Raw genomic sequence first — 57,671 nt, 5'->3', positions numbered from 1 at the left:
TCGGCGATGCGGTGGACCAGGTCGATGTCGAAGCCTTCGAGCTCCGCGGTCTTGCCGCTGTTGGGGTTGCGGTAGCCCCAGCGGTAGCTGTTCTGGTCGACGCCGACGATCAGTTTGCGCTTCTCGCCCTGGCGGTTCTTGATCAACCGGATGGTGTCGCCGTCGGCGGAGGAGGGGGAGAGGGTCTGCTTCTCGGGGTCCTCGCAGTCCTTCTCCGCCGCCGTCCGGGCGGACTCGGCGGTCGCGGTGGTGTTCTGCGCGGACGTCGTGTCCGTGGTGAGCGGCAGGCAGAGGGCCACCAGCGCCACCAGGGCGCACACGACTGCCATCGCGGTCACTCCGCCCCAGCCCCTGAGCGCGTCTCGCACGGTCGTTCCTCCCTTCGCCCCCGGCCCGTTCATCGGTACTCCGACAGCCTGCGGCCGATGCCCAGGACCGACCCCGCGGCGCCCAGCACCGCCAGGACGGCCGCGCCGGCCGGTATGCCCGTCAGCGCGTCGCGGCCGTCGCCGGCCGCGCGCTTGAACTCCGTCTCCTCGTGCGCCAGTGCCGTGCGCAGGTTCTCGTCGACGCTGTCGAAGCACTCGCCCGTCGCGTCCTTGCTGCCGATGACGCGGTCCAGCGCCTGCTGGTAGTTGCCGTGCTCGTCCTGCTCGCGGGCCGCGGCGTGGCGCTTCTTCCACTCCGTCATGTTGCCCACGGCGGCGGTGACAGGGCGCTCGCCCGAGGAGTCGTCGGCGAGCTTCTCCGCCGCCGCCAGCTGCGCCGCGAGGGCCTTGATGTCCCTGCCGAAGTCGTAGTCGTAGGCGTCGTAGGTCTCTTTGCCGACCTTCTTCGTCTCCGCGCCGCGGGCCACCAGCGTCAGGTTCTCGTTGCCCCGGGCCTTGAGGGAGGCGATGCGCGCGTCGTGCAGGACGTTCAGGGAGCGGACGCCGTGGTCGTAGGAGTCGTCAAGGCCCGCGCGGGCGACGGTGTGGCCGACGACCAGCCAGAGGAGGACGACCGTGGCCGTGGCCGTGGCGGCCACCAGGCCGTGATTCAGGACCCTGTTCGTCCGCCGGTAGTTGCGGTGCTGGGCCCACGCGAGGGCGGCCAGGGCGGCGACGCCGAGGGCGATGGCCGCCCAGGGGTAGGGCGTGGCGCTCGCGTAGTCCGCGCCGAGGCGCTGGTTCTCCTTCTTGTAGAGGTCCTCCGCCGCCGGGAGCATCTCCTTCTGCATCTTCTCGTTGGCGTAGCGCAGGTAGGCGCCGCCGACGGGGAAGCCCTGGCGGTTGTAGGTGCGGGCGCGCTCCACCAGGCCCTTGTACTCCGGGAGGAGTCTGTTGAGTTCGGCGATCGTCGCCGTGGACGGGGAGCCCGGTTCGGCGTTGGCGGCGGCGTTGACGAGCTTCTCGGCGGCCGTGCGGATGTCCCGCTCGTAGCGGTCGCGGGTGGCGGCCGACTCCTGGCCGCCGGCGAGGAAGCCGCTGGAGGCGGCGGTGTTGGCGTCCGCGAGGGAGCGGTAGATGTCGGCGGCGTCCGAACTGAGGGGCTGGCTGCGGGTGAGGACGTCGTCGGCGGCGGCCGCGCGGTCGGTCATCTGCCAGGCGGTGACGGCGCCGAAGGCGATGACGAGGAGGGCGAGGAGGGCGCCGATGATGCGCAGGCGGCCGGGTTCGGTGGTGGCGGCGGCACGGAGCTGGTCGAGGCCTTCGGCGAAGGCGGTGCGGCGGGGCGCCGCCGGGGGCGTCGAGCGCGCCGGAGTGTTCTCGGGGGGCCGGGCGGGGGGTGCCGTCTGTGCCGGGACCGCCGGCAGGACGGGCAGGCCCGGGCCCGGTGGTGGTGGGCTGCTCTTCGGCGTGTACGTCACTGTGACCTCCCCCATGGCCATCCGTCGCCGCAAGTATCGCTGCCGGGGCTGACATCCGCACCGGGCTTGCCTCGATCTTGATCGGATCGCAGCGTGGAGCGCGGCTCGCGCCCCCCTTGCACGACCCCTCGCCCCCCTTGCCCAGGAACACGTGCGGGGCGGTGGTTCGGTTCCCGGGGGTGGGGGTGCGCGTCTTCGCGTGGCGCCGGGTGGTGGGTCGGGGCCGCGCCGGGGGGGCCGTCCTCGGAACGTCGCGATGGGGTTGCGTGCCGACTGACTGTGCGTTGACGCGACAACCGCTGCGGGCGGACACCCCCCGACACGGCCCCTTCTCGCCGTACGCGAGTGCGGGCGCGCTCTGCCCCCGCCGCGGGCATGCGCGCCGCCCCAGCTGCGGGCATGCGTGCCGCCCCAGCTGCGGGCATGCGTGCCGCTAAGGGCGGCACGGGTGGGCGCAGCGGCACCCCGTTCCGCCGGGTTGCGGACCCACCCGGCCTCAGCAGCGACGCCGAGCATCCGGGAACGCCGGGTTGCGAACCCCCGGCTCCTACTTCAGCGCACCCGCCGTCAGCCCCTGCACCACCTGCCGCTGGAAGATGATGTACGCCGCCAGCACCGGCAGCATCGCCATGACGAGGCCCGCGAAGAGGCCCGACCAGTCACCCTTGTAGCCCTGGCTGACCGCCAGCTGCACCAGGCCCTGCGTGAGGACGCGCTTGTCGGGGTCGGTGTTGAGGACCGTGGGGAGCATGTACTGGTTCCACTGGCCCAGGAAGTTGAAGATGCCGACGCTGATCAGGCCCGGTTTGGCCATGGGCAGCATGATCTGGAAGAACGTGCGGCTGTGGGAGGCCCCGTCGACGAACGCCGCCTCGGCGATCGACGTCGGCAGCGTGCGGAAGAACGCCGTCAGGAAGAAGACCGTGAACGGCAGGGAGTAGGCGATGTAGACGAGGATCAGGCCGTGGATGGTGTTCAGCAGGCCCATGTTGTTCACGACGTAGAACAGCGGGACCAGCGCGAGCATGATCGGGAAGCTCATGCCGCCGATGAACAGGAAGTAGATGAACCGGTTGCCCGGGAAGTCGAAGCGGGCCAGGACGTAGGCCGCCATGGAGCCGAGGACCAGCGTGCCGATGAGCGAGCCGCCCACCACGAGCACCGTGTTGAGGAAGTAGTCGCTCATGTTGGCCTGGGTCCACGCCCGCGACCAGTTGTCGAAGTGCAGGGAGTCCGGGAGCGACCAGGGGGAGCTGAAGATGGAGCGGTCGTCCTTGAAGGACGTCATGACCGCCCACAGCAGCGGCATGACCACCATGAACGCCCAGATGACCAGGACACCGTGGGAGAAGACGTTGAGGACCGTGCCCTCCTTCTTCTCCTTGGGCGGCAGGGCCGGCGGCAGGTCCTCCTTGGCCAGGGGGGCGCCTGACTCGGCCGGGAGCGGAGCGGGGGTTTCGGTCGTCTTCATCAGTACTCCAGCCGCTCGCGACGGCCCAGCCGCATCACCACGGCGGCGAAGGCCAGCGTGACGACGAGCAGGGCGACACCGATGGTGGTGGCGTAGGCGGCCTGCCCGTCACGGAACGCCTTCTGGTACACGTACAGGACCATGACGGTGGTCGAGTAGTCGGGGCCGCCCGGCCCGGTCGTCATGATCTGCACGACCGCGAACGACTCGGCGCCCAGGGCGAGGATGCCCATGTAGACCCAGCCGGACTGCACCGTGTCCCAGAGGAGGGGCAGGGTGACCCGGAAGAACGTGGTGACGCGGTTCGCGCCGTCCAGGAGCGCGGCCTCGTACATCTCTGCCGGGATCGAGGCCATGCCGGCGGAGAAGAGGACGACGAAGAAGCCGACTGTGGACCAGACGAGGACCGCCATCACGGCCCAGAGAGCCAGATCGGGGTCGCCCAGCCACAGGGGCTGGACGTCGTCCAGGCCGATGCCGCGCAGCAGCGAATTGAGCGCGCCACTGTCCGGGTTGTATGCGAACGCGAACAGCAGCGCGACGATGGCGATCGAGAGGACCTGCGGGAAGAAGTAGACGATCTTGTAGAAGGAGGAGCCGCGGACACCGGTGATCACCGGGCCGTTCCTTCTCTTTCTGCCGCCCACGTTGATCATGAAGGCGAAGAACAGCGCGAGGCCGATCGTCACCACCGGCAGCAGGAGGGCGAACAGCAGGCTGTGCTGCAACGACTTCCAGAAGATGTCGTCGTCGAGCATCCGGCTGTAGTTGTCGAAACCGACCATCTTGAATTCGGGGCTCAGGCCGGTCCAGTCCGTGAACGAGTAATAGATGGACTGGATGAACGGCCAGACCACGAAGAGCGCGTACAGTCCCAGGGGCAACGCCAGGAACCCCACGATGAACCGGTACTTGCCGTGCTGCATCGCCACTCCGGTGCCGTGTGCGGAATTTGGTTTTCCGGTGCCGTTACTGGTGCTTGTAGTGCTTGATGGAGTCGTCCTTGGCGGTCTCGTCGGCGAAGGCCTGGATCTTCTTGATGGCCTCGGCCGGGGTCAGCCGGCCGGCCATCATCTCGCCCAGCCCGGAGACGCCGATCTTCTCCTTCTGCAACTGCACGTACCAGTCCTGCATACGGGGATTCACCACGTTCTCGCCGGCCTTGTCCAGCGCCGCGACACCGGATTTCAGACCGGGGGTGAGGGCGATGCCGTCGGTGCCGCCGTTGTACGCGGTCAGCGACTTCACCTTGCCGGTGAAGTTCTTGGAGGAGGCCTCGCTGAGCATGATGCGCAGTTGCTCCATGCCGCCGGCGGCGTTCTTCGCCTTGGCCGGGACGATGAAGGGCTCGCCGCCGGAGGCCCAGATGGTGCCGAAGGGCATCTTGTCGGAGGAGTCGAGGCCGGTGGGCGCGGAGACGGCCAGGTCGAAGTCCTCGGGGATGACGTTGGCCGACTCGTTCTCCACCCAGGAGCCGTTCGGGATGAACAGCGCCTTGCCCTCGGCCCACGCGGTCTGTGACTGGATGTGGTCCAGGCCCGGGGTGCCCTTGAGGACGTAACCCTTCTTGTAGAGCTCGTAGTACGCGTCGAAACAGGCCTTGACGGCCGGGTGCTTCCAGGCGTTCGGCTCCAGGTTGTCGATGGCGTCGAGGACCTCCCGGCCGCCGACCTTGCCGATCATCGGGTAGAGCGAGAAGGGGAGGTAGTACGGGTATTTGCCCGCGTACGTCCAGCCCGCCATGCCCTTCTTCTTGGCCTTCGCGCAGACCGCGAGCATCTGGTCCCAGGTCTCGGGGTACTGCTCGTCGAGCGAGTCCAGGGCCTTCTGCGAGTACCAGACGCCGTACACCGTGTAGGCGTAGTAGAGGATCCAGACCTTCTCGCCGTCGAACTGGCCCATCTCCACGATGCCGGGGCGCAGCGTGTCGCGGACCTTCTTGCCCGGGTCGTCGTAGGAGGGCGCGTCCAGCAGCGGGGTGAGGTCGGTGAGCTGGTTCTTGCCGACCAGGACGCCCATGTCCATCTGCTCGGCGCCGGAGTTGTCGATGAGGTCCGGCGGAGTGCCCTGGTTGAAGCGGGGCTGGAGGGTGGACTGGATCTTCTGGGTCGCGGAGAACTTCACCGAGGCGTTGGGGAAGTTCTTCTCGTAGATCTTCACGGCGTCCTCGGCGTACTCCTTGCCGAAACCACCGTCGAACAGGACGAATTCCATGCCCGCGGTGTCGTTGACCGCCAGCGGGTTCTTCGCGGTCTTCTTGCCTGCCTTGGCCTTGTCCCCGCTGTCGTCGCCGCCGCTGCTCGCGCAGGCGGACAGGAAGCTCATGGTGGGGACGGAGATCAGCCCGAGCGCGGCGGACCGTTTGATCAGATCACGGCGGCCGACACCCTCGGTGCCGTGGTTCTCGGCGGAAGTGGATCCCATGCTCAAGTCCTCGCCTTCTCCAGGACTCAGGCGGTGAACCGGATCCTCCCCGGCACCGCGATCGGGTCAAGCTGGGTCGTGCAGGAAAGTGCGGGTGGCGACGTGCGGGTGGTGATGTGCGGATCGGGTGAAGCGTGCGACAGGTATAGTCCACTTCCCGTCGGCGGATCAACATCGAACACAGGGTTGGCCGTGGGTCTTATCCGAGTTGAGACCTCGCGGAAGTATGAGTGACCTGTGGGTGCTCCGCCGGATATATCCCGGTCACCGCGCCCGAATGCCACAGGCAACACCCTTGACACTCCCCGCCACTTGGGCAACTACTGGTCCTTGCGCATTGATGGTGACAACGTTGTCCACTGCGCAGGGAGGGTACCCGTTGATGCAGCGGAAAGCTCGGCACAGATGGGGTTCGGCGGTCGTGTCGGCGACCGCCTTCGCTTTGGCCCTGAGTTCGCAGGGCGTTGCGGTCGCACTGCCACCGGCGCCGGAGAAACCCGATCGGGGGTTCGCCTCCTCGTTCGAGGCGGACGACCCTGTTCCGGACTGGTCGAACACCGTCGACACCGGCCCCGACGGCCGCAAGCGCGCCTCGGGCGTCGACGGCGGCTACAGCAGCGGCATACCGGGCAATGTGACCGACCGGGTCACCGATGTCCGGGCCAGTGCCGAGAACACGGGCGGCGGCGAGGTGAAGGAGAACCTCGTCGACGGCGAACCGAGCACCAAATGGCTCGTCTTCGAGCCCACCGGCTGGGTCGAGTTCGACCTTGACAAACCAGTCAAACTGGTGCGCTACGCACTGACGTCGGCCAACGACCACGACGAGCGCGACCCGAAGGACTGGACCCTGAAGGGCTCCGCCGACGGCAAGGACTGGCAGACCCTGGACACCCGCTCCGGCGCGTCCTTCTCCGAGCGGTTCCAGACGAAGACGTACGACCTCGCCGAACCCGGCGAGTACCGGCACTTCCGGCTGGACGTCACCGGCAACAACGGCGGCGCCATCCTCCAGCTCGCCGACCTCCAGCTGTCCACGGGCGGCGGCGACGGGCCGGTCCCGCAGGACATGCTCTCCCTGGTCGACCGCGGCCCGAGCGGCTCCCCCACCGCCAAGGCGGGCGCCGGGTTCACCGGGAAGCGTGCCCTGCGCTACGCCGGCCGGCACACCGCCGACGGGCGGGCGTACTCGTACAACAAGGTCTTCGACGTGAACGTGGCCGTCGGCCGGAACACGCGGCTGGCCTACCGGATCTTCCCGTCGATGGCGGACGGCGACCTCGACTACGACGCCACGAACGTCTCCGTCGACCTCGCCTTCACCGACGGCACCCACCTGAGCGACCTGCGTGCGACGGACCAGCACGGCTTCCCGCTGACCCCGCGGGGGCAGGGCGACTCGAAGATCCTCTACGTCAACCAGTGGAACAACGTCACCTCGCGGATCGGGTCGGTCGCGGCCGGGAAGACCGTGGACCGGATCCTGGTGGCGTACGACTCCCCCAAGGGCCCGGCGAAGTTCCGGGGCTGGCTGGACGACCTGACCATCGCGTCCGTCGCCCCCGAGCAGCCGAAGGCGCACCTGTCGGACTACGCGGTGACCACCCGCGGGACGAACTCCAGCGGCGGCTTCTCACGGGGCAACAACTTCCCGGCGACGGCGGTGCCGCACGGCTTCAACTTCTGGACGCCGGTGACCAACGCGGGTTCGCTGAGCTGGCTGTACGACTACGCGCGAGCCAACAACGCCGACAACCTGCCGACGATCCAGGCGTTCAGCGCCAGTCATGAGCCCAGTCCCTGGATGGGCGACCGGCAGACCTTCCAGGTGATGCCGTCCGTCGCCGCCGGCACTCCGGACCTCGGCCGGGAGGCCCGGGAGCTGGCCTTCCGGCACGAGAACGAGACGGCCCGGCCGTACTACTACGGGGTGCGCTTCGAGAACGGCCTGAAGGCCGAGATGGCACCGACCGATCACGCGGCGGCGCTGCGCTTCACCTACCCCGGCGACGACGCGAGCGTCCTCTTCGACAACGTCACCGACCAGGCGGGGCTGTCCCTCGACAAGGAGAACGGCATCGTCACCGGCTACTCGGACGTGAAGTCCGGGCTGTCGACGGGCGCCACCCGGCTGTTCGTCCACGGCGAGTTCGACAAGCCGGTGACCGAGGGCGACTCCAGCGGCGTCAAGGGCCACCTGCGCTTCAAGGCCGACGACCGGACCGTCACCCTGCGGCTGGCGACCTCGCTCATCAGCGTCGACCAGGCCAAGGACAATTTGCGCCAGGAGATCCCGGAGGGCAGGTCCTTCGAGGCGGTGAAGAGGAGCGCCCAGCGGCAGTGGGACCGGCTGCTCGGCAAGGTCGAGGTCGAGGGTGCGACGCCCGACCAGCTGACGACGCTGTATTCCAGCCTGTACCGGCTGTATCTGTACCCGAACTCCGGTTTCGAGAAGGTCGGCGGCAAGCACCAGTACGCCTCGCCCTTCTCCCCCATGCCGAACCCGGACACCCCGACGCACACCGGCGCGAAGATCGTCGACGGCAAGGTGTACGTCAACAACGGCTTCTGGGACACGTACCGGACGACCTGGCCCGCGTACTCGTTCCTGACCCCGTCCCGGGCGGGTGAGCTGGTCGACGGGTTCGTGCAGCAGTACAAGGACGGCGGCTGGACCTCCCGCTGGTCCTCCCCCGGCTACGCGGACCTCATGACGGGCACGTCCTCGGACGTGGCGTTCGCGGACGCGTACGTCAAGGGAGTCGACTTCGACGCGAAGGCGGCGTACGAGGCGGCGGTGAAGAACGCGACGGTCGTACCGCCGAACCCGGGCGTCGGCCGCAAGGGCATGGCCACCTCCCCGTTCCTCGGCTACACGAGCACCGAGACGCACGAGGGCCTGTCCTGGGCGCTGGAGGGCTACCTCAACGACTACGGCATCTCCCGCATGGGCCGCAAGCTCTACGAGGAGACCGGTGAGCGGCGCTACAAGGAGGAGTCGGAGTACTTCCTGGACCGCGCCCAGGACTACGTGAACCTCTTCGACACGAAGGCCGGCTTCTTCCAGGGCCGGAACGCGAAGGGCGACTGGCGGGTCGAGTCCTCGAAGTACGACCCGCGGGTCTGGGGCCACGACTACACCGAGACCAACGGCTGGGGGTACGCCTTCACCGCCCCGCAGGACAGCCGCGGCCTGGCGAACCTCTACGGCGGCCGGAAGGGCCTCGCCGACAAGCTCGACGCGTACCTCTCCACCCCGGAGACGGCCTCCCCCGAGTTCGTCGGCTCCTACGGCGGTGTCATCCACGAGATGACCGAGGCGCGGGACGTGCGGATGGGCATGTACGGGCACTCCAACCAGGTCGCGCATCACGCCCTGTACATGTACGACGCGGCCGGGCAGCCCTGGAAGACGCAGAAGAACGTCCGCGAGGTGCTGTCCCGGCTGTACACCGGCAGCGAGATCGGGCAGGGCTACCACGGCGACGAGGACAACGGCGAGCAGTCGGCCTGGTACCTGTTCTCCGCGCTCGGCTTCTACCCGCTGGTGATGGGCAGCGGCGAGTACGCCATCGGCTCGCCCCTGTTCACGAAGGCGACCGTGCACCTGGAGAACGGGCGCGAACTGGTGGTGAAGGCGCCGCGGAACAGCGCGAGGAACGTGTACGTGCAGGGGCTGAAGGTCAACGGCCGGACCTGGACGAAGACCTCGCTGCCGCACGCGCTGGTCGCCAAGGGCGGTGTCCTGGAGTTCGACATGGGCCCGCGGCCGTCGTCCTGGGGCACGGGCGGGCATGCCGCGCCCGTGTCGATCACCCGGGACGACGAAGTGCCGACGCCCCGCGCGGACGTGCTGGAGGGCGACGGTGCCCTGTTCGACGACACGTCGGCGACGGACGCGGCGGTGACGTCCGTGGACCTGCCGGTTCGCGAGGGCGCCGAGGCGGTCCAGTACACGCTGACGTCGTCGGCGGACCGGGCGAAGGCACCGGAGGGCTGGACGCTCCAGGGCTCCTCGGACGGTGAGACCTGGCGGACGCTGGACCGGCGCTCCGGGGAGTCCTTCGCCTGGGACCGGCAGACCCGCGCGTTCACCGTGCAGTCGCCGGGTACGTACGAGAAGTACCGCCTGGTCCTCGATGGTGAGGCCACCCTGGCGGAAGTCGAACTGCTCACCTGAGCAGCCGAGTTGGGGGTCCGATGCCGCTTGACGTGCCCGTCCTGCCCGAGGGGGTCGACCCGGCCTGGCTGCCGCCCGCCGCCTTCCGGGCGATCGGCGGCCGCCGGACCCTGGTCCGCGGATCGGGTCCGCTGGTGGAGACGGTGCACGGGGAGGTGGCTCAGGCCTGCCGGCGGTTCGGGGGCCGGGTCGTGCGCGACGCCCGACCGGGCGACGCGTACGACCTGGTCCTCGGCCTCGGTGCCGAGGGCCCGGACCCCCTCGGCGAGGAGGGTTTCACCTGCGTGCGGGAGAGCGGCACGACGACCGTCACCGCCTCCGGTGGACACGGACTGCTGTACGGGCTGTTCCACGTCGTACGCCTCGGGGAGGCGGCCTTCGCCGGCGAGCGGGCGAGGGAGACCCACCGTCCCGCACTCGACCTGCGCATGCTCGACCACTGGGACAACGTGGCCGTGCACCCGGTCATGGGACAGGTGGAGCGCGGGTACGCGGGTGGCTCGCTGTTCTGGCGGGACGGCAGGGCGCGGGGCGAACTCGGCCGGGTGCGGGCGTACGGCAGGCTGCTGGCGGCGTGCGGGATCAACGCGGTCTCCGTGAACAACGTCAATGTGCACGCGGCCGAGGCGCGCCTGCTGACCGACCGCATCGGTGAAGTGGCCGACATCGCCGGGGCGTTGCGGCCCTACGGCATCCGCACCCACCTGTCGGTCTCCTTCGCCGCGCCGATCGCACTGGGCGGGCTGCCCACCGCCGATCCGCTGGACGGGGCGGTGCGCGACTGGTGGGCCGGGGCGACGCGGCGGGTGTACGAGGCGATACCCGACTTCGGCGGGTACCTGGTGAAGGCGGACTCGGAGGGGCAGCCGGGGCCGTTCGCGTACGGCCGCAGTCACGCCGAGGGCGCGAACCTGCTGGCGGCGGCACTGGAGCCGTTCGGCGGCACGGTGCACTGGCGGGCGTTCGTCTACGACCACCGCCAGGACTGGCGGGACCGCACGACCGACCGGGCCCGGGCCGCGTACGACCATTTCGTGCCGCTGGACGGGGAGTTCGCCGGCAACGCCGTGCTCCAGGTGAAACACGGGCCGATGGACTTCCAGGCGCGGGAGCCGGTCTCGCCGCTGATCGGCGCGATGCCACGGACCCGGCTGGCGGTGGAAGTGCAGGCCACGCAGGAGTACACCGGGCAGCAGCGGCATGTGTGCTGGCTGGGGCCGATGTGGAGTGAGGTGCTGCGGTTCCGGCACGAACACGACCAGCAGATCGGCGCGTTGGCGCGGGGCGGGCTCGTCGCCGTGTCGAACGCCGGTGACGACCCGTTCTGGACCGGGCATCCGCTGGCGCAGGCCAACCTGTACACCTTCGGGCGGCTGGCCTGGCAGCCGGACGCCGAGCCGCGCGCGGTGCTCGACGAGTGGATCGGCCTCAGCTTCCCGGACGCGCCGCCGCAGGTGACCGACGGGCTGCACGCCGTGCTCGACGGCTCCTGGCGGACGTACGAGAAGTACACCGCTCCCCTGGGCGTGGGCTTCATGGTGCAGCCGGGGCACCACTACGGGCCGAGTGTGGACGGGTACGAGTACAGCCCGTGGGGGACCTACCACTTCGCCGACCGGGACGGGATCGGCGTCGACCGCAGTGTGAAGAGCGGTACGGGCTTCGCCGGGCAGTACGGCGAGCCGTGGGCCGAGCTGTACGAGTCGCCGGACACCTGCCCCGACGAGCTGCTGCTGTTCTTCCACCATGTGCCGTACGGGCATGTGCTGAAGAGCGGGAAGACCGTGATCCAGCACGTCTACGACACGCACTTCGAGGGTGTCGAGGAGGTCGAGGAGGCCCGGTCGGTGTGGGCGTCCCTGGCCGGGCTGGTGGACCCGGCGCGCCATGCGCGGGTGGCGGAGCGCTACGAGGAGCAGCTCCGCGGCGCCCGCGAGTGGCGCGACCAGGTCAACAGCTACTTCTTCCGCAAGTCCGGGGTGCCGGACGGGCGGGGACGGCGGATCTGCTGAAGGATCGCCACGCCCAGGGGGTCGAGGACCAGGGGTTCGCCCTGGTCCAGGCGCTTGCCGGTGAGCAGGTCGGTCGCGGTGGCGTGGGCGGTGAGACGGGCCGGTTCGGGGGCGTGGTTGAGGAGGAAGAGCAGGCGGGTGCCGTCGGGGGCGACCCGGGTGGCGGCCTCCACCGCGGGGTGGCCGGCGTAGGGGCCGAGCAGGTCGTGGCGGGTCAGGATCCGGCGGACGACCTCGTCGAGGCCCGGCCGGCCGAGGGCGGTGGCGACGTACCAGGCCTCGCCGTCGCCGTACGGGTTGCGGGTGACCGCGGGGGTGCCCGCGTAGAAGTCGGTGCCGTACGTGGCGACGGTCTCGGCGCCGCGCGGGAGCACGATCTCGAAGACGAGCCGGGCCTCCGTGCCGAGTTCGGGAACGGTCTGGGCGAACTCCGGTGGCCGGGCGTCCCATTCGTCCACGCGGATGCCCATGAGGGGGGCGAGCGGCCCGGGGACGTCGGTGCGGAACGCGCGGTCGTGCTCGTCGACGCGGCCGGAGAGGAAGGTGGCCAGGACCGTGCCGCCGCGTGCGGCGACGGCTTCGAGGCGGGCGGCGAGATCGCCCTTGACCATGTGGAGGACCGGCGCGAGGACCACGTCGTAGGGCGTGAGGTCGGCGGTCTGCGGGATCACGTCCACGTCGGCGCCCGCTCTCCGGGCGGCCCGGTAGTAGGCGTGGACCACGTCCGGGTACTTGACCAGCCGGGACGGGCCGTCGGAGATCTCCAGGGCCCACCAGCTGTCCCAGTCGAAGAGGAGCGCGGTGCGGGCGGGGGTGCGGGCGCCGAGCGTCCGGTCGCCCAGGGCCTCCAGCTCCCGTCCGAGGGCCGCGACTTCACGGAAGACGCGCGTGTCGTCGCGGCCCGCGTGGCCGATGACCGCCCCGTGGTACTTCTCGCAGGCGCCCCGGGAGGCGCGCAGCTGGAAGTAGAGGGCGGCGTCGGCGCCGTGGGCGATGGCCTGGAAGGTGGCGAGGCGGAGTTCGCCGGGCCGCCGGAGCGGGTTGACGTCACGGCAGGCCGTCGTGGACGGGGTCTGCTCCATCAGCCAGAACGGGGCGCCGTCCTTCAGGCCGCGCATCAGGTCGTGGGCGAGGGCGGGCCGGGTCGGCGGCGCGTCCAGGGGCGGATAGTTGTCCCAGGAGGCGAAGTCGAGGTGGGGCGCCCAGCGGTGGTAGTCGAGGGGGCGAAAGAGGCCCATGAAGTTGGTGGTGACGGGTGTGCCGGGGTCGTGGGCGCGGATCACCTCCTTCTCGGCCAGGAAGCAGCCGAGGAGGGCGTCGGTGGTGAAGCGGAAGTAGTCGAGGGTGATGCCCTGGAAGGCGGTGTGGTCGGGGCCGCGCCAGTGCTCGGTGAGCACGTTCGGCGGCTCGATCTGGTCCCAGTCGGTGTAGCGGTGCGACCAGAAGGTGGTCCACCAGGCGTCGTTGAGGGCGTCGAGCGTGCCGTGCCGGTCCCGGAGCCAGTGCCGGAACGCCTCGGCGCACAGATCGCAGTAACAGGCGCCGCCGTACTCGTTGTTGACGTGCCAGGCGAGCAGGGCCGGGTGCTGCGCGTAGCGTTCGGCGAGTCGGGAGGCCAGCGCGGTGGCGTGCTCACGGTACGCCGGTGAGCTGGGGCAGAAGTTGTGGCGCTGGCCGTAGCGGTGGCGGCGGCCCTCGAAGTCGGTGCGGTTGACCTCGGGGTGCCGCTTGGCGAGCCAGGGCGGGAGGGCGGCGGTGCCGGTGGCCAGACACACCTGGCGGCCCTCGGTCGCCGCGCGGTCGAGGATGCGGTCCAGCACCGTGAAGTCGTGGGTGTCCGGCGCGGGCTGGATCAGGGACCAGATGAAGACGCCGACGGTGAGGGTGTCGATGCCGGCCCGGGTGAACAGGCGGTGGTCCTCGTCCCAGACCTCTTCGGGCCACTGCTCGGGGTTGTGGTCGCCGCCGTAGCGGATCTTCCTCGTCATGCGGTGAAGTCCTTCCGCGTCTCGGCGATCACCGGGCGGCTGCCGTGCAGCAGGGACAGCAGCAGCGGGGCGGCCAGCAGGGCGGCCACGGCCTCGGTCAGCAGGCTTGCCGACGCGGCCGTCACGACCAGCAGGGAGGCGAAGGCGAGGGTGACGCGGCCGTGCCGGAACAGGAAGTACGCGGCGAGGCGGGCGGTGTCCCGGGAGCGGAAGGCGAAGAGCGAGGTGAGGACGAGGGCGTGCGCGCCCCACAGGAGGCAGCCGGTGCCGGTCGCCGCGAGCAGCAGGGCCCACCAGCCGGGCAGGCCGGTGGCGGGGAAGTGCGTGAGGGTGAAGGCGATGACCGTCAGCCAGGCCAGCAGCGGGGTCCAGAGCTTCAGTGCCGGTACGGCGTTGAGCCGCAGGCCGCGCAGGTAGGCGCGGGCCGGGTGCAGTTCGGTGAGGTCGTGGCTGCGATGGTGGAGGGTGTAGAGCCCGGCGGACAGGGCGGGCCCGAGGGGCAGCAGGCACGGGGCCGCGAGGGGGAGGTTCGCGGGGTCGGGGCCGAGCAGCGGCAGCGCGGCCAGGCCCGGGGAGGCGGTGAGGAGGAGCAGCGCCTCGACCGTCAGCAGGGTGTGGATGAGGGCGGCGGCGCGGGAGAGGGTTCCGGTGCCGAAGTCGGACGCCCGTACGGTGCTCATGCGGCGGCCCCCCGGCGGGTCCGGCGCCGCTCGTCCCGCCGGGGCGCGTCGGGGAGGCGGATCACCCGTTCTCCTTCCGGAACCGCTCGTACGCCTTGTTGTGCAGGTCGACGAGTTGCTGCATGTTCTTCGACTTCAACTCGGCGAGGTAGGCGTCCCACTGGGACAGCGGGCGCTTGCCGAGGACGAACCGGAGGGTGTTCTGGATGACGGTGTCCTTGAGCGGGGTGTCCCAGAGGGTCGCCTGTTCCTGCTCGAACGACTGGAGCGGGTGGGCGGGGTCGATGGGCAGTTGTTCGCGCCGGGCCATGGCGGCCTGGAACTTCTGCTCGTCCGGACCGAACATGGAGGAGACCAGTTCCCAGCTGCCGCCGTAGGCGAAGACGCCGTTGTAGAAGCCGTAGTCCTTCTGCATGTCCTTGGGGGCGTCCGGGTCGGAGCCCATGAGGCTGATGCCGGGCTTCGGCCTGTACTGGCTGCCCGAGCGGGTGTAGGTGACGCCCTCGACGCCCCAGCGGGCCAGTCGCTGGCCCTCGTCCGAGTACCAGAGCCAGTCCACGAACTGCATCATGGCGACGAAGCTGTCGCTCTTGAGCGCCTTGCTGGAGATCATCACGCCGTTCTCCAGGCGACTGCCGCCCAGCACCACGGGCCCGGCCGGTCCGAGCGGCACCGGGACCATCTCGATCTTCGCGCCCTCGACCTGCTTCTCCAGGTTGTAGCGGTAGTTCTGCACCAGCTCCTGGGGGTTGGCGCTCATCGCGTAGCACTTCTCGGCGAGCAGCTTCTGCACCGCCTGGTCGTCGGTCTGGCTGAAGCTCTCGGGGTCCATGAGCTTCTCGGCGACGAGGCTGCGCAGGTACTCGACCATCTGGCGGTAGCCGTCCTGCGCGCCGGTGAAGACGTACTTCTGCGCCGTGTGGTCGAAGCTGATGTTGTCGTACGTCCAGCCGGCTCTGACGCCGAAGGCCTGCCCGAGGTAGCTGAACAGGGCGCCGCAGGGAAACGGGGTGTTGGTGCTCCAGCGGTCGGAGAGGGGGTACTTGTCCGGGTACTCCTCCTTGAGCGCCTTGAGGACGTCGTGCACCTCGTCCCAGGTGGTGGGCAGGGTGAGGCCGTGCTGGTCCAGGACGTCCGTGCGGAAGGACAGCGAGTAGCCGGCCTTGGCCTTCTCGTGCAGGCCGGGCAGCAGGTAGTACTTGCCGTCGGACTGGCGGATGGAGTCGAGCTCGGGTTCCAGCCTCCACTTGCGCACCTTGTCGCGGAAGTTGGGCATGAGCTTGACGTAGTCACTGACCGGGAGGACGGCGCCCGAGGAGACGAAGGCCACCTCCGAGGGGTGGTACGTCTTGGGGATCAGGAACGGGGCGTCACCGGCCCCGATGAGGACGCTGCGTTTCTTCTCGTAGTCGGCGAGCGGGACGTCGACCGGCTTGAGGGTCACCCCGGTGCGCTGGGTGAGCTCCTTCCAGAACAGCCAGCCGTCCTTCATGGGGTAGACCGGGTTGTTGTTGTGCAGCACCGAGAAGGACAGCGGCTTTGCGGCCTTGAACTGCTGTCCGGCCCGGTAGTTCTTCATGGCGCCGTCCTGCTTCTTGGAGAGGTCCTTGGAGTCGCCTCCGTCATCGCCGCTGCCGCAGCCGGTGACGGTCGCGAGCCCGATGAACCCGGCGGCGGCGAGGATCTGGCGCCGCGAGAGCTGTCCTGCGTTCTGCACGGAGACTCCTTTGTTCCGTGGGCGGGGTGAGGCGGCGGCGTCAGCCCTTGACCGCGCCGAGCATCACGCCCGAGACGAAGTAGCGCTGGACGAACGGGTACACGCAGAGGATCGGCAGGGCGGTGAGCACGATGGTCACGGACTGGATGTTCGCGCCGACCTGGCTGAGCTGCTCGGTGCCCGCACCCGCGTTGCCGCCGCCCGTGGCTCCCTGGATGAGGTTGCGCAGGTAGACGGTGACCGGCATCAGATCGGTCCGGTCCATGTAGAGGAACGCGCTGAACCAGGAGTTCCAGAAGGACACCGAGTAGAAGAGCACCATCGTCGCCACGACCGCCTTGGACAGCGGCAGGACGATCCTGAGCAGGACGCCGTACGTGCTCAGTCCGTCGATCTGCGCGGCCTCCTCCAGTTCGGTCGGCAGGTTCTCGAAGAAGGCCTTCATCACCAGCAGGTTGAAGACGCTGATCGCGTTCGGCAGGGCGATGGCCCAGACGCTGTTCTTCAGGCCGAGGCTGGTGACCAGGATGTAGTTGGGGATCAGGCCGCCGGTGAAGAACATCGTGAACACGGCGATGCCGACGAGCACGCCACGGCCCTTGAGGTGCTTCTTCGACAGCACGTAGGCGTAGCACGTCGTCAGGACCATGGCCACGGCTGTCGCCACGACCGTGTACAGCACGGTGTTGCCGTAGTTCCGCCAGAACATCGAGTCCTGGAACACGATCTTGTACGTGGTGAGGTTGAACCCCTTGGGCAGCAGGGTGACTTCACCGGCCCGGATCTGCCGCTCCCCGCTGAAGGAGCGCGCGAGGATGTTGGCGAAGGGATACAGGGTCACCAGCACGACGAGGGTGAGGACCACCCCGTTGACGCCCTGGAAGACCCGGTAGGAGCGGCTCGGCTTCACCACAGGCTCGTCCCCACCGTGCGACGCGAGAGCTGGTTGGCGGACGTGATGAGGACAAGGCCGATGACCGCCTCGAACAGTCCGATGGCGGCGGCGTAGCTGAAACTGTTGGACTCCACACCGGCCCGGTAGACGTACGTCGAGATCACGTCGGCGGTCGGGTACGTCAGCGGGTTGTACAGCAGCAGGACCTTCTCGAAGCCGACCGCCATGAACGTGCCGATGTTGAGGATCAGCAGCGTGACCATGGTGGGCCGGATGCCGGGCAGGGTGACGTGCCGGATCTGCTGCCAGCGGTTGGCGCCGTCGATCCGCGCCGCCTCGTACAGGTCCTCGTCGATCGTGGTGAGCGCGGCGAGGTAGAGGATCGTGCCCCAGCCGGCGGTCTGCCAGATCTCCGAGCCGACGTAGATCGTGCGGAACCACTCGGGTTCCTGGATGAAGCGGACCGGCTCGTGGCCGAACCACCCGAGGACGTGGTTGACGGGGCCGTCACTGGCCAGCATCTGGAGGGTGATGCCCGCGACGATCACGATCGACAGGAAGTGCGGCAGGTACGACACCGACTGCACGAACCGCTTCAGGGAGCGCCGGCGCACCTCGTTCAGCAGCAGCGCCAGCACGATCGGGACCGGGAAGCAGAACAGCAGCGTGAGCCCGCCGATCCACAAGGTGTTGCGGAACACCTGCCAGAAGGTGGGGTCGTTGAGGAACATCTGCACATAGCGCAGCCCCACCCACTCCTCGCCGAAGATCGACCCTCCGGGCTCGAAGCGCCGGAAGGCGATCACGTTGCCGATCATCGGCAGGTAGCGGAAGACCAGGAAGAACAGCAGCGGCAGGACCGCCAGGGAGTACAACTGCCAGTCGCGGCGCAGCGCCCGCCGCCAGCCGGTCCGGGCGGGCGTCCGGCTGCCGCGGCGTGGTGCGGCCCGGGCCGGAGGCTGGTCCTGGGTGCCCGGCGGGGCCGGTGTGGTGGACGTGCTCATTGCTCGGGCCTCCCGTGGGCATGGGACGCGGAACCGAAACTTTCGAGCTTCTACCGGTAACTTCGCGGCAACTTATGGGTACCAGAAAGCGCTGTCAATGGGTGCTGCGGACTCGGACGGGACGCCTGAGGCGCGTTGGAACACCGTCGAAGCTGGGTAGACCCCTCAGGCCGACCGCCCTTGTCTCGTCGCAAGTTTCTGGATGAACACCGACTCCTGCGAGGTGCCGCCGTGCCCGCGTTCGACCTGCCCCTGACCGAACTGGAGCACCACCGCCCGGACATCGAGGAGCCCGCCGACTTCGACGCGTTCTGGACGAGCACGCTGAAGGAGACCGGCCGGACGGACGCGCTGGTGTCGGTGCGGCCGGTGGAGACGGGACTGCGGCTCACGCGGACCTGGGACGTGACGTTCCGGGGTTTCGCGGGAGACCCGGTGCGGGCGTGGTTCAGCCGGCCTGCCGGGGCCGCCGAACTGCTGCCGGCCGTCGTCGAGTTCGCCGGGTACGGGCGCGGCCGGGGGCTCCCCCACGAACGCCTCACCTGGGTCAACGCCGGGTACGCGCATCTGCTCATGGACAACCGCGGCCAGGGCGACCGGTACGGGTGCGGCGGCGACACTCCCGATCCCCACGCCGTCGCGCCGGGCGGGCCCGGGCCGGCGGTGCGCGGGCTGCTCTCCGCCGCGGACTACCACTACCGGCGTCTGATCACGGACGCGGTGGGGGCGGTCGCGGCGGTCCGGGGGCTGCCCGGCGTCGACCCGGCGCGGACCGTGGCGGTCGGCAACAGCCAGGGCGGAGGGCTGGCCCTGGCGGTGGCGGGGCTCGTCCCGGACCTGGCGGCCGTGCTGGTCACCGCCCCCTTCCTGTGCGGCATCCGCCGCGCCCTCGACCTCACCGACGCGGGCCCGTACGGCGAGATCGCCGCGTACCTGTCCGTCCACCGGGGCGCCGAGCACGCCGCGTACCGCACCCTCTCCTACGTCGAGGGCGTCTCCTTCGGCCGCCGCGCGCAGGCTCCGGCTCATTTCGGGGTGGGACTGCGGGACACGGTGTGCCCGCCGAGCGGGACGTACGCCGCCTTCAACCGGTACGCCGAGCTGACGGGGAGGGATCCGCGCAAGGAGATCCACGCGTATCCGTTCAACGGGCACGAGGGGGGTGACGCGGTGCAGGTGCGACGTCAACTGGGCTGGCTGGAAGCGCTGTTGGGCGACGGACGCCGGTGAAGGCAGCGGGCGTCCGGAAGGCGGCGCGGACGCCACAGGCGGCACCGGTTCGGCGGGCACACAGGAAAGGCGCAGCCCGACGGCTGCGCCTTCCCATCGGTCCCGCCCCGGTTCAGCCCGTGATCGGGGACTCCGCGGTGCAGCCGCCGGCGGTCACCAGACCGTCGGCGCTCTGCTCCTCAAGCACCTTGCCCTTGTGGATGATCTTGCAGGTGACCTGGGCGCCCTCGGGATCCGCGGCGACCGGCATCACCGCCGCGGGCATGATGCCGCGCAGCGTGACCGTCTTCTTCCACGGCAGCTCGGGCTTGGACACCGACTCGATCTTCGGCTCCATGGCCTTGCCACCGCCGCCGTGGAACTCGATCGAGTCGATGTTCTTCCCCGTGACCTCGTAGGTGACCTCGTACGTCTCGTCCACGGCCTTGTCGACCTGGTCGACCGCCTCGGAGCAGGAGCTGAGGCCGAACGCGAGGCCGGTGACCGCGACGGAGCAGACGGCAGCGCGGATGGTGCGATTCAAAGGATCCCCCCGGATCTTGATGGTCGAAGCCGCAGCCAACCGCAAAGGGAAAGTAGAGTCAACTTCCGTCGTGCGGCGGCCTCCTGGGCCGGACACGGAAGCTGCCGCCTCGTCGCACCGGCCTCCGCAGTGTGCGAGCAGCGCGACGGAAGCGCGCGCCGTCCGTCACCCGAACGGGCATGCACGCCGTTCCGGCCGCCGCACCGCCGAGAGACACGGGATCGCGTCGATGCGCTTGCGCCGAGGCCGTTTACATCTGGACCGCTGGACGCTAACTTCCGCAACAGGCGGGGTGGGAGCGCTCCCATATCGGTGGACCGGAACCCGCCCTTGAGCGGCTCCCGCCCCGCGCACCGGCGCACATACATCCGCAGGTCCGTACCCCCACGAACGGACGGTGCTGTCATGATCCTGACAAGCAAGCCGGGAGGATCCACGATGCCCCGCTCATCCATCCCCGCCCGGACCAGAGCCCTCTTCCTCGTGCTGCTCTCCCTCCTCGTCACCGTCCCGGCCATCGGCCTGGTCATGACGGCCGGGGGCGAGGCGGAAGCGCACGGCACCCCCATGAAGCCCGGCAGCCGCACGTTCCTGTGCTGGCAGGACGGGCTGACCGACACCGGTGAGATCAAGCCGGTGAACCCCGCGTGCCGGGGTGCGCAGCAGGTCAGCGGCACCACGCCGTTCTACAACTGGTTCTCGGTGCTGCGCTCGGACGGCGCCGGCCGCACCAAGGGCTTCGTACCCGACGGCGAGCTGTGCAGCGGCGGCAACACCAACTTCACCGGGTTCAACACGCCCAGCAAGGACTGGCCGCTCACCCATCTCACCTCGGGCGCGACGGTCGACTTCTCGTACAACGCCTGGGCGGCGCACCCGGGCTGGTTCTACGTCTACATCACCAAGGACGGCTTCGACCCGACCAAGACGCTCACCTGGAACGACATGGAGGCCCAGCCCTTCCTCTCGGTCGACCACCCGCCGCTGAACGGCTCCCCGGGCACGGTCGAGGCCAACTACGCCTGGAAGGGCAAACTCCCCGACAACAAGTCGGGCCGCCACATCATCTACATGGTCTGGCAGCGCTCCGACAGCCAGGAGACCTTCTACTCCTGCTCCGACGTCGTCTTCGACGGCGGCAACGGCGAGGTGACCGGCATCAAGGAGCCGGGCAACCCGACCGAGCCGGTGCCCGGCACCTGCACGGCGACCCGCAAGACCACGGGCACCTGGAACGGCGGCTACCAGTCCGAGGTGACCGTCACCAACACCGGCACGGTCCCGATGCTCGGCTGGATGGTCGACTGGAGGCTCCCGGCGGGCCAGAAGGTCGACAGCCTGTGGAGCGGCAGCGCGACCTACAACGGCCAGGCGGTGATGGTCCACAACGCCGGCTGGAACGGCTCCCTGGCCCCGGGCAAGAGCACGACCTTCGGGTACGTCGTCGCCGGGCCCGGCGGTGACAGCACGAGCAGCTTGCCCTGCCGGGTGGGCTGAGAGGTCGGACAGGGCGGGTCCGGTGACGGGGCAGTCGTGATCACCGGGCCCGTCGGCCCGCGCGGAGACCGCCGAAGCGATCGTGCTCGACAGCTTCTCCCCGTCTGACCGCGAAGAAGGACGGTTCGGCCACTGGGCGCGGCCGACAACATCGATTCGCCTGCGCTCGTTCATTCGCCCCATATGTCGCTGTTATCCAGGTGTGCGATTCTGTTGTGTGGGTGCCCTGCCGCTCATGAGCGGCGTGGATCCGCCATGGGAGGCGCGAGCCCGCGCCGCCGGTCCCGTGCCCGCGTCGTCGTCGCCTGAGTTCCGGGGACTCCCACCTGCCGGTGGCTGCGGCATGGACGGGAGGTGGATGCGGACATGCCCCATTACGGCGATGCCCGGGCCGCGGTCCCCGGTCTTCGGGCGCCGGGGAACGGGGGCACCGGTCCGCCTCGTCCCGCTCCGGAGCCGGCCGCGCGAGCGCGGCTGCTGGCGTTCGCGGGAGTGGCGGTGGCGGCGGTGTACGTGCGCAGTGAGGACGGGGCGGAACTCCGGCTGGTGGAGTCGGCAGGGGCCGAGTCCGAGGAGCGGTACCGGCTGCCGGGGCGGGTGGCGGTCTCGGCCCGTTCCGCGGCCACGGGTGCGAGCGCCTCCCCCGGGCCGTCATCACCTGCCGCCGCACGAGGCTCCCCCACCCCGGTACCTCCGGGGGAGGCCGGGGGTGGTTGCCCCGCCGTCGCCGAGGCGTATCGGCAGGGGCGGGCCGTGTGGCTCGCGAGTGTGATGCTCGGGCGGGACGAGGGCGCGGCGGGCTCCGCCCCGCTCGGGGCGTTGCCGCTCGGGGCCGCGGGCGGGTGGCTCGGATGCCTGGTCGTGGTGGGCGAGGCCGGGGAGGGTTTCGGGGCCGAGCAGCGGGAGTTCCTGGAGCAGTACGCCGAGGCCGTCGCCGAGCGGCTGCGGGGCGAGGCGGACCGGTCGGCGCCCTCGCCGCTGCTGGATTCGGCCCTGCGCGCCATGGGGGTGGGGTCCTTCGCCCTGTCGCCCGGCACCGGGCTGGTCGAGACGGACCCGGCGCTGCTCGAACTCGTCGGCATCCCCGAAGGCGGTTTCGACGGCAAGACCGACACGCTGCTCTCGTACAGCGTCCCGGAGGACGTCCCCGCGCTGATGTCGGTCATCGAGCCGTCCGCGCAGACGCCCGGGCGCCGTGAGCTGGAGTTCCGTATCCGGCGGCCCACCGGTGAACTGTGCTGGCTGCGGCTGAGCTGCCGGGTGATGAAGGGGCCCGAAGGCACCCCGGAGCGGGTGCTGGGCGTGGTGAGCGCGGCGCCCGTGCTGCGCCGCAGCGCCAGCGACGTCGCCCGGATCCAGTGGCTGACGGCCGCGCTCGACGACGCCACGACCGTCCGGGACGTCAGCCGTGTGGTGGTCGCCGCGCTCCGCGAGCCGCTGGGTGCCGACCGGGTGGCGCTCGCCGAGCTGCTGGAGGACCGGCTGGCGGTCACCGTGCTCGATCCGCCGGGTGCGGGGGCCTGGCCGGAACTGTGGCGACGCGAGTGGCGCTCGGAGTGGCCCGACGCGCCGGTCACCGCCCTGCCCACGCTCCAGGCGGCGCTGCGGGACGGCCGGGTGAGCCTGTGGCCGGCCGGTTCCGTGCTGGAGCCCGGGCTCGCGGGGATCGGCCCCGGCGGGCTCGCGGTGCTGCCGCTGCCGGCCAAGAACGGCGTGGCCGGGGTGTGCCTGGTCGGCTGGGACACCCCGCACGAGTTCGCCCCCGAGGAACGGGCCCTGCTGACCGCCACCGCGGGCCTGGTCGGGCAGGCCCTGAAGCGCGCCCACGCCTACGACGCCGAGCAGGAGCTCGCGACGATGCTCCAGCGCAGCCTGCTGCCGCGCCGGCTCCCCAAGCTGCCCGGGGGCACCGCCGTGGCCCGCTATCTGCCCGCCCGGCGCGGTCTCCAGGTGGGCGGCGACTGGTACGACGTGATCGCGCTGTCGGAGAGCAAGGTGGCGCTGGTCATCGGGGACGTGCAGGGGCACAGCGCCGGGGCCGCGACGATCATGGGACAGATGCGTACGGCGGTCCGGGCGTACGCCGTCGAGGGGCATCCCCCGGACGTGGTCGTCGCGCACGCCAACCGGCTGCTCGTCGGCATGGAGACGGACCTGTTCGCCACCTGCTGCTACGTCGAGCTGGACATGGAGGAGGGCAACGCGCTGTTCGTGCGGGCCGGGCATCTGGCCCCGCTCGTGCGGCATCCCGACGGCGGCACCGCGGAGATCGCGGTCGAGGGCGGTCTCCCGCTGGGCGTCCTCGCGGACGCGGAGTTCCCCCTCACCGCGCTCGCGCTCGGCCCGGGCTCGGTGCTCGCGCTGGTCACGGACGGCCTGGTCGAGTCGGCTGATCTACAGGTGGACGAGGGGATGCGGCTGGTACGCCAGGCGCTCGCCGCGGCCGATCCCGCCGACCCGGGACGGATGGCGGACGAGCTGCTCGGCGAGGCCGGACGCCGTGAGGACGACGTGGCGGTACTGCTGCTGCGCTACGACGGGATGCGGGTACGGCCCGTGCGGGCGGGCTGGGTGGTGTGGCGACTGCCGGACGCGGTGATGCACGCCCGCCGGTTCAGCGCGCGCACGCTGCGTTCGTGGGGCATCGCCGCCGAGGCCGACACCGTCCTGCTGGTGGTGTCGGAGCTGGTCACCAACGCGCTGGTGCACACCCAGGGTGCGGTCCGGGTGGAGCTGACCCTGGCGGCGGACCGGCTCCGGGTGACGGTGAGCGACTCCTCGCCCCGGGCGCCGGCCAAGCCGGTGGTCGTGGACTGGGAGTCGACGGGCGGCCGTGGGCTCTTCCTGGTCGAGGCCGTGTCGGCGGCCTGGGGTTCGGTACCGGTGGGCGGCGGCAAGCAGGTGTGGAGCGAGATCGTCGTCACCCGTCCGGAAGAGGACACGGAACGCGGCACGGAGCCGGACGAGGAGCCGGAGGCCGAGCCGGAGGAGGAGCGGAAGCCGGGCCGCGGCTGGGGCCTGGGCCGGGACCGCGGCTGGGGCCTGGGCCGGAACCGGGACCGCGACCGCGACCGCGTCCGCCGCAAGTCGCGCGACCAGAGCCGGCGCCGTGGCGACGACCGGACGGCGGACGGCCCCGACGACCCGGCGGCGGAGGGCCCCGACGACCCGGCGGCAGACGGCCCCGACGACCCGGCGGCGGAGGGTCAAAGCCACCGTGCGGCGGACGGTCACGACGATCGAGCCGCGGACCGCCACGTGGCCCGCGCCGCCGACCGCCACATGGACCGGGCCGGGGACCGCGACGTGGACCACGCCGCCGACCGCCACGCAGACCACGCCGCCGACCGCCACGCGGACCGAACCGCGGACCGCGACGTGGACCACGCCGCCGACCGCCACGCAGACCACGCCGCCGACCGCCACATGGACCGGGCCGGGGACCGCCACGCAGACCACGCCGGGGACCGCCACGCAGACCACGCCGCCGACCGCCACGCGGACCGCGCCGGGGACCGCGACGGCGACGAGGTCCCTGATCGCGACAGCGACAGCGACAGCGACCGCGCCCATGACCGCCCCTACGACCACACCACGAACCGCCACGACGGCCACGTCGCAGACCGCCACGACGAGCGGACGGCAAGCCGCCACGACGAGCCGACGAGAGGCCGCACAGGCGAGCGGCCAACGGCAGGCCGAAAGGGCGAGCCAACGGCAGGCCGAAAGGGCGAGCCGACGGCAGGCCGCCGCGGCGAGCAGGCCGTGGGCCTCGACCGGGCCATGGAGCACATCGACGACGGGGCCGCCGACCCGCGCACGCGCCGGAAACGGCCGCACGAGGGAGGTCGCTGATGCGTGGTCTCGCCCTGCGCGGCGCCGCCGGCCTGCTGGCGCTCCTCCTGGCCGTGTCCCTCGCCTCGTGTTCCGACAGCGCCGGGGAGGGCGAGGGTGAGCTGACCATCGGGCTGCTGCTGCCGAGCCGGGCCGTGCCCCGCTGGGAGAAGTCCGACAGGCCCCTGATCGAGAAGCGGGTCAAGGAGCTGTGCCCCGGCTGCACGCTCGTGTACGCCAACGCCGAGAACGACGCGGCGAGCCAGCGGCAGCAGATGAACTCCATGATCACCCGAGGGGTCTCGGCCCTGCTCCTGGACGTCGTCGACCCCAGGGCCCTGCGCTCCTCGGTGCGCGCGGCGGAGCGCGAGGGCATCCCGGTCGTCGCCTACGACCGGCTCGCCGAGGGCCCGATCTCGGGTTTCGTCAGTTTCGACGGCGACCAGGTCGGCAGGCTCCAGGGCCGGGCGCTCCTGGAGGGCATGGGCGCCGAGGCCGACGGCGGCGGCGTCGTCATGATGAACGGTGACCCGTCCAGCCCCAACGCCGCCTGGTACGAGGGCGGGGCCCTGGCCGTGCTCCGGAACGAGGTGCGGATCCTGAAGTCGTACAGCACCATCGGGTGGCGTACGGAGAACGCTCACGACCACATGTCCGCCGCGATCAGCGCCCTCGGCCCGGGCCGGATCGACGGGGTGCTCGCCGCCAACGACTCGATCGCGGCCGGGGTCATTTCGGCATTGAAGAGCGCCCGCGTCAGGCCGCTGCCCCCGGTCACCGGGCAGGACGCCGACCTCGACGCGGTGCAGCGCATCGTCAAGGGCGAGCAGTACATGACCGTCTACAAGCCGTTCCGGCAGGAGACCGAGGCGGCCGCCGCGATGGCCGTCGCCCTGGCGCGCGGCAACGACGTCGGCGCCCTGGTCACGGCGCAGGTGGACAGCCCCACGAACGAGAACGTCCCGGCGGTGCTGCTCGACCCGACCGCCGTGACCCGCGAGACCATCGGCCGGACGCTCGTCCGGGACGGCGTCTACACGATCGACCAGATCTGCACCCCGGAGCTCCGCCCGGCCTGCGCCCGGGCCGGGCTCACCCGGTGAGCGAGGTGGTTCCCCGTGGCCCATCCCTCCGTACTGGCGTTGCGCGGCATCACCAAGCGGTTCGGCGGCGTGCAGGCGCTCGTCGACGTCGACCTCCAGGTCCGGGCCGGTGAGGTCGTGGCCCTGGCGGGTGACAACGGAGCGGGCAAGTCCACGCTGGTCAAGGTGATCTCCGGGGTGAGCCCCGCCGACCGGGGCGTCATCGAGTGGGAGGGGCGTCTCGTGCAGATCAAGCGCCCGCACGACGCCCACGCGCTCGGCATCGCGACCGTGTACCAGGACCTCGCCATGTGCGACAACCTGGACGTCGTCGGCAATCTCTTCCTCGGCCGCGAGATCGACCGGGTGGGCGTCCTCGACGAGGTCGAGATGGAGCGCCGGGCCCGTGATCTGATGCGCACCCTGTCGATCCGCATCCCGGACGTGCGGGTGCCGGTCGCCGCGCTGTCGGCCGGGCAGCGGCAGGCCGTGGCGATCTCCCGCTCGCTCATGGGCGCGCCCAAGGTGCTGCTGCTCGACGAGCCCACCGCGGCCCTGGGCGTGGAGCAGACCAGCCATCTGCTCGACCTCATCGAGGAGGTGCGCGACCGCGGTATGGCGATCATCCTCATCAGTCACAACATGGGCGACATCAAGGCCGTCGCGGACCGGGTGGCCGTGCTGCGGCTGGGCCGCAACAACGGCTTGTTCGACGTGAGCACGGTGAGCCAGGAACAGATCATCTCCTCCGTCACGGGGGCGGCGGACAACGCCGTGGCCCACCGTTCGAAGGGCGACGAGGAGGCGTGGCCGTGAGCCGCGGCGGGCCGCACCGGGACGGCGGGCCGGCCGGGCCGGGCAGCGCCGGACCGGTCACCACCGGTGGCGGGCAGCGCCCCCGTGGATGGCAGGAGAACCTGCGGGAGTACGCCCTGGACGTCCGCGCCGGCGTGCGCGACGGGGAGCGGGGGCCGCTCCTGGTCATCGCCGGGCTCATCGTGATCTGGATCGTCTTCCAGGGGCTGGACGACAAGTTCCTCTCGCCGCGCAACCTGTCCAACCTCAGCGTGGACATCGTCGGGACGGGGCTGGTCGCCGTCGGCATCGTCTTCGTCCTGCTGATCCGGGAGATCGATCTGTCGGTCGGCTCGGTCAGCGGCCTGGCGGGGGCGGCGTTCGCCGTGCTGAACGTGAACCACGGGGTGCCGGAGTGGCTGGCGGTGATCGTGGCGGTGGCCGCGGGGACGGCCGTGGGCGCCTTCCACGGGGTCTTCCACGCCTGGCTCGGCGTGCCCGCGTTCGTGGTGACGCTGGCCGGGCTGCTGATCTGGAACGGCCTGACGCTCTACCTGCTGGGAGCCAGCGGCACGATCAACATCGACGAGGAGGGCCTGGTCGCCTCGCTGACCAGCCACCACTTCGGCGACGACCTGGCGGCGTACGCGGTCGCGGCGCTCGGCACGGCCGGGTACGTCCTGGCCGCCCGTCGCCGCCGGAGCCGTCACCGGGCGGCCGGGATGCCCTACCGGCCGGAGGGCGAGATCTGGCTGCGCACCGGGCTCCTGGCCGTGGTGGCCTTCGCCGCGGCCGTCACCCTCAACCGGTTCCAGGGGCTGCCGCTCGCCCTGCTGATCTTCCTGGTGGTCCTGGTCGTCTCTGACTACGTGCTGCGCCGCACCCGCTACGGGCGGCGGGTGTACGCGCTCGGCGGCGGGGTCGAGGCGGCGCGTCGGGCCGGCATCGGGGTGGAGCGGGTACGGGTCGCGATGTTCATGGTGTCGGGGACGCTGGCCGCGGTGGGCGGGCTGTTCGTGGCGTCGGGGCTGACGTCGGCGAGCCCCACGACGGCGCGTGCCGCCGGTTCCGGGATGCTGCTGATCAACGCCATCGCGGCGGCCGTCATCGGGGGGACGTCTCTGTTCGGCGGGCGGGGCTCTCCCTGGTCGGTGCTGCTCGGCGTGGTGGTGATCCAGTCGATCGCCTCGGGCATGGGGCTGCTGGGGGTCCAGGACGCCGTGCAGTTCATGATCACGGGCGGGGTGCTGCTGGCCGCCGTCGCGGCAGACGCGCTGTCCAGACGCGCCCAGGCCAGACACGGCCGGCCCTGACCGCCCGGCGCCTCGACGTCGATGCCCGGAAGTGGCTGATGGCCCTGTTTCTCAGGAAATGCCTAATAAATGGCAAAGGTGGGTAGGGGCCGAGATGTCATGAAACGCAGCCGCCTCGCCCAGGCGGCCGTGGCCGCCGCGGTCGCCGCCGGTCTCGTCCTCGCCGGATGCGGTGACACCGATCTGCCCGGCGACGAGGAGCAGGCCGATCTCAGTGTGCTCGCGACGGACGTGCCGCAGATCCAGACCCTGAAGAAGCTCACCAAGAAGCACTTCACGGCGGAGACCGGCATCACCGTCGACTACACGCTGCTGCCGGAGAACGAGGCGCGCAAGGAGATGAACCGCGAGTTCGCGACCCAGGCCGGCACCCACGACGTGGCGAGCGTCAGCGCCTACGAGGTGCCGATCTACGCGGACAACGGCTGGCTCGCCCCGCTGGACCCGTATGTGAAGGCCGACGAGGACTTCGACCAGGACGACGTCTTCCCGAACCTGGCGTCCTCGCTGACCGGGGCGGACGGCAAGCTCTACGCCGAGCCCTTCTACGGCGAGGGCTCCTTCCTGATGTACCGCAAGGACCTGTTCCGCAAGGACGGGCTGACGATGCCGTCGAATCCGACCTGGCAGCAGGTCGCCGACCTCGCCGCCCGGGTCGACGGAACGGACGGCGCGAGCGGCATCTGCCTGCGCGGCCTGCCCGGCTGGGGCCAGAACCTCGCCCCGATCAACACGGTCGTCAACACCTTCGGCGGCCACTGGTACGACATGGACTGGAACGCCCGCCTGACCTCGCCGGAGTTCAAGAAGGCCGTCGGCTTCTACGTCGACCTGCTCCGCTCCCACGGCCAGCCCGGTGCCGAGCGGATGGGTGTGCTGGAGATCCTGGACCGTTTCGTCCAGGGCAAGTGCGCCATGATGTACGACGCCACGTCGCTGGCCTCGTCGATCGAGGCCGACAGTTCCGCGGTCAAGGGCAAGGTCGGCTACGTCCCGGCCCCGCACGAGAGGACCGAGAAGGCCGGCTGGCTGTGGACCTGGGCCTGGGGCATCCAGCAGGCGGCCGAGAACAAGGACGCCGCCTGGGAGTTCATCTCCTGGGCCTCCTCCAAGGAGTTCCAGGAACTGGTGGGCCGGGAGGTGGGCTGGACCTCGGCCCCCGCGGGCAACCGCAAGTCGCTCTACGAGAAGCCGGAGTACCAGCAGGCGGCCGGCGCCTGGTACCGGCAGGAGTACACGGCGGCGACGGACTCCGCCGACCCGAAGGACCCCGGCGTCGGTCCCCGCCCCTACGACGGCATCGGCTTCCTGAGCATCCCCGAGTTCGCCGTGCTGGGGACGGCGGTCTCGGAGCAGATCGGCGCGGCCATCGCCGGGCGGCAGTCGGTGGACACGGCCCTGGACAAGTCGCAGGACCTCGCCCAGGCCGCGGCGGCGAAGTACCGCGGCGAGTGACCCGCCCGCGCCGCGAGAACCTGCCCCGAAGCGTGTACCCGTCCGCGCCGCGAGAACCCGCCCGCGAAGCGTGTACCCGTCCGCGCCGCGAGAACCCGCCCGCGAAGCGTGTACCCGTCCGCGCCGCGTGAAGGCGTCGGCCGCGTGAACGGCGCGGGCCGCGCCCCCGGTCACCCGGGAACGCGGCCCTCGAACTGCCGTGACGGTCCGCTTACTTGCGGATCAGGCTGCGCAGCACGTACTGCATGATGCCGCCGTTGCGGTAGTAGTCCGCCTCGCCGGGGGTGTCGATGCGGACGACCGCGTCGAACTCGACGCCGGTGTCGGTGGTGACCTTCACCGTACGCGGGGTGGTGCCGTTGTTGAGCTCCTCGACGCCGGTGAAGTCGAAGGTCTCCTCACCGGTGAGGCCGAGGGACGCGGCCGTCTGGCCCTCCGGGAACTGGAGCGGCAGGACGCCCATGCCGATGAGGTTCGAGCGGTGGATGCGCTCGTAGGACTCGGCGATGACGGCCTTGACGCCGAGGAGCGCGGTGCCCTTGGCGGCCCAGTCGCGGGACGAGCCGGAGCCGTACTCCTTGCCGGCCAGGACGACCAGCGGGATGCCGGCGGCCTGGTAGTTCTGCGAGGCGTCGTAGATGAACGACACCGGCGCGTCGGCCTGGGTGAAGTCGCGGGTGTAGCCGCCCTCGGTGCCCGGCGCGATCTGGTTGCGCAGGCGGATGTTGGCGAACGTACCGCGGATCATGACCTCGTGGTTGCCTCGGCGCGAGCCGTAGGAGTTGAAGTCACGACGCTCCACACCGTGCTCGGTGAGGTACTTGCCGGCCGGGGTGTCGGCCTTGATGGCGCCGGCCGGGGAGATGTGGTCGGTGGTGACCGAGTCGCCCAGCTTGGCGAGCACGCGGGCGCCGGAGATGTTCTCGACCGGGGACGGCTCGTGGGCCATGCCCTCGAAGTACGGGGGCTTGCGGACGTAGGTGGACTCGGTGTCCCACTCGAAGGTGTTGCCGGTGGGGATCGGCAGCGCCTGCCACTGGGCGTCGCCCGCGAAGACGTCGCTGTAGGACTTGGAGAACATGTCCTCGCCGATGGCGTTGGCGACGACGTCGTTCACCTCGGCCTCGGAGGGCCAGATGTCCTTCAGGAAGACCGGGTTGCCGTCCTGGTCGGCGCCCAGGGCGTCCCGGGTGATGTCGACCTTCATGGAGCCGGCGAGGGCGTAGGCCACGACCAGGGGCGGGGACGCCAGGTAGTTCATCTTGACGTCGGGGTTGATGCGGCCCTCGAAGTTCCGGTTGCCGGAGAGGACCGAGGTGACCGCGAGGTCGTGGTCGTTGACGGCCTTGGAGACCTCCTCCGGCAGCGGGCCGGAGTTGCCGATGCAGGTGGTGCAGCCGTAGCCGACGAGGTTGAAGCCGACCTTGTCGAGGTAGGGGGTCAGGCCCGCCTTCTCGAAGTAGTCGGTGACGACCTTGGAGCCGGGGGCGAGGGTGGTCTTGACCCAGGGCTTCCGGGTCAGGCCCTTCTCCACCGCCTTCTTGGCCACCAGCGCGGCGGCGACCATGACGTACGGGTTGGAGGTGTTGGTGCAGGAGGTGATGGCCGCGACCGTCACCGCGCCGTGGTCGATCTCGTACGACGTGCCGTCGGGGGCGGTCACGGTGACCGGGTTGGACGGGGCGCCGTTCGGGATCGTCGAGGGCGCGTCGGAGCCCGGGAAGGACTCCTTGCTGGCCTCGTACTCGTCGTTGACGTAGTTGCGGACGTCCTGCTTGAACTGCTCGGCGGCGTTCGCGAGGACGATGCGGTCCTGCGGGCGCTTCGGGCCGGCGATGGACGGGACGACCGTGGCGAGGTCGAGCTCCAGCTTCTCGGAGAAGTCGGGCTCGGCGGCCGGGTCGAGCCAGAGGCCCTGCTCCTTGGCGTAGGCCTCGACCAGGGCGAGCTGCTGCTCGCTGCGACCGGTGAGCCGCATGTAGTTGATCGTCTCGTCGTCGATCGGGAAGATCGCGGCGGTGGAGCCGAACTCCGGCGACATGTTGCCGATGGTGGCGCGGTTGGCCAGGGAGGTGGCGGCGACGCCCTCGCCGTAGAACTCGACGAACTTGCCGACGACGCCGTGCTTGCGCAGCATCTCGGTGATGGTCAGCACGAGGTCCGTGGCGGTGGTGCCCGCCTGGAGCTCGCCGGTGAGCTTGAAGCCGACGACGCGCGGGATCAGCATGGAGACCGGCTGGCCGAGCATGGCGGCCTCGGCCTCGATGCCGCCGACGCCCCAGCCGAGGACGCCGAGGCCGTTGACCATGGTGGTGTGCGAGTCGGTGCCGACCAGGGTGTCCGGGTAGGCCTTGCCCTCGCGGACCATCACGACACGGGCCAGGTGCTCGATGTTCACCTGGTGGACGATGCCGGTGCCGGGCGGGACGACCTTGAACTCGTCGAAGGCGGTCTGGCCCCAGCGCAGGAACTGGTAGCGCTCCTTGTTGCGGCCGTACTCCAGGTCGACGTTCTGCTTGAAGGCGTCGTTCGTGCCGAACTTGTCGGCGATGACGGAGTGGTCGATGACCAGCTCGGCCGGGGCGAGGGGGTTGATCTTCGCCGGGTCGCCCCCCAGCTCCTTCACGGCCTCACGCATGGTCGCGAGGTCCACGACACAGGGAACGCCGGTGAAGTCCTGCATGATCACGCGGGCCGGCGTGAACTGGATCTCCTGGCTGGGCTGGGCCTGCGAGTCCCATCCGCCGAGGGCACGGATGTGGTCGGCGGTGATGTTCGCGCCGTCCTCCGTGCGGAGCAGGTTCTCCAGCAGGACCTTGAGGCTGTAGGGCAGGCGAGCCGAGCCCTCCACCTTGTCCAGCCGGAAGATCTCGTACGACTCGTCGCCCACCTGCAGCGTGCTGCGGGCGTCGAAGCTGTTCGCCGACACGACAGTCTCCTTCATTGATGTGCGCGTACCACCACGATCCTGCCGCCACGGCATCTTGGCCGATCCGCTAAGGTAAGGCTAAGTTAGGTAACCCTTACCGCCGGATTCGATGGCGGGTGCGGCTGCGGTGCTCTCTCGGCAGATATCTCGATGTCGAGATAACTCTAGTACACGAGCGCCGGATGGTCATGCCCCGGCACCCGCCCCGCGGTCATGCGCGCCCTTTTCCCGGGTATCCGAACCAGGTATCCGAACCGCGTGTCCACGCACAACGGAGGAGGAGACAGGCATGCCGCTCACGTTCCGCAAGAGTTTCCGGATCCTTCCGGGGGTGCGCCTGAACATCAACAAGCGCTCCTGGTCCATCACCACCGGCGGCGGAAAGAACGGCCCCCGATACACCCGCAGCAGCACGGGACGCCGTACGACATCGATGGACCTTCCCGGACCTTTCGGGTGGCGGCGCACCACGCGGGCGAGCCGACACTGAGGATCCCGGGCGGGATTGACGTCCCGTCACCCGTTCGGACCCCCCGTTCGGGTGTCATCTCATATCTGAGATAACCTCAGCCTCATGGCAGACGACTACCTCGTACGCATCGGCAAGCTCATCCGTGACGCCCGGCAGCACCGGGGCTGGACACAGTCGCAGCTGGCCGAGGCGCTCGGCACCAGCCAGAGCGCCGTCAACCGGATCGAGCGCGGCAACCAGAACATCAGCCTTGAGATGATCGCGCGCATCGGGGAGGCCCTCGACAGCGAGATCGTGTCGCTCGGCTACGCCGGTCCGATGCATCTGCGGGTGGTCGGCGGGCGCCGGCTGTCCGGTGCCATCGACGTGAAGACCAGCAAGAACGCGTGCGTGGCGCTGCTGTGCGCCTCACTGCTCAACGAGGGGCGCACAGTACTGCGCCGCGTCGCCCGCATCGAGGAGGTGTACCGCCTCCTGGAGGTGCTGGGCTCCATCGGCGTGCGCACCCGGTGGATCAACGACGGCGTCGACCTGGAGATCGTGCCGTCGGCCGAGCTGGACCTGGCGGCGATCGACGCGGACGCGGCCCGCCGCACCCGCTCCATCATCATGTTCCTCGGCCCCCTGCTGCACCGCATGGACCACTTCAAGCTGCCGTACGCCGGCGGCTGCGACCTCGGTACGCGCACCGTCGAGCCGCACATGATCGCGCTGCGCCGCTTCGGCCTGGACATCGCCGCCACCGAGGGCCAGTACCACGCCCAGGTCGACCGTGCGGTCAGCCCCGACCGCCCGATCGTCCTGACCGAGCGCGGCGACACGGTGACCGAGAACGCGCTGCTCGCGGCCGCCCGGCACGACGGCATCACCGTCATCCGCAACGCCTCGTCCAACTACATGGTCCAGGACCTGTGCTTCTTCCTGGAGGCGCTCGGCGTCAAGGTGGACGGCATCGGCACCACCACGCTCACCGTGCACGGCGTGCCGACCATCGACGTCGACGTGGACTACTCCCCCTCCGAGGACCCGGTCGAGGCGATGAGCCTGGTCGCGGCGGCCGTCGTCACCGAGTCGGAGCTGACGGTGCGCCGGGTGCCCATCGAGTTCCTGGAGATCGAGCTGGCGGTCCTGGAGGAGATGGGCCTCGACCACGACCGCACGCCCGAGTACTTCGCCGACAACGGCCGCACCCGGCTGGTGGACCTCACCGTCCGGCCCTCCAAGCTGGAGGCGCCCATCGACAAGATCCACCCCATGCCGTTCCCCGGCCTGAACATCGACAACGTCCCCTTCTTCGCGGCCATCGCGGCGGTCGCCCAGGGCCAGACCCTCATCCACGACTGGGTCTACGACAACCGCGCGATCTACCTGACCGACCTGAACCGCCTCGGCGGCCGCCTTCAGCTCCTCGACCCCCACCGCGTCCTGGTGGAGGGCCCGACCCGCTGGCGCGCCGCCGAGATGATGTGCCCGCCGGCCCTGCGCCCCGCGGTGGTCGTCCTGCTGGCGATGATGGCCGCCGAGGGCACGTCGGTGCTGCGCAACGTGTACGTCATCAACCGGGGGTACGAGGACCTGGCGGAGCGGCTGAACTCGATCGGCGCGCAGATCGAGACGTTCCGGGACATCTGACCGGGAGCGCGTCCTCAGGTGTGATCCCGCCCGAACGGGAAAGTCCGCCCCTGTGGACGCACTCCTGCTGACCTTCGGGCACAGCACCGCCGGGCGGGACCGGATCGGCGCCTTGCTGCGCGGTGCCGGGGTGGCGGCCGTCGTCGACGTGCGGACCGCTCCCGGCAGCCGCCGGGATCCCGACCTGTTGCGGGAGCGGCTCGCCGAGTGGCTGCCGGACGCCGGCGTCGGCTACCGGTGGGAACCCGCGCTCGGCGGGTTCCGCCCGCTGCCCGCGGACAGTCCGGACGTGGTGTGGCGCAACGCGTCCTTCCGCGGCTACGCCGCCCACACCCGCTCCCCCGAGTTCGTCTCCGCCATGGACCGCCTGGTGCACGAGGCGGCGGGCGCCCGCACGGCCGTGATGTGCAGCGAGGCCGTCTGGTGGCGCTGCCACCGCAGGCTGATCGCCGACTTCGCGGTGCTGGCCCGTGGCGTACCGGCCCATCACCTCATGCACGACGGCCGGCTGAGCGCCCATACGCCGACACCGGGAGTCCGCCTGCGCGACGACGGGCTCCTCGTGTACGACGCCCCCACCGGGCGATCCCGGGGCTGAGCCGTCAGTACAGCTTGTTCACCGCCGTGACGGTCGTGGCCTTGAAGTCCGCGACCTGCGCGTGCTGGAAGGTGCCCATCTGACCCCAGCGGACGACCGTCACGGTCGCGCCGTCGCGGCCGACCGAGAAGAGGCCGATGTCGGAGGAGCCCCAGGCGGAGACGGTGTGGATGCCGTAGACGTCGGCGCCCTCCTCGACGTTCAGCCGGCCGTAGTACTTCTGCGTCGCCGTGATGTCCGGGTCCTGCTGCATCAGCTTCTTCGCACAGCCGGCGAGGTCCTTGCGCAGCAGTGCCGCGAAGTCCTTCGCCCGCTGTTCGCTGCGCTCGACGACCGTGAGCTGCTGGGCGTTCGTGTCGTACTCCGTCCAGTAGTCCCGGTGCGTGGTGACGGACGGCAGCGCGTCGCCCACGCACATCGGCAGCGGGTCGGGCTGACCGGCCGTGACCGGACCGGCGTACCAGGGCGACGTCGGGTGCGGCGGCAGTTCGGCCGGCTCCAGGAACCGGGGTGTGCCGGAGGCCGGAGTGGTGGCGGCGACGGCCGGGACGGCGGCCGCGGCCACACCGGCGACGGCCGCCAGCGCGGCCACGGTGGTGCGGATGCCTCGGTTCTGGCGCATTCCTCGGGCACGGATCTTCATGGTCTCCCCCATTGGTTTCCCCCGGTTTCCCCGGTCGAGTGCTCGGGCCTGTGCCCTTGCCCCCTGTACGACCCGCCACCGGCCGGATGCGTTGCCCTGCCGGTCCGCTACGGATCCGTCCCGAATGTCACCGGTCCGTCACCGGGGGCGAGTCCCTCACCGAGGGCGGCGACGGCGGCCGGGCCGTGGCCCGCGGCGAGGAGAGGGGCGCGGATGTCGTGCGCCGGCTCGGGGACGTAGCCGATCAGCACGTCGGCAGGGCCCTGGATGCGGACCTCCCCGAGGACTGCGGGGAGGAGCAGGGTGCGGGCGCGGTCCAGCAGGCCGGTCCACCGGCCGGCAGTGACGGTGACGGGGGCGCCCGCGTTGGTGAGGATCCGCACGGTGGAGAAGCGGTACGACAGGAGCCCGGCCGGGCCGGCGGTCCAGCGTTCGAGGGCGAAGTGGGGGCCGGCGCAGAGCACGGTGCGTACGGCGCCGTCGTCCTGACGGATGCTCAGGCCGGGGTGGAACTCGGGCCGTGGGCCGGGTCGCCACTCGTCGAGGAGGCGGCCGAGGCCGGCGTGCCACTCGTGGTCGGGGACGGGCGAGCCGTCCTCCATGCGGCGGCGCATGGCGTGCTGCTGGATGTCGGACGTCTGCTCGATCTCGTACACGAGCGTGTCCGGGCCGAAGCTGTGCAGGGTGCCGCCGGGGACGTAGACGGTCTGCCCCGCGCGGACCGGCAGGCGGCGCATGACCGCGTCGAAGTCCTGTGCCAGCAGCGCCCGGTGCAGGGTGTCGCGGTCCACCCCCGGCCGTACGCCGACCAGGGCGGTGGCACCCGGTGCGGCGTCCAGGACGTGCCATGCCTCCGTCTTGCCGTTGGGTTCGCCCTCCAGGCGCCGGGCGGTGGCGTCGTCGGCGTGCAGATGCACCGGCAGGGCGCCCCGGCCGTCGATGAACTTGGTGAGCAGCGGGAAACGAAGGCCGGGCGGGAGCCGGGGCCCCAGCAGTTCGTCGGGGTGCTCGGCCGTGACCTGCCGCAGGGTGCGCCCGGCGAGGGGGCCGTCCATGACGGTGGAGACATCGCCCTCGACGTCGCTGACCTCCCACGTCTCGGCGACCGGCCCGTCGGGCAGGCCGCTGCGGCCCAGCCGCTCGGCGATGGCCCGGCCGCCGAAGACGTGCTGCTTGACGGGGGTGGTGAGCCGCAACGGGTGCCAGTCCACGTCCCTCCTCGGACGGGTCGGTGCCGGTCTGCGGCCGGGGTACCCGCGGGGCGTCAGGAGCATGCGTGGCGCACGGGGCGTGCGCGCGTCGAGCCGCGAACCGCGGATGCCGCGGCCTCGCGCCCGGCGCGCGCCGCGGCCCGGCCCGTGATCCGCTTCACACCGGCCAAGGCCCGGGCCCGGGCCTTACAGGGCGTAAAGCGACCGAAGAATGGATATGGGCTATACGGCGATACGCGGGGAGTGTCCGACGTGCCCGGATGACGGGTGCGGCGGCCTCAGGAGGGGGAGCGCGCATGGACGGCCGGCCCTTGTACCTCGAACCGCGGCTGGAGCCACGGCTGAGGTCGCTCGTCGCGGCGCACGGCACGCTGCACTCGATCGTCGACGCACTCGGCTCCCCCCTGCACATCGTGGTGCCGGACCAGATCGCCGAGAACCTGGAGCGGTTCCGGTCGGTGTACCGCTCGCACCACCTGTCGGGCCAGGTCTTGTACGCCCACAAGGCCAACCGGTCCAGTGCGCTGCTGCGGCGGCTCGCCGCGACGGACGCGGGCGTGGACGTCGCGTCGCTGGGCGAGTTGCAGCACGCGCTGGGTGCCGGGTTCGGTCCCGGCCGGATCACGGCCACGGGGCCCAAGAACCCCGAGTTCCTGTGGCTGGCGGCCCGCGCGGGTGTCACGGTCAGCGTGGACGCCGTCGCCGAACTGGACCAGCTCGCCGCCCTGGTGCGCAAACACGCGCTGGCCCCGGTGCGGGTGCTGCTGCGACTGTCGGGCTTCGAGACGTCGGGCGTGAAGGTGCTGAGCCGCCGCAGCCGTTTCGGCACGCCCGTACGGGAGTTGGAGCTGCTGCTGGAGGCGGTCGAGCGGCATGCCGACGCGGTCGATCCGGCCGGTGTGGCGTTCCACCTGGACACGACGAGCGTCGCGGAGAAGGCGACCGCCCTCGAAGGCAGCCTGGCCGCGCTGGAGTTGTGCCGGAGCCGGGGGCTGCGGCCGCGGGCCGTGGACATCGGCGGCGGGTTCGGCATCGGCTATCTCGCCGAGCGCGAGCAGTGGGAGGCGTACACGACCGCGCTGACCGAGGCCGTCCTCGGCCGGCGTCCGCCCCTGACGTGGGGCGGGCACGGCTACGGGCTGCGCAACGAGTCCGGCACCCTGCGCGGCACGCTCGGTCTGTACCCCGCCCACCGTCCCGTGGCCGGCGCCGCCTACCTGGACGAGCTGCTGGCCCAGCCCGCCGCTTCGCTGGGCGGGCGGCCGCTGGCCTCGCTGCTGCTGGAGCACCTGTACGACCTGCACACCGAGCCCGGCCGGGCCCTGCTGGACCAGTGCGGGCTCACCCTCGCGCGGGTCCTGGAGGTCCGCACCCAGGAGGGCGGCGGGGAACTGCTCGTACGGCTGGCCGCGAAGGCGGACGACATCGCGCTGGAGGACCACGGAGTGCTCATGGACCCCGTGGTCGTTCCCCGGGACGGAGCCGCACCGGAGGGCGGCCCGGTCGCCGTGCACCTCTTCGGCAGCCTCTGCCTGGAGACCGACCTGATCACCCGGCGCACGGTGTTCCTGCCGCGCCGTCCGGAACCCGGCGACCTGCTGGCCTTCGCCAACACCGCCGGCTACGCCATGGACTTCCACGCCACCCGCGCCCAGCACCAGCCCGCCGCCGGCAAGGTCGCCGCCTGGCAGGACGGCGATGCCTGGCGCTGGTGCCTCGACGACCAGTTCTGGCCGATCACGCCCGCGAGGGGAGCTCAGTGAGGTACGACAGCATCACCGAGGCGATAGGCAACACCCCTCTGGTGCGGATAGACCCGGCGGTGCACGGCCTGCGCACCATCGATCTGTACGCGAAGCTCGAAATGCTCAACCCCTTCGGCTCGGTCAAGGACCGGGCCGCCTGGAGCATGGCGGGACCTCTGCTGGCCGAGGCGGTCGAACACGGCAGCCAGGTGGTCGAGTTGTCCAGCGGCAACACGGCCAAGGCCCTCGCGGTGATCGCGGGCATGCACGGCCTGGGCTTCAAGAGCGTCACCAACCGGATGCGGGTGCCGGAGATCAAGGACCTCCTGCTGCTGCTCGGTGCGGAGATCGAGGAGCTGCCGGGGCAGAGCGAGTGCCTGGACCCGACCGCGACGGACGATCCGCTGACCCTGTTCCACCGCACACTCGCCGCCTCGGGCAGCGCCTACCTGCACACCGACCAGTACTTCAACCCGCGCAACACCGAGGCCCATCTCACCGGCACCGGACCGGAGATCGTCAAGGACCTGGACGGCCGGGTCCCGGACTGGTTCGTCGCCTGTGTGGGCACGGCCGGGTCCTCCACGGGCGTCGCCCGCGCACTGCGGGAGGAGGATCCCTCCGTGCGGGTGGTCGGGCTGGTGGCGGCCAAGTCCGACTTCATCCCCGGGATCCGCACCATCGACGAGGTGCAGGAGGTGGGCCTGTTCGACCCGGAGACGTACGACACGATGGAGTCGGTCACCGCCGACGAGGCGATCGAGGGAATGCTGACCCTGAACCGCCGCTGCGGCATCCTGGGCGGGCCCACCGGCGGGGCGGCCTACTTCGGCGCCGTCCGTCATCTGCGGGCGCTCGACGAGGAGTCGGAGGAGCGGCGGACCGCCGTCTTCATCGTCTGCGACCGGGTGGAGAGCTATCTGAGCTACGTCCGGCAGCGGCGCCCCGACCTGCTGGGCCGGCCGCCCCGGAAGAACTCGCCGGCCGACCTGTCCGACGCCGAGGTCGGCGGGGCGCCGTCGGTCACCGTGGCCGAGGCCCGGCGCTGGATCGAGACCGGCATGCCGCTCGTGGTCGACCTGCGCAGCCCGTACGCGTACGCGGCGCTGCACATCGACGGTTCGGTCAACATCGTCGACGAACTGTTCGCGGAACTGGTGCGGGGCGGCCTGCCGTTCAGCCGGCGCCGGCCGGTGCTGCTGGCCTGCCCGGTCGGTGAGCAGTCCGCCCGGTACGCGGCGCTGCTGACCCGGATGGGCCACCCGGACGTGCGCAGCCTGGCCGGGGGCATCATCGCCTGGCGGGACGCGGGCGCGCCCCTGGTGCGGGACTGACCGGCATGAGCGCACCGATCAGCCGCGAGGAACAGGAGCGGTGGCAGCAGGGGCTGCGCGCCCAGTTCCCCATCGTCACCGGGCATCCGGAGCTGGCGTACCTGGACAGCGCGGCCACGGCGCAGAAGCCGCAGGCCGTCCTGGACGCCGTGCAGACGTATCTGACCACCTCCAACGCCAATGCCGCGCGCGGCACCTACACCTGGGCCAACCGGACCACGGAGCTGGTGGAGCGCACCCGCGGGCGCGTCGCCCGGTTCCTCGGGGACGACCGGCCGGATCGCTCCGCCGTCCACTTCACCGGCGGCACCACCGAGGGACTGCGCACCATCGCCCGCGACTGGCTGCCGGGCTTCCTGCGCGACGGCGACGAGATCGTCGTGCCGGACGCCGATCACCAGGCGAACATCGTGCCCTGGCTGGAGGCGCAGCGGTCGCTGGCTCGGGAGGGGGTGCACGTGCGGGTGGTGCCGATGCCGTACCAGAGCGGTTCGGGGGACTACGACCACCGGGCGCTGACGGAACGGGCCGGGCCGCGCACGCGGTTCGTGGCCACCACCCATGTGCACCACGTCTACGGCGGCGACATGAACGTGCACCGCATCCGTGAGGCCGTCGGCCCGGACGCGGTCATCTGCCTGGACGCCGCGCAGAGTGTGGGTCATCTGCCGGTGTCCGTGGCGGAGTTGGACGTCGACTTCGTGGTGTTCTCCGGGCACAAGGCGCTGGCCCTGCCCGGTTCGGGGGCGGTGTGGGCCCGGCAGGCGCGCGGGCCGGAGTTCGTGCCCGGCGGGTGGAGCGGCACCCCGAACACGGTGGGCATCGCCTCGCTCGAAGCGGCCCTGGACTGGCTGGAGGCGGCCGGTGTCGGCCGGATCGAGCGCTGGACGGCCGACCTGGCGGTCCGGCTCACCGAGGGGCTGCGCCGGCTGGACGCCTACGACATCCTCGGCTGCCCGCTCAGTCTCGCCGTCGACTCGGCCGTGCAGCGCCGCCAGGGCATCGTGACCCTGCGGCACCGCGCCATCGACTCGGGCGATCTGGGGTTCATCCTGTTCAGCCACGGGTTCATGGTCCGCTCCGACCATCACTGCCAGGGCGACGCTGGCGAGAAGACCGGTTCGGTGCGGGTGAGTCTGCATGTGTACAACACGGCGGAGGAGGTCGACCGGCTGCTGGCCGTTCTCGCTTCACTGCCGTGACACCGCCAACTAGTGCCCCGGCAGGCAACGTTTGCCCCTCAAGGAGCGGTGTACGGTGCGTGCTCTCGGCGTGCCGGCCGGAAGCCCTCGTACTGGACGCACTTGAGCTTTCGGCCGGTGCGGCGAGGGCGCGTGCCGGGCGTCGCGACGGGGCGAACGTTGCCTGTTGGGGCACAGGGCATAATGGGAACCGTTTCCACCTGTAGGCTCGGGCCGTAACGAGTCAGGTGCGAGACGGTGAGGTGGCGCGACCGGATGGGGCTGAGTCTGGCGACGGCGGAGCGATGGGTGGAGCGCTGGGAGCTCCAGCAGCAGCGGTACGCCGTCGACCGCGAGGAGCGGTTCACGGTGATCGCCGATGTGGTGGAGCACGTCATGGCGGGGCGCACGGCTCCGCCCCTCGTCGTGGATCTGGGCTGCGGGCCGGGCTCGCTGGCGGCCCGGCTGATCCGGCGGCTGCCGGACGCCGAGATCGTGGCCGTGGACCGGGACCCCGTCCTGCTGGAGCTGGGCCGTACCCACCACCCGGACGCGGCCCGCTACGTCGACGCGGAGATCGGCGCGCCCGGCTGGGTGCGGGCCCTGGAGCTGGACCGGCCCCTGGACGCTGCGGTCTCCACGACGGCCCTGCACTACCTGGACCGCGACACCCTGTTCGGCACCTACCGGCAGCTCGCCGGGCTGCTGCGGCCCGGGGGTGTCCTCGTCAACGGCGACCACCTCCCCCAGGGCGAGACGGGCCCGGCGGGGATCGCCGCGCATGTCGGGCGGTGCCGGGCCGGCCGGCAGCGCGTGTACGCCCACGAGGACTGGGGCTCCTGGTGGGCCGCGGCCGGCGAGGACCCGGAGCTGACCGACCTCCTCGCCGAGCGCCGGCGTCGCGAAGCCCCCCTCGGCACCGGCCGCCCCGCGGAACTCCCCCTCTCCGCCCACCTTGAGCTCCTCCGCCGGTCCGGCTTCGCCAAGGCCGGCCCGGTGTGGCAGTACGGCGACAGCTGCGTGGTCGTGGCGGTGCGCTAGGGCCGGTCGTTTGGATCAGGTCGCAGGGAATCGGCAGCGGCTCGTCATCGCCGTGAGCGGGGTCTGGCGCAGCTGCAAGGCGGAGGAGGGCGTCGATGCGGAGCATCGGCAACCGACGGCAACGCGGCAGATGTGCGTGCCAAACCCCGCGTCTGCGGCGTGATCCAAACGACGGGCCCTAGACCGCCGATTCACCCGTACGCCCCGTCCCGGATGGCGGGTCGCGGCGGGTCCTCCGACAATACATGCAGGAATCGCTATATGTTAATGTCGCCATGCCCGGCCCGGGTCGACACGTCACGGCCGGCACCAGCACACGCAAGGAGCTCCACCATGACCACCGCCCAGCACATCACCCACGAGGACCACGCGCACGCCCACGGCGACGACTGCGGGCACCTCGCCTTCACCCACGGCGACCACACCGACTACGCCCACGACGGCCACATCCACCGGACGCACGACGGCCACACCGACGAGTGCGCGACCGACGGCCACGCGGTGCACCAGAACCACGACCACGAGCACGGCGAGGACTGCGGCCACCTGGCCGTGCGGCACGGCGACCACACGGACTACGTGCACGACGGCCACCGGCACGCCGCCCACGAGGGACACTGGGACGACCACTGACGGCAGCCGCCCCCACCGGGTGAAGAGTGAACTGGGAATCGTTGTCATATGCTAATGTATGCATATGACAACGACGCCCTCTCCCCCGACGGACGAGCCGGATCCGACCCTCCAGGCGGCCGGCGAACTCCTGCGCGCCCTGGCCTCGCCCGTGCGGCTGGGCATCGTGCGGGAACTGTCCGGCGGCGGGAAGTACGTCCATGAACTGGTGACCGCCCTGGGCGTCAGCCAGCCGCTGGTCTCCCAGCACCTGAGGGTGCTGCGCACCTCCCGGATCGTCACCGCCCGGCGTCAGGCCCGCGAGACGCGGTACACCCTCACCGACGACCATGTGGCGCACATCGTGCTGGACGCCATCCGGCACGTACAGGAGTAGCGCCTCAGGTCAGGCTGTCCCACTCGACGGTCCGGTCGCACCAGCGCCGGAGCAGGGTGCGGTCATGGCCGACGGCCAGCAGGGCGGCGCCCGTCGCGGCCCGGTAGTCCTCCACGGCCGCGACCAGGGCGGCCGCCGTCGAGGCGTCGAGCATCGCGGTCATCTCGTCGCACACCAGCAGGCGCGGGCGCAGCACCAACGCCCGGGCGAGGCAGGCGCGTTGCAGCTGCCCGTCGCTGACCTCGTGCGGCCGCCGGGTCAGCAGGTCGGGGGTGAGACCGACGACGGGGGCCAACTCGGCGATCCGGCCGGGGACTTCCGCGCCGCGGCCGGTGGCGCGCAGGGGCTCGGCGATCAGGTCGGTGAGCGGCAGTCGCGGGTCCGCGGAGAGCCTGGCCTGCTGGAAGACGACCCCGAAGGCGGTGCGCTCCTCGCGTGGGGCGCGGTGGCGCCAGCGCCGCACGGGCTCGCCGTCGAGGAGCAGGGTGCCGGAGTCGGGGCGGTGCAGCAGGGCCGCGACCCGCGCCAGGGTGGACTTGCCGCAGCCGCTCGGGCCGAGCAGGCCGACGGACTCGCCCGGCGCGACGGCCAGGGACACGTTCCGGACGACCGGGGCGTTCCTGATGTATCCGGCGGTGATGGAGCGCAGTTCAAGCACGGACGTCCTCCGGCACGTGCGGGTGGTGGCAGGCGACCGTGCCGGCGGGCGGCTCCGCGGCGCACCTGTCGGTGGCCCGGTCGCAGCGGGCGGCGAAGGCGCAGCCGGCCGGGAGGTCGCCGAGTTCGGGCGGCATGCCGGGGATGGGGGTGAAGGCGCGGTCGGGCAGGGCCTGGAGCAGGCCGCGGCTGTAGGGGTGGCGGGGCCCGGGTGAGCCGAAGAAGGCGGCGGCGTCGGCGAGTTCGACGATCCGTCCGGCGTACATGACCGCGACCCGGTCCGCGATGCGCTCGGCGGCCGCCAGGTCGTGGGTGATCATCAGCAGGGCGCGTCGGCGGCCGCCCTCGCCCGGGTCGTCGACATGCCGCCGCAGTTCGTCGGCCGTACGGTCCACCAGGTCGCGGTCGAGTCCCGTGGTGGGTTCGTCGGCGAGCAGCAGGGGTGCGTCGCCGACCAGGGCGAGGGCGGTGGCGGCGCGCTGGGCGAGGCCGCCGGAGAGCTGGTGGGGGTGGCGGTCGAGGTGGTCCGCCGGGAACGCGGCCCGTTCGGCGGCGGACTCGGCGGCGGCCCGCAGGGCGGCGCGCCCCCGGGTCGCGGTCAACGCGGCGACCGTCTCCTCCAGTTGGGAGCGGACGGTGCGGACCGGGGTGAGGTGGGCGGCCGGGCTCTGCGGTACGAGGCCGATGAGCCGCCCGCGTACGGTGCGGGCGAGGGTCCGCTCGTCGGCCGTGAGCAGGTCCAGGTCACCGAGGAGGGCCGAACCGGCGCTCTGGGCGTTGCCCGGGAGCAGTCCGAGCAGGGCGGAGGCCAGCACGGACTTGCCGCAGCCGCTCTCCCCGATCAGGGCCAGGCACTCGCCGGGGGCCACGTCGAACCGCGCGTCGGTGACGGCCGCGACACGGCGCCCGCCGGGCATGAGGAACCGCACGGACAGTCCGCGCACCGACAGCACGGGGGGCATGGAGTCCATACCGGCGCTCACAGCATCAGCTCCGATCGGTGGCGGGGGTTGATCCGCTCCCGCCAGGCCCCGGCGAGTCCGGCGATGGCGAGGGTGGGGACGATGAGGAAGAGCCCCGGGAACAGGGTCGGCCACCACTGGCCGGCCAGGAGGGAGCCGCGGGCGGTCTGGATGAGGGTGCCGAGGCTCGCGGTGTGGGTGGGCAGCCCGAGGCCGAGGAAGGACAGCGCCGACTCGTGCCACATGGCGTGCGGCACCATCAGCACGGCGGCGAGCGCGGCCTGGGGAAGGACGGCGGGCAGCAGGTGCCGTACGGTCACCCGCCACCGGGACGCCCCGCCGGAGACGGCGGCGTCGATGTACGGCCTGGACCGCAGGGACAGCACCTCGGCACGGACGATCCGGGCCGTGGACAGCCAGTGGGTCAGCGCCACCGAGATGACCACCGGCCACACCCCGGGGCGGAACATGGCGACGATGAAGATGCCGAGCAGCAGGTGCGGCACGGACGAGAACGTGTCGACCACCCGCATCAGGGCCCGGTCGGCCCAGCCGCCCAGCGCCCCGGCCGCGGCGCCCACGGCCGTGCCGACGACGGTCGCGGTCAGCGCCGCCGCCACGCCGACGAGCAGCGAGACGCGCAGGCCGTAGACGCAGCGCAGCAGCAGGTCGCGGCCGACGTCGTCGGTGCCGAAGAGGTGGGCCCAGGACGGCGGTTGCAGCTTCGCGGCGAGGTCGACGGCCTGCTGGTCGAGCTGGACCAGCGGCGGCACGAGCAGCACGGCGAGGACGGTCGCGGCCACCAGCGCGGCGGAGGTGCGCACGCGCAGGGCGCGGGTGGAGCGGCGCCGGGGTCCGCGCGAGCGCCACTCGGTCCGCTCCGGGGCGGCGGCGGGCGCGGGTGCGTCACATGTCACTGAGCTTCACCCTCGGGTCGAACAGTCCGTAGAGCAGGTCGGCGAGCAGGTTCCCGGCGAGCACCGCTGCGGTGGCCAGGGTCGTCAGGGCGGCGAGCAGCGGGAAGTCGACTGCGGTGGCCGCCTCCACGGTGGCCGCGGCGATGCCCGGCCAGCTGAAGACGCTCTCCACCAGCAGCGCCCCGGTGATGAGTTCGGGCACGCGGGAGCCGATGAGCGTGAGCACCGGGAGGAGCCCGGAGCGCAGGGCGTGGCCGAGCAGGACGGTGCCTTCGCTCAGGCCGCGGGCCCGGGCGCCGCGTACGGGGTCCTCCGCCAGCGCGTCGCCGACGCCCTGGCGTACGTACAGGGTGAACCACGGCAGCTGGGACACGGCGAGGACGCCGGCGGGCAGGAGGACATGGCTCGTGACCTGTCCCGGCGTGACCTGTTCGCTGCCGGTGTCGGTCAGGCCGCCCGCCGGGAGGACGTCCCACTGGAGGGCGAACAGCCAGATGGCGAGCAGCGCGATCCAGAAGACCGGTGCCGCCTCCAGGGTGTAGGCGAGGGAGGTGACGGTCCGGTCGACGAGCGAGCCGGGGCGGCGGGCGGCGAGCACGCCGAGGACCGTGCCCACCAGTACGGCGGCGGCGAAGGCGACCGCGCAGAGCAGCGCGGACCACACGAGCCGTTCGCCGATGACCTGGACGACCGGCTGCCGCATGACGCTGGAGTGGCCGAGGTCGCCGGTGAGGGCGGAGGTCAGCCAGTGCCACCAGCGGGCGGCGAAGGGCCGGTCCACGTCGAGGTTCTCGCGCAGCCGGTCCAGGGTCTGCTGGTCGGCGCCGAGCGCGGCGGTGCCTGCGTAGGCCTTGACGGGGTCGAAGGGGGAGGCGGCGGCGATGGCGAACACGCCGAAGGTGACGACGAGCAGGACGGGAACGGCGAACAGGGCCCGCCGTCCCGCCAGTCGTGCCATCGCTCCCCAGGGGAGGCGGGTCACTTCTTCGGCTGCCAGTCCTCGATGTTCCACCAGGGACCGCTGGCGAAGCCGTGCTCGTGCGGCTCCAGCTGGGTGTTCAGGTTCTCCCAGCGGTCGGCCAGCACGTAGAGGTGGTCGATGTGGGTGAGGAAGGTGTAGCCGGGGTCCTGCACCAGGGCGCGCTGGAGCTTTTCATAGGCGGCCGTGCGCTCGGCCGGGTCCTGGCTGCGGCGGCCGTTGTCGAGGGCGCGGTCCACGGCCGGGTTGTCGTAGCGCGCCATGTTGTTGAAGCCGTCGCCGGCGAGGGAGGAGTGCAGCAGGGTGTAGAGGCCGAAGTCGGGGTCGCCGGTGCTGCCGAAGCCCGCGAGGACGGCGTCGTCCTTCATGCGGGGCTCGATGACCTCCCAGGTGGCGCTCTCCACCTTCACCTCGATGCCGGCCTTCTTGGCGTCGGAGGCGTAGGCGAGGGCGTGGTCCTGGCGGACCTTGTCGCCGGAGGGGTAGAGCAGGGTGAAGGCCGCCCGCTGTCCGTCCCGGGTGCGGATGCCGCCCTCGCCGGGCTTCCAGCCTGCCTCGTCCAGGATCTTGCCGGCCTTGCCGAGGTCCTGGGTGCGCTCGATGTCGTCGGTGAACGCCGGGTCGTCGACGGGCAGGGGTCCGTAGGCCGGCCGGCCCGCGCCGTCCAGGATCTTGTCGACCATGGCCTCGCGGTCCACGGCGGCGTCGAGGGCCCGGCGGATCGCGCGGTCGCCGGTGACCTCGTTCGCGGTGGGGAGGGTGACGGCCCGGAAGTCGTAGGAGCGGGCCTCGTAGGTGCGCTTGGCGTCGTCGCCCTTGAACGTGGCGGCGAGGTTGGGCGGGAGGACCGCGCCGTCGAGGTCGCCGGAGCGCAGGCGGGTGGCGCGCACGTTGTCGTCGCCGATGACCGCCATGGTGAAGCTCTTGACCTTCGGCTCGCCGCCCCAGTAGCGGGGGTTGGCCTTGAAGGTGAGCTTCTCGCCCTTGCTCCACTTGGTGAGGACGTACGGCCCGGTGCCGACCGGCTTGGTGTTGAAGGAGCCCGTGTTGGGGTCCTGCCTGCCCGCGACGTGCTCGGGGACGACGGGCAGCACGGTGCGGGCGGCGAAGGGGGCGTAGGGGTACTCGAGTGTGAAGACGACCTTGTCGTCGCCGCTCGCCTCGACCTTCTTGACGGCGTCCAGCTCGCTCTTGAAGGTGTTGTTGGTCTTCGGGTCGAGGACGGTCCGGTACGTGTAGACGACGTCGGCGGCCGTCAGCGGTTCGCCGTCGCTGAACTCGACTCCCTTGCGCAAGGTGAAGGTGTACGTGCGGCCGCCGTCGCTGACCTTCGGCATCGCGGCCGCCAGAGCGGGCTTCAGCTTCAGGTCGGCGTCGCGGGCGAGGAGCCCGTCGAAGATCTTGGAGTTCCCGTCCTTGCCGTAGCCGAGCAGCGGGCTGAGGGTGTCCGGCTCGGAGGCCACCCCGAGCACGACGGACCCTCCGGACTTGCCGTCGCCCGAGCCGGCGCCGCTGGGGGCCGAGCAGGCGGTGACCGCCGCGGCCAGCGCCGCCGTGACGGCGGCCCCTCGTATCCGACGGGTCGACATGTGACCTCACACCCTTGTTGCTCTAGTAAGGCTGTTGCAAAGAAATCGCAATTAAACAGGATCGGCGGGCCACCCGGACCTCGGGCGCCCGCCGAACCGTTCACCGCCGTGTTCAGGCCTGGCTCAGGGTGATGTCCTGCCCCTGGACGGCGTGGAAACTGGGCAGCGGCAGACCGCTGAAGGTACGCAGCTCCATCAGCGTCGCCTCGACGTGGGCCGCACCGGCCACGAGTGCGCCGGGCACGGTCCGGCCCGTGTTCACCCAGCGGTGCTCCGCTCCGTCGCACACGGCCCGGGTGCCGCCGATGCCGTGACGGGTCGTGGAGAGGCCCTGACGCACGGAGGAGCTGACGAAGACGGGGCCGCTGGAGCTCGCGCAGCGGTACGTGCCGGACAGGGTGACGGTGCCGTCGGCGGCGATCCGGCCCACCGCGTCGACCGTCACGGTGCCGGTCGGAGCGAGGACCGACGCGGTGGCGGGCGCCGCGCCGGCACCGGTGAGCAGGAGCAGCGCGGCACCGGCCGCCGCGCCGAGAAGGGGACGTACACGCATGGGGAGACCTCCCGAAATGAGTGGAATTGCGGCTTCCACTCGTACCGGCCCTCCGGGCCGTCGCCCGTGACCCTCACCCCTTCGGTGGCGAGTCCGCACCGGCCGTCGTGGAAGCGTCCTGGGAATGTCCTGGGCGTGTCACGCTTCCCGTCGGGCCGTTCCGATGAGTCCGGCGCGGGAGGATGGTCTGTCTGTACGAGTCGCCCGAACCCTTCGGACGGCCCTACCGACGTGGAGGTGCGCCATGTGTGCCCACCAGCCCCTGTGCCCCGCGACCGACTCCCCCGCCGCGCACGTCGTCGCGGCCCGCCCCGAGCAGGGCTGGAGCCTGCTGTGCGACGGGACGGTCGTCTTCGACGACACCGGCGAACTGCTGCCGGACGGACGCGTGGTGCAGCCGCGCCGGACGAGCACCGAGGGTCTGGCCGTCGCGGCCTGACGCTCGGCCGCTCCAAGGCGGCCCGACGGTCTCGCTACGGCAGGACCGCGAAGCCGTCCAGTTCCACCATCGCCTCCGCGTCCCACAGCCGCACGACCTCGACGACCGCCATGGCGGGATAGTCCCGGCCGGCCAGCCGGCGCCAGGTGCGGCCCAGTTCGGGCGCGTGCGTGCGGTACGCCTCGACATCCGTGGCGTAGACGGTGACGCGCGCCAGGTCAAAGGGCGTGCCACCGGCCGCCGCGAGGGCGGCCAGCAGGTTGGTGAGGGCCCTCTCGAACTGCTCGGGCAGGGTGCGGCCGACGACCTTGCCGTCGGCGTCCAGAGCGGTCTGGCCTGCCAGGAACACCACCCGCGAGCCGGACGCCACGACGGCGTGGGAGAAACCGGTCGGCGGGGACAGCTCGGGCGGGTTGACGCGCTCGGTGCTCACCGGGCCTCCTGACGGGCGTACAACTCCTTGGCGATGACGCCGCGTTGCACCTCGCTGGCCCCCTCGTAGATGCGCGGGGCGCGCACCTCGCGGTAGAGGTGTTCGAGCAGGTGACCGCGTTGCAGGGCCCCGGCGCCGTGCAGCTGGACGGCGGCGTCGACGACGTACTGCGCGGTCTCGGTGGCGAGCAGCTTCGCCATGGCGGAGCGCCGGGGCACCTCGGGGGCGTCCGCGTCGTACGCCGATGCCGCCGCGTGGACCATCAGCCGGGCCGCCTCCGTGCGCAGGGCCATCTCGGCGACCTGGTGCGCGACGGCTTGCAGGTCCTTCAGCTTGCCCCCGAAGGCGTCCCGCCCGGCGGTGTGGGCGAGGGTCGCGTCGAGGGCCGCCTGGGCCATGCCGACCGCGAACGCGCCGACGCTGGGCCGGAAGAGGTTGAGCGTCCCCATGGCGACCCGGAAGCCGCGGTCGGCCTCGCCGAGCACGTCGTCGGAAGTCACGGGCACGGCGTCGAAGTCGAGGGCGCCGATGGGGTGCGGCGAGAGCATGTCGAGCCCACGGCCGGTCAGGCCCGGGCGGTCGGCGGGGACGAGGAAGGCGGTGACGCCGCGGGCCCCGGCCCCCGGGGTGGTCCGGGCGAAGACGGTGTAGAAGTCGGCCTCGGGTGCGTTGGAGATCCAGCACTTCCCGCCGGTGAGACGCCAGCGGGCGGGGCCGTCGGGGGCTGCGGCGAGCGCCGGGGCGGCCGGCGGCCCCTCACTCCGCGGGGACTCCGGCTCCGCCCGCGCTTCCGGCTCCGTCCGCGCTTCCGGCTCCGTCCGCGCTTCCGGCTCCGCCCGCAACTCCAGCGCCGCCGCGTCCGATCCCGCCCCCGGCTCGCTCAGCGCGAAGGCCGCGATCGCGGTGCCGTCGGCCACCCGGGGCAGCCAGCGGGCGCGTTGTTCCCGGGTGCCGTACGCGTGGACGGGGTGGGCGCCGAGGCCCTGGAGGGCCAGGGCCGTCTCGGCCTCCGTGCAGGCGTAGGCCAGGGACTCGCGCATCAGGCACAGGTCGAGCGCTCCCGAGGTGAACAGGCGTCCGAGCAGTCCGAGGCTGCCGAGTTCGGCGACCAGGGCCCGGTTCACCCGTCCCGGTTCCCCCTTGTCGGCCAGCGGGCGGAGCCGCTCCGCGGCCAGGGTGCGCAGCTCGGCGCACCAGGCGAGTTGTGCCGGTTCGAGCGAGAATGCGGTCATCGCCGGTCCCTTCTCCGCCACCCCGCCTTCCGGCCGGGCCACTCCGAGGCTATCGCGGACCGTTGACTGTCGTCACCAACACGATACGCTCCAGGGGCGAGCCCACCACGCCAAGGGGGCGAACCGTATGAATCCACGGGGCACGGCCCACGTCGACACCTTCGCCCGGGACCATCTGCCACCCCGGGACCAATGGCCCGAGCTCCGCTTCGATCTGCCGGAGCTGCACTACCCCGAACGGCTCAACTGCGCCGCCGAACTGCTGCACGGCCCGCCCGGCGACCGCCCGGCGTTCCTGACGCCCACCGGCCAGCCGTGGACGTACGGCGATCTGCGCGCCCGGGTGGACCGCGTCGCGCACCTGCTCACCGGTGAACTCGGTGTCGTCCCCGGCAACCGGGTGCTGCTGCGCGGCCCCACCACGCCCTGGCTCGCGGCCTGCTGGCTGGCCGTGCTGAAGGCGGGGGCCGTGGCGGTCACGGTGCTCGCCCAGCAGCGCCCGCACGAGCTGAGCACGATGTGCGAGATCGCGCGGGTGCGGCACGCCCTGTGCGACATCCGGGCCGTCGACGACCTCGCCAAGGCCGAGGTCCCCGGCCTGCGCATCACGACCTACGGCGGTGACGCCCCGGACGACCTCCTCAACCGCCCGGCACCCGCCACCCCGTACGAGGCCGTCGCGACGGCGGCCGACGACGTGGCGCTGATCGCGTTCACCTCCGGCACCACCGGCCGCCCCAAGGGCTGCATGCATCTGCACCGGGACGTCCTGGCGATCGCCGACACCTTCTCCCGGCACGTCCTGAAGCCCGACGCGGACGACGTGTTCACCGGCAGCCCTCCCCTGGGCTTCACCTTCGGTCTCGGCGGCCTGGTGGTCTTCCCGCTGCGGGCCGGCGCGCGTGCGCTGCTGCTCGAACAGGCGGGACCCCGGCAGCTGCTGCCCGCCATCGCCCGGCACCGGGTCTCCGTGCTGTTCACCGCGCCGACGGCGTACCGCGCGATGCTCGACGAACTCGACGGGCACGACGTCTCCTCCCTGCGCCGCTGCGTCTCGGCCGGCGAGAACCTGCCGGCGGCCACCTGGCAGGCCTGGCACGAGCGCACCGGCCTGCGCGTCATCAACGGCATCGGCGCCACCGAGCTGCTGCACATCTTCATCTCCGCGGCCGACGACCGGATCCGGCCCGGGTCCACGGGTGTTCCGGTGCCGGGCTGGCAGGCGCGCGTGCAGGACGCGGACGGCGAGCCCGTGCCCGACGGGCAGCCGGGGCTGCTCGCCGTACGCGGACCGGTCGGCTGCCGCTACCTGGCCGACCCGCGGCAGCGGGACTACGTGCACGGCGGCTGGAACGTCACCGGCGACACCTACGTCCGCGATCCCGACGGCTACTTCCGCTACGTCGCCCGCGCCGACGACATGATCATCTCGGCCGGGTACAACATCGCCGGCCCCGAGGTGGAGGACGCGCTGCTGCGGCACCCGGACGTGGTGGAGGCGGCGGTCGTGGGGCGGCCCGACGAGGCCCGCGGACAGGCCGTGCTGGCCTTCGCCGTCCTCAAGGAGGGCGCGGAGCGGGACGCCGAGGCACTGCGCGCCTTCGTGAAGAGCGAGCTGGCACCGTACAAGTGCCCCCGCGAGATCGTCTTCCTGGACGCGCTGCCGCGCACGGCGACCGGCAAGCTCCAGCGGTTCAGACTGCGCGCCGACGGGGTACCGGGAGGCGACCAGGAGTGATCCGTACGACCTAAGATGATCAACGTGTCCGACCAGCATGCACCACGGTCTCTCATCGTCACGCTCTACGGCGCGTACGGCCGCTTCGTCCCGGGCCCCGTGCCGGTAGCCGAACTGATCCGGCTGCTGGCCGCGGCCGGCGTGGACGCCCCGTCCGTGCGCTCCTCGGTGTCGCGGCTCAAGAGACGCGGACTGCTCGTGCCGGCCCGCACCGCGCAGGGTGCGGCCGGCTACGAACTGTCCCCGGACGCGCGCCAGTTGCTCGACGACGGTGACCGGCGCATCTACGCCTCCGCTCCGCCCGAGGACGAGGGCTGGGTGCTCGCGGTGTTCTCCGTGCCGGAGTCGGAGCGGCAGAAGCGGCACGTGCTGCGCTCCCGGCTGGCCGGGCTCGGTTTCGGCACGGCCGCCCCCGGTGTGTGGATCGCGCCCGCGCGGCTCTACGAGGAGACCCGGCACACGCTCCAGCGGCTGCGGCTCGACGCGTACGTCGACTTCTTCCGCGGCGACCACCTCGGGTTCGCCCCGACCGCCGAGGCCGTGGCCCGGTGGTGGGACCTGGCCGCCATCGCCAAGGAGCACGAGGCGTTCCTCGACCGCCACGCGCGCGTGCTGCGCGAGTGGGAGCGGCGCGAGGACACCCCGGCCGAGGAGGCCTACCGGGACTACCTCCTCGCCCTGGACTCCTGGCGCCATCTCCCCTACACCGACCCGGGCCTGCCGTCCGGCCTGCTTCCCGCGGACTGGCCGGGTGTCCGCTCGGCGGCGGTGTTCCGGGGGCTGCACGAGCGGCTGCGGGACGCGGGGGCGCGGTTCGTGGGGCTCTGACACCCGCGGGACCCATCCGGATTGCCGCCCCCGCCGGGCTGTGGAACGGTCGACGATGTCCGGCAGTGGGCGCAGCACGCGGCGGGAGGCGGACCGAGGGATGACCGTCACCACACCACCGGGCACGGCGGGCAGCCGAGCGGACCGGCGGCCGTGAGGCGTTGGGGGCGTTCGGCACGCGGCGGGTGGGAGCGGGCCGGGGCGCACACCCTCGTCCGGCAGGGCCGGGACGTGGAGCTGCTGCACCGGGCCATGGGGTTCGCCACGCTCGCGCTGGTCACCTTGGCACCGCTGCTGATCGTGGTCGCCGCCGCCGATCCCCTGGAGCGGGGTGGTTTCGCGTTCTGGCTGGCCGACGGCATGGGGCTGTCCGGCCGGTCCGCGCGGGTGCTCACGGACATCATCAGTCCCCCGCGCAAGGTCATCGGCACCACGAGCGTGCTCGGCGGGGTCGCCCTCGCCGTCTTCGGCGTCGCCTTCGGCGGGAGCGTGCAGAACGGCTACGAGCGGATCTGGGGACTGCCGTCGGGCCCGTGGCACCGGGTCTGGCGGCAGGCGGTGTGGATGATCGCGATGACCGCGTACCTGTACCAGGAGGTGCAGACGCGCAGCCTCGTCTCGGGGCCGGAGCGGATCGTGCTGAGCGCGGCGTCCGGTGTGCTGTTCTTCTGGTGGGGGCAGCGCTTCCTGCTGGGCGGTCAGGTCCGCTGGAGCGAACTGCTCCCCGGGGCGGTGGCCACCATGGCGGGACTGGTCGGCCTGCGGATGTTCTCCTACTTCGTGTTCACCCCCCTCATCGTCACCAACGCGATCAGCTACGGGGCCGTCGGCGTCGTCCTCGTCGTGGAGTCCTGGCTGATCGGCGTGGGCTACGTCGTCTACGGCGGGGCGCTGCTGGGCCGCTGGGTCCAGGAGCACCACGGACTCCGGTTCCGCGCCCGGTGACCCCCGCCCCACAACCGCCCCCGTACAAACGCACATGCAACCCTCAGAGAATCCTGCCCCGGCTGATGCGAACCCACAGTGGTTCTTCACCTGGCATCTGCGGCATTATCATCGGCGGATACCCGGCAGAGGGAGCAGAGCCGTCATGACCCGTACCGTGCACCGTGTCCGCCGCCCGCTCCGGGGGGCCGCGGTGGGAGCCGCCGCCCTGCTGGCCCTGAGTGCCTGCTCGTCGTCCGGCTCGGACTCCTCGGCGAAGCCGGACTCCTCCGGGCCGGGCGAGCTCTCCGGGGAGGTGACCGTGTTCGCCGCGGCCTCGCTGAAGGAGAGCTTCACGACGCTGGGCGAGCGGTTCGAGAAGGAGCACCCCGGCACGAAGGTCACCTTCAGCTTCGGCGGCAGCGACTCGCTCGCCGCGAGCATCACCGGTGGCGCTCCGGCGGATGTCTTCGCCTCGGCCAGTCCCAGGACCATGAAGATCGTCACGGACGCCGGGGACGTCGCGGGCACCCCCGCGACCTTCGTCCGCAACCAGCTGGAGATCGCCACCCTGCCCGGTAATCCCGGGAAGATCTCCTCGCTTCTGGACCTCACCCGGGCGGGCCTGAAGGTCGTGCTCTGCGACAAGGAGGTACCGTGCGGCGCTGCCGCGCAGCAGGCCCTCGACGCGAGCAGGCTGAAGCTCACCCCCGTCTCCTACGAGCAGGACGTCAAGGCCGCGCTCACCAAGGTCGAGCTGAAGGAGGCCGACGCGGCCCTCGTCTACAAGACGGACGTGCGCGCGGCGGGTGACAAGGTGGAGGGCGTGCCGTTCCCCGAGTCCGCCGACGCCGTCAACGACTACCCGATCGCGCTGCTCAAGAACGCGCCCAACACCGAGGCCGCCCGGGCGTTCGTCGCGCTGGTGCGGTCCGCCGAGGGCCGGAAGGTGCTGAGCGGGGCGGGGTTCCTCACGCCGTGACACCCCCTGCCGACAGGCCTCGCGCCGCGGCCGGCACCCTCCGGGGCGGTCCGCGGCGCCGGCGCGTGCGGACGGGTGTCCCGCTGCCCCTGCTGATCCCCGCGCTGACCGGCCTGGCCTTCCTGATCGTGCCGCTGATCGCCCTGCTCGTGCGGACCCCGTGGCACAGCCTGCCCACGCAGCTGACCAGCCCGGACGTGTGGCAGGCCCTCAAGCTCTCCCTGATCTGCGCGACGCTGGCCACCGGCGTGAGCCTGGTCGTCGGCGTGCCGCTGGCCTGGCTGCTGGCCCGCGTCGACTTCCCCGGCCGCGGCCTCGTGCGCGCCCTGGTCACCCTGCCCCTCGTCCTGCCTCCGGTCGTGGGCGGCGTGGCGCTGCTGATGGCGCTGGGCCGCAACGGCATCGTCGGGCAGTGGCTCGACGCGTGGTTCGGGATCACGCTGCCCTTCACCACCGCCGGAGTCGTGATCGCGGAGGCGTTCGTGGCGATGCCGTTCCTCGTCATCAGCGTCGAGGGCACCCTGCGGGCCGCCGACCCACGGTACGAGGAGGCGGCCGCCACCCTGGGCGCTTCCCGCTTCACCGCGTTCCGCCGGGTCACACTGCCGCTGATCGCGCCGGGCATCGCGGCGGGCGCGGTCCTCGCCTGGGCCCGGGCGCTCGGCGAGTTCGGCGCGACGATCACCTTCGCCGGCAACTTCCCCGGCCGCACCCAGACCATGCCCCTGGCCGTCTACCTGGCCCTGCAGAGCGACCCGGAGGCCGCGATCGCCCTCAGCCTGGTGCTGCTGGCGGTGTCGATCGCGGTGCTGGCCGGGTTGCGCGACCGTTGGATGCGTGCCGGATGACCGAGACCCACCTCGCCACCGGCCCCTCCACGGACGGGCTCGACGCCCGTCTCGTCGTGGACCGCGGCGGCTTCCGGCTCGACGTGGCGCTGACCGTCGCGCCCGGTGAGGTCGTCGCCCTGCTCGGGCCGAACGGCGCCGGCAAGACCACCGCGCTGCGCGCCCTGGCCGGCCTGACCCCGCTCTCCGGCGGTCATCTGCGGCTGGACGGCACGGAGCTGGACCGCACGCCGCCGGAGGCCCGTCCGGTCGGGGTGGTCTTCCAGGACTACCTGCTCTTCCCCCACCTCACGGCCCTCGACAACGTCGCCTTCGGCCCTCGCTGTCAGGGCGCGAGCAAGGCGGAGGCCCGGGCGCAGGCCGCGGAGTGGCTTCAGCGCCTGGGCCTCGCGGCGCACGGCGGCGCCAAGCCGCGCAGGCTCTCCGGCGGCCAGGCCCAGCGCGTCGCCCTCGCCCGCGCCCTGGCGACCCGCCCCCGGCTGCTGCTGCTCGACGAGCCGCTCGCGGCGCTGGACGCCCGCACCCGGCTGGAGGTGCGTGCCCGGCTGCGGCGGCACCTGGCCGAGTTCGAGGCGGTCGCCGTGCTCGTCACCCACGATCCGCTCGACGCGATGGTGCTGGCCGACCGGCTGGTGGTCGTGGAGCACGGCCGGGTCGTCCAGGAGGGCACCCCGGCCGACATCGCCCGCCACCCCCGCACGGACTACATCGCGCGGCTGGTCGGCCTGAACCTCTACCGGGGCGAGGCGGACGGTCACACCGTCCCGCAGGGCCACGGGGCCCCCCACCCCACCCCCCAGGTGGGGTGGGGGCGCGGGTTGGTTGGGGTTGCCCCCCCGGCGGGTC

46 protein-coding genes and 1 pseudogene (1 of these 47 running past the window's edge) are annotated in these 57,671 nt (G+C 71.6%); 25 read left to right on the top strand and 22 right to left on the bottom strand.

The genetic code is table 11. The features are described 5' to 3' along the window. From AB0E85_RS20035 to ngcE, 5 genes are all read right to left on the bottom strand, one after another. A protein-coding gene (locus AB0E85_RS20035) for a glutamate ABC transporter substrate-binding protein (protein WP_361928777.1) crosses the window boundary here: on the bottom strand, positions 1 to 401 show its start. The gene continues 652 nt to the left of window position 1, outside the view; 401 of the gene's 1,053 nt are visible here — the first part of the coding sequence; the start codon lies at positions 399 to 401; the stop codon falls past the left edge of the window. Beyond that, positions 398 to 1,849, bottom strand: a complete 1,452-nt coding sequence (locus tag AB0E85_RS20030; RefSeq protein WP_361928775.1) for a hypothetical protein — start codon at positions 1,847 to 1,849, stop codon at positions 398 to 400. The genes AB0E85_RS20035 and AB0E85_RS20030 overlap by 4 nt, the downstream gene beginning before the upstream one ends. A 547-nt stretch (positions 1,850 to 2,396) precedes the next feature. Continuing rightward, on the bottom strand, positions 2,397 to 3,320 hold the full coding sequence (locus AB0E85_RS20025; protein WP_361928772.1) for a carbohydrate ABC transporter permease: 924 nt from the start codon (positions 3,318 to 3,320) through the stop codon (positions 2,397 to 2,399). Then, positions 3,320 to 4,246: a sugar ABC transporter permease gene (locus AB0E85_RS20020; RefSeq protein ID WP_361928770.1), complete on the bottom strand. Its 927-nt coding sequence runs from the start codon at positions 4,244 to 4,246 to the stop codon at positions 3,320 to 3,322. Before AB0E85_RS20020 ends, AB0E85_RS20025 begins: the two co-directional genes overlap by 1 nt. Positions 4,247 to 4,289: 43 nt before the next feature. Beyond that, the gene (gene ngcE, locus AB0E85_RS20015) at positions 4,290 to 5,744 is read right to left on the bottom strand and encodes an N-acetylglucosamine/diacetylchitobiose ABC transporter substrate-binding protein (protein WP_361928767.1); all 1,455 of its coding nucleotides are present in this window, start codon (positions 5,742 to 5,744) and stop codon (positions 4,290 to 4,292) included. Between the two features lie 382 nt (positions 5,745 to 6,126). Here ngcE and AB0E85_RS20010 point away from each other — a divergent pair, with 382 nt between their 5' ends. Continuing rightward, positions 6,127 to 9,924 (top strand): GH92 family glycosyl hydrolase, encoded by a 3,798-nt coding sequence (locus AB0E85_RS20010; protein ID WP_361928764.1) that lies wholly within the window; start codon positions 6,127 to 6,129, stop codon positions 9,922 to 9,924. A 20-nt stretch (positions 9,925 to 9,944) separates the two neighbouring features. Beyond that, entirely contained in the window at positions 9,945 to 11,936 is a 1,992-nt protein-coding gene (locus AB0E85_RS20005) for an alpha-glucuronidase (RefSeq protein ID WP_361928762.1), read from the top strand. Here AB0E85_RS20005 and AB0E85_RS20000 read toward each other — a convergent pair. From AB0E85_RS20000 to AB0E85_RS19980, 5 genes are all read right to left on the bottom strand, one after another. Continuing rightward, on the bottom strand, positions 11,882 to 13,924 hold the full coding sequence (locus AB0E85_RS20000; RefSeq protein ID WP_361928759.1) for a beta-galactosidase: 2,043 nt from the start codon (positions 13,922 to 13,924) through the stop codon (positions 11,882 to 11,884). The two genes, AB0E85_RS20005 and AB0E85_RS20000, sit on opposite strands and share 55 nt — an antisense overlap. Continuing rightward, on the bottom strand, positions 13,921 to 14,604 hold the full coding sequence (locus AB0E85_RS19995) for a hypothetical protein (protein ID WP_361928757.1): 684 nt from the start codon (positions 14,602 to 14,604) through the stop codon (positions 13,921 to 13,923). Before AB0E85_RS19995 ends, AB0E85_RS20000 begins: the two co-directional genes overlap by 4 nt. Positions 14,605 to 14,665: 61 nt before the next feature. After that, on the bottom strand, positions 14,666 to 16,321 hold the full coding sequence (locus AB0E85_RS19990; protein ID WP_361928755.1) for an extracellular solute-binding protein: 1,656 nt from the start codon (positions 16,319 to 16,321) through the stop codon (positions 14,666 to 14,668). Between the two features lie 40 nt (positions 16,322 to 16,361). Further along, positions 16,362 to 17,234: a carbohydrate ABC transporter permease gene (locus tag AB0E85_RS19985; RefSeq protein WP_361928752.1), complete on the bottom strand. Its 873-nt coding sequence runs from the start codon at positions 17,232 to 17,234 to the stop codon at positions 16,362 to 16,364. Further along, positions 17,228 to 18,220 (bottom strand): ABC transporter permease subunit, encoded by a 993-nt coding sequence (locus AB0E85_RS19980; protein ID WP_361928749.1) that lies wholly within the window; start codon positions 18,218 to 18,220, stop codon positions 17,228 to 17,230. Before AB0E85_RS19980 ends, AB0E85_RS19985 begins: the two co-directional genes overlap by 7 nt. A 231-nt stretch (positions 18,221 to 18,451) precedes the next feature. On the opposite strand from AB0E85_RS19980, the gene AB0E85_RS19975 reads away from it, so the two are divergent. Beyond that, positions 18,452 to 19,450, top strand: coding sequence for an acetylxylan esterase (locus AB0E85_RS19975; protein WP_361928747.1), 999 nt, complete (start codon positions 18,452 to 18,454; stop codon positions 19,448 to 19,450). Between the two features lie 112 nt (positions 19,451 to 19,562). Here AB0E85_RS19975 and AB0E85_RS19970 read toward each other — a convergent pair whose 3' ends face one another. Continuing rightward, positions 19,563 to 19,973: an MmpS family transport accessory protein gene (locus tag AB0E85_RS19970; protein WP_361928745.1), complete on the bottom strand. Its 411-nt coding sequence runs from the start codon at positions 19,971 to 19,973 to the stop codon at positions 19,563 to 19,565. A gap of 438 nt (positions 19,974 to 20,411) precedes the next feature. Here AB0E85_RS19970 and AB0E85_RS19965 point away from each other — a divergent pair, with 438 nt between their 5' ends. From AB0E85_RS19965 to AB0E85_RS19940, 6 genes and pseudogenes are all read left to right on the top strand, one after another. Next, positions 20,412 to 21,470, top strand: a complete 1,059-nt coding sequence (locus tag AB0E85_RS19965; protein WP_361928742.1) for a lytic polysaccharide monooxygenase — start codon at positions 20,412 to 20,414, stop codon at positions 21,468 to 21,470. 366 nt (positions 21,471 to 21,836) lie between these two features. Then, positions 21,837 to 24,392 (top strand): annotated as a pseudogene (locus AB0E85_RS19960) (SpoIIE family protein phosphatase); the annotation flags it as partial. Between the two features lie 932 nt (positions 24,393 to 25,324). Then, a complete protein-coding gene (locus AB0E85_RS19955; protein WP_361928739.1) occupies positions 25,325 to 26,407 on the top strand; it encodes a substrate-binding domain-containing protein in 1,083 nt (360 codons plus the stop codon). A 15-nt stretch (positions 26,408 to 26,422) separates the two neighbouring features. Next, positions 26,423 to 27,202, top strand: coding sequence for an ATP-binding cassette domain-containing protein (locus AB0E85_RS19950; RefSeq protein WP_361928736.1), 780 nt, complete (start codon positions 26,423 to 26,425; stop codon positions 27,200 to 27,202). Next, positions 27,199 to 28,494 carry a sugar ABC transporter permease gene (locus tag AB0E85_RS19945; protein WP_361928734.1) on the top strand — a complete coding sequence of 432 codons (1,296 nt, stop codon included), beginning with the start codon at positions 27,199 to 27,201 and terminating at the stop codon, positions 28,492 to 28,494. Before AB0E85_RS19950 ends, AB0E85_RS19945 begins: the two co-directional genes overlap by 4 nt. A gap of 99 nt (positions 28,495 to 28,593) precedes the next feature. Beyond that, complete coding sequence (locus tag AB0E85_RS19940; RefSeq protein ID WP_361928732.1) at positions 28,594 to 29,949, top strand: sugar ABC transporter substrate-binding protein; 1,356 nt, start codon at positions 28,594 to 28,596, stop codon at positions 29,947 to 29,949. A gap of 211 nt (positions 29,950 to 30,160) precedes the next feature. On the opposite strand, the gene acnA is transcribed toward AB0E85_RS19940, so the two are convergent. After that, positions 30,161 to 32,878, bottom strand: coding sequence for an aconitate hydratase AcnA (acnA, locus tag AB0E85_RS19935; protein ID WP_361928729.1), 2,718 nt, complete (start codon positions 32,876 to 32,878; stop codon positions 30,161 to 30,163). 289 nt (positions 32,879 to 33,167) lie between these two features. On the opposite strand from acnA, the gene AB0E85_RS19930 reads away from it, so the two are divergent. The 3 genes from AB0E85_RS19930 (at position 33,168) to AB0E85_RS19920 (ending at position 35,580) form a co-directional block, all read left to right on the top strand. Beyond that, entirely contained in the window at positions 33,168 to 33,368 is a 201-nt protein-coding gene (locus AB0E85_RS19930; RefSeq protein WP_361928726.1) for a DUF4236 domain-containing protein, read from the top strand. Between the two features lie 84 nt (positions 33,369 to 33,452). Next, positions 33,453 to 34,982, top strand: coding sequence for a UDP-N-acetylglucosamine 1-carboxyvinyltransferase (locus AB0E85_RS19925; protein WP_248505492.1), 1,530 nt, complete (start codon positions 33,453 to 33,455; stop codon positions 34,980 to 34,982). Positions 34,983 to 35,034: 52 nt separating this feature from the next. After that, positions 35,035 to 35,580, top strand: coding sequence for a DUF488 domain-containing protein (locus AB0E85_RS19920; RefSeq protein ID WP_361928722.1), 546 nt, complete (start codon positions 35,035 to 35,037; stop codon positions 35,578 to 35,580). Between the two features lie 4 nt (positions 35,581 to 35,584). Here the strand turns inward: AB0E85_RS19920 and AB0E85_RS19915 are convergent, their stop codons facing one another. Both AB0E85_RS19915 and AB0E85_RS19910 read right to left on the bottom strand, forming a co-directional pair. Continuing rightward, entirely contained in the window at positions 35,585 to 36,235 is a 651-nt protein-coding gene (locus AB0E85_RS19915; RefSeq protein ID WP_361928721.1) for a hypothetical protein, read from the bottom strand. Between the two features lie 95 nt (positions 36,236 to 36,330). After that, positions 36,331 to 37,434: a type I phosphomannose isomerase catalytic subunit gene (locus AB0E85_RS19910; RefSeq protein ID WP_361928719.1), complete on the bottom strand. Its 1,104-nt coding sequence runs from the start codon at positions 37,432 to 37,434 to the stop codon at positions 36,331 to 36,333. 296 nt (positions 37,435 to 37,730) lie between these two features. Here AB0E85_RS19910 and AB0E85_RS19905 point away from each other — a divergent pair, with 296 nt between their 5' ends. From AB0E85_RS19905 to AB0E85_RS19880, 6 genes are all read left to right on the top strand, one after another. After that, positions 37,731 to 39,197 carry an alanine racemase gene (locus AB0E85_RS19905; RefSeq protein ID WP_361928716.1) on the top strand — a complete coding sequence of 489 codons (1,467 nt, stop codon included), beginning with the start codon at positions 37,731 to 37,733 and terminating at the stop codon, positions 39,195 to 39,197. Continuing rightward, positions 39,194 to 40,513: a pyridoxal-phosphate dependent enzyme gene (locus AB0E85_RS19900; RefSeq protein WP_361928713.1), complete on the top strand. Its 1,320-nt coding sequence runs from the start codon at positions 39,194 to 39,196 to the stop codon at positions 40,511 to 40,513. Before AB0E85_RS19905 ends, AB0E85_RS19900 begins: the two co-directional genes overlap by 4 nt. Before the next feature lie 5 nt (positions 40,514 to 40,518). Then, a complete protein-coding gene (locus AB0E85_RS19895; protein WP_361928711.1) occupies positions 40,519 to 41,715 on the top strand; it encodes an aminotransferase class V-fold PLP-dependent enzyme in 1,197 nt (398 codons plus the stop codon). 255 nt (positions 41,716 to 41,970) lie between these two features. Next, positions 41,971 to 42,735 (top strand): methyltransferase domain-containing protein, encoded by a 765-nt coding sequence (locus AB0E85_RS19890; protein WP_361928708.1) that lies wholly within the window; start codon positions 41,971 to 41,973, stop codon positions 42,733 to 42,735. Between the two features lie 333 nt (positions 42,736 to 43,068). Next, a complete protein-coding gene (locus tag AB0E85_RS19885) occupies positions 43,069 to 43,368 on the top strand; it encodes a hypothetical protein (RefSeq protein WP_361928706.1) in 300 nt (99 codons plus the stop codon). A 64-nt stretch (positions 43,369 to 43,432) separates the two neighbouring features. After that, positions 43,433 to 43,744 carry a metalloregulator ArsR/SmtB family transcription factor gene (locus tag AB0E85_RS19880; RefSeq protein WP_107453418.1) on the top strand — a complete coding sequence of 104 codons (312 nt, stop codon included), beginning with the start codon at positions 43,433 to 43,435 and terminating at the stop codon, positions 43,742 to 43,744. A gap of 4 nt (positions 43,745 to 43,748) precedes the next feature. Here AB0E85_RS19880 and AB0E85_RS19875 read toward each other — a convergent pair whose 3' ends face one another. The 6 genes from AB0E85_RS19875 to AB0E85_RS19850 all read right to left on the bottom strand — a co-directional run bounded on the left by AB0E85_RS19875 (position 43,749) and on the right by AB0E85_RS19850 (position 49,401). Continuing rightward, positions 43,749 to 44,402 carry an ATP-binding cassette domain-containing protein gene (locus AB0E85_RS19875; protein WP_361928702.1) on the bottom strand — a complete coding sequence of 218 codons (654 nt, stop codon included), beginning with the start codon at positions 44,400 to 44,402 and terminating at the stop codon, positions 43,749 to 43,751. Then, a complete protein-coding gene (locus AB0E85_RS19870) occupies positions 44,395 to 45,372 on the bottom strand; it encodes an ABC transporter ATP-binding protein (RefSeq protein ID WP_361928701.1) in 978 nt (325 codons plus the stop codon). Before AB0E85_RS19870 ends, AB0E85_RS19875 begins: the two co-directional genes overlap by 8 nt. An 8-nt stretch (positions 45,373 to 45,380) precedes the next feature. Next, positions 45,381 to 46,280, bottom strand: a complete 900-nt coding sequence (locus AB0E85_RS19865; RefSeq protein WP_361928698.1) for an ABC transporter permease — start codon at positions 46,278 to 46,280, stop codon at positions 45,381 to 45,383. Further along, entirely contained in the window at positions 46,270 to 47,238 is a 969-nt protein-coding gene (locus AB0E85_RS19860) for an ABC transporter permease (protein ID WP_361928695.1), read from the bottom strand. The genes AB0E85_RS19865 and AB0E85_RS19860 overlap by 11 nt, the downstream gene beginning before the upstream one ends. Before the next feature lie 20 nt (positions 47,239 to 47,258). After that, positions 47,259 to 48,848: an ABC transporter substrate-binding protein gene (locus tag AB0E85_RS19855; RefSeq protein ID WP_361928692.1), complete on the bottom strand. Its 1,590-nt coding sequence runs from the start codon at positions 48,846 to 48,848 to the stop codon at positions 47,259 to 47,261. A 112-nt stretch (positions 48,849 to 48,960) separates the two neighbouring features. After that, positions 48,961 to 49,401, bottom strand: coding sequence for a DUF6299 family protein (locus AB0E85_RS19850; protein WP_361928690.1), 441 nt, complete (start codon positions 49,399 to 49,401; stop codon positions 48,961 to 48,963). A gap of 244 nt (positions 49,402 to 49,645) precedes the next feature. Here AB0E85_RS19850 and AB0E85_RS19845 point away from each other — a divergent pair, with 244 nt between their 5' ends. Next, positions 49,646 to 49,840, top strand: coding sequence for a DUF5999 family protein (locus AB0E85_RS19845; protein ID WP_361928687.1), 195 nt, complete (start codon positions 49,646 to 49,648; stop codon positions 49,838 to 49,840). A 34-nt stretch (positions 49,841 to 49,874) separates the two neighbouring features. Here AB0E85_RS19845 and AB0E85_RS19840 read toward each other — a convergent pair whose 3' ends face one another. Both AB0E85_RS19840 and AB0E85_RS19835 read right to left on the bottom strand, forming a co-directional pair. Then, complete coding sequence (locus AB0E85_RS19840; RefSeq protein WP_361928684.1) at positions 49,875 to 50,273, bottom strand: Rid family hydrolase; 399 nt, start codon at positions 50,271 to 50,273, stop codon at positions 49,875 to 49,877. Then, positions 50,270 to 51,505: an acyl-CoA dehydrogenase family protein gene (locus tag AB0E85_RS19835; RefSeq protein ID WP_361928682.1), complete on the bottom strand. Its 1,236-nt coding sequence runs from the start codon at positions 51,503 to 51,505 to the stop codon at positions 50,270 to 50,272. Before AB0E85_RS19835 ends, AB0E85_RS19840 begins: the two co-directional genes overlap by 4 nt. Before the next feature lie 127 nt (positions 51,506 to 51,632). On the opposite strand from AB0E85_RS19835, the gene AB0E85_RS19830 reads away from it, so the two are divergent. The 6 genes from AB0E85_RS19830 to AB0E85_RS19805 form a co-directional block, all read left to right on the top strand. Beyond that, positions 51,633 to 53,243 carry an AMP-binding protein gene (locus AB0E85_RS19830; protein ID WP_361928679.1) on the top strand — a complete coding sequence of 537 codons (1,611 nt, stop codon included), beginning with the start codon at positions 51,633 to 51,635 and terminating at the stop codon, positions 53,241 to 53,243. A 15-nt stretch (positions 53,244 to 53,258) separates the two neighbouring features. Next, complete coding sequence (locus AB0E85_RS19825) at positions 53,259 to 54,071, top strand: PaaX family transcriptional regulator C-terminal domain-containing protein (RefSeq protein ID WP_361928676.1); 813 nt, start codon at positions 53,259 to 53,261, stop codon at positions 54,069 to 54,071. Positions 54,072 to 54,224: 153 nt separating this feature from the next. Then, positions 54,225 to 55,016 carry a ribonuclease BN gene (locus AB0E85_RS19820; protein ID WP_361928674.1) on the top strand — a complete coding sequence of 264 codons (792 nt, stop codon included), beginning with the start codon at positions 54,225 to 54,227 and terminating at the stop codon, positions 55,014 to 55,016. A 145-nt stretch (positions 55,017 to 55,161) separates the two neighbouring features. Continuing rightward, the gene (modA, locus tag AB0E85_RS19815) at positions 55,162 to 55,977 is read left to right on the top strand and encodes a molybdate ABC transporter substrate-binding protein (protein WP_361928671.1); all 816 of its coding nucleotides are present in this window, start codon (positions 55,162 to 55,164) and stop codon (positions 55,975 to 55,977) included. After that, a complete protein-coding gene (locus tag AB0E85_RS19810) occupies positions 55,974 to 56,825 on the top strand; it encodes an ABC transporter permease (RefSeq protein WP_361928668.1) in 852 nt (283 codons plus the stop codon). The genes modA and AB0E85_RS19810 overlap by 4 nt, the downstream gene beginning before the upstream one ends. Further along, a partial coding sequence (locus AB0E85_RS19805; RefSeq protein WP_361928665.1) for an ABC transporter ATP-binding protein occupies positions 56,822 to 57,671 on the top strand: 850 nt, incomplete at its 3' end. The genes AB0E85_RS19810 and AB0E85_RS19805, both read left to right, overlap by 4 nt.

This window comes from Streptomyces sp. NPDC029044 (genome assembly GCF_040637495.1).
In the GTDB taxonomy this organism is placed as follows: Bacteria; Actinomycetota; Actinomycetes; order Streptomycetales; family Streptomycetaceae; genus Streptomyces.
This window is presented reverse-complemented; position numbering and strand designations above follow the sequence as displayed.

What these genes read in the sequence shown, in the direction of transcription:
- AB0E85_RS20025 (WP_361928772.1), bottom strand. Translation starts at nt 3,320, where the DNA reads ATGAAGACGACCGAAACCCCCGCTCCGCTCCCGGCCGAGTCAGGCGCC.
- AB0E85_RS20020 (WP_361928770.1), bottom strand. Translation starts at nt 4,246, where the DNA reads ATGCAGCACGGCAAGTACCGGTTCATCGTGGGGTTCCTGGCGTTGCCC.
- ngcE (WP_361928767.1), bottom strand. Translation starts at nt 5,744, where the DNA reads ATGGGATCCACTTCCGCCGAGAACCACGGCACCGAGGGTGTCGGCCGC.
- AB0E85_RS20010 (WP_361928764.1), top strand. Translation starts at nt 6,127, where the DNA reads ATGCAGCGGAAAGCTCGGCACAGATGGGGTTCGGCGGTCGTGTCGGCG.
- AB0E85_RS20005 (WP_361928762.1), top strand. Translation starts at nt 9,945, where the DNA reads ATGCCGCTTGACGTGCCCGTCCTGCCCGAGGGGGTCGACCCGGCCTGG.
- AB0E85_RS20000 (WP_361928759.1), bottom strand. Translation starts at nt 13,924, where the DNA reads ATGACGAGGAAGATCCGCTACGGCGGCGACCACAACCCCGAGCAGTGG.
- AB0E85_RS19995 (WP_361928757.1), bottom strand. Translation starts at nt 14,604, where the DNA reads ATGAGCACCGTACGGGCGTCCGACTTCGGCACCGGAACCCTCTCCCGC.
- AB0E85_RS19980 (WP_361928749.1), bottom strand. Translation starts at nt 18,220, where the DNA reads ATGAGCACGTCCACCACACCGGCCCCGCCGGGCACCCAGGACCAGCCT.
- AB0E85_RS19965 (WP_361928742.1), top strand. Translation starts at nt 20,412, where the DNA reads ATGCCCCGCTCATCCATCCCCGCCCGGACCAGAGCCCTCTTCCTCGTG.
- AB0E85_RS19955 (WP_361928739.1), top strand. Translation starts at nt 25,325, where the DNA reads ATGCGTGGTCTCGCCCTGCGCGGCGCCGCCGGCCTGCTGGCGCTCCTC.
- AB0E85_RS19940 (WP_361928732.1), top strand. Translation starts at nt 28,594, where the DNA reads ATGAAACGCAGCCGCCTCGCCCAGGCGGCCGTGGCCGCCGCGGTCGCC.
- AB0E85_RS19930 (WP_361928726.1), top strand. Translation starts at nt 33,168, where the DNA reads ATGCCGCTCACGTTCCGCAAGAGTTTCCGGATCCTTCCGGGGGTGCGC.
- AB0E85_RS19925 (WP_248505492.1), top strand. Translation starts at nt 33,453, where the DNA reads ATGGCAGACGACTACCTCGTACGCATCGGCAAGCTCATCCGTGACGCC.
- AB0E85_RS19915 (WP_361928721.1), bottom strand. Translation starts at nt 36,235, where the DNA reads ATGGGGGAGACCATGAAGATCCGTGCCCGAGGAATGCGCCAGAACCGA.
- AB0E85_RS19905 (WP_361928716.1), top strand. Translation starts at nt 37,731, where the DNA reads ATGGACGGCCGGCCCTTGTACCTCGAACCGCGGCTGGAGCCACGGCTG.
- AB0E85_RS19895 (WP_361928711.1), top strand. Translation starts at nt 40,519, where the DNA reads ATGAGCGCACCGATCAGCCGCGAGGAACAGGAGCGGTGGCAGCAGGGG.
- AB0E85_RS19890 (WP_361928708.1), top strand. Translation starts at nt 41,971, where the DNA reads ATGGGGCTGAGTCTGGCGACGGCGGAGCGATGGGTGGAGCGCTGGGAG.
- AB0E85_RS19885 (WP_361928706.1), top strand. Translation starts at nt 43,069, where the DNA reads ATGACCACCGCCCAGCACATCACCCACGAGGACCACGCGCACGCCCAC.
- AB0E85_RS19880 (WP_107453418.1), top strand. Translation starts at nt 43,433, where the DNA reads ATGACAACGACGCCCTCTCCCCCGACGGACGAGCCGGATCCGACCCTC.
- AB0E85_RS19870 (WP_361928701.1), bottom strand. Translation starts at nt 45,372, where the DNA reads ATGGACTCCATGCCCCCCGTGCTGTCGGTGCGCGGACTGTCCGTGCGG.
- AB0E85_RS19860 (WP_361928695.1), bottom strand. Translation starts at nt 47,238, where the DNA reads ATGGCACGACTGGCGGGACGGCGGGCCCTGTTCGCCGTTCCCGTCCTG.
- AB0E85_RS19855 (WP_361928692.1), bottom strand. Translation starts at nt 48,848, where the DNA reads ATGTCGACCCGTCGGATACGAGGGGCCGCCGTCACGGCGGCGCTGGCC.
- AB0E85_RS19850 (WP_361928690.1), bottom strand. Translation starts at nt 49,401, where the DNA reads ATGCGTGTACGTCCCCTTCTCGGCGCGGCGGCCGGTGCCGCGCTGCTC.
- AB0E85_RS19845 (WP_361928687.1), top strand. Translation starts at nt 49,646, where the DNA reads ATGTGTGCCCACCAGCCCCTGTGCCCCGCGACCGACTCCCCCGCCGCG.
- AB0E85_RS19835 (WP_361928682.1), bottom strand. Translation starts at nt 51,505, where the DNA reads ATGACCGCATTCTCGCTCGAACCGGCACAACTCGCCTGGTGCGCCGAG.
- AB0E85_RS19830 (WP_361928679.1), top strand. Translation starts at nt 51,633, where the DNA reads ATGAATCCACGGGGCACGGCCCACGTCGACACCTTCGCCCGGGACCAT.
- AB0E85_RS19825 (WP_361928676.1), top strand. Translation starts at nt 53,259, where the DNA reads ATGATCAACGTGTCCGACCAGCATGCACCACGGTCTCTCATCGTCACG.
- modA (WP_361928671.1), top strand. Translation starts at nt 55,162, where the DNA reads ATGACCCGTACCGTGCACCGTGTCCGCCGCCCGCTCCGGGGGGCCGCG.